Source organism: Burkholderia cepacia complex sp. TUM26381 (assembly GCF_057439935.1).
Map to the genome: position 1 here is coordinate 686276 of NZ_CM172008.1, position 57016 is coordinate 743291.

Consider the following 57016-nt stretch of genomic DNA (forward strand, 5'->3'; position numbering starts at 1 on the left):
GGCCAATGTCAACGCGTACGCGCCGAAGAACATCGAACACGTGCAGTTCAGCCTGCCGATCCAGGCCGCGTTCACGCTGCTCGGCAAGGGCAACGGCTATCCGGTCCACCGCGACTACCTGGCAGGCAAGGTGGACATGGCGCCCGTGATCGACATCGCGCGCAGCATCCGCATCACCGAGGAACCCGAACTCGAGAAGCAGTATCCCGGCAAGTTCGTGGCCGACGTGACCGTCACGTTCAAGGACGGCCGCAGCGAGCACGTGTTCGTCGGCGATCCGATCGGTACCGACACGAATCCGATGCCGGAGCACGAGCAGGATGCGAAGTTCATGGACCTGACCACCGACGTGCTGGGCGCCGAACGCTCGCGCACGCTGCTGGCCGCGCTGCGCGAGCTGAATCCGGCGACGAAGGCCGCCGAGCTGACCGCTCTGTGGGCCGTCGAAGGCTGACCGTGAAAGCCGTCCGGGGCGCCCTGTGCGTCCCGGGCGGGCGCCACACAAGACAATGGGCGGCGCCGGGAAACCGGATGCCGCCCATCTTTTTCTGCGTTGACCCTCGAATACCGGGCCGTCAATACCGCGAGTGAATCGCGAACCGCCTGCCGATCGCGCCTATTTCCTCACGCTCGCGACGATCGCCTCGGCCGCGCGGATCACCGGGAGATCGACCATGCGGCCGTCGAGGTTGAACACCGCGCCGCCGTGCTTCGCGGCTTCGTCGATCACGCGGCGCGCCCATGCCTGTTCTTCATCCGAATGGCCCAGTGCGTCGTTCACGCCGGCGACCTGCGCCGGGTGGATGCACAGCTTGCCGCCGAAGCCGAACGCACGCGCACGCCGGGCATCGGCCGCGAGGCGCTCGGCGTCGTCGGTGCGAACGGTCACGCCGTCGATCGGCGCGGGCAGCCGCGCGCGGCGCGCGGCGGCCACGAGCGCGTTGCGCGCAAAGGCCAGCTCCGGTTCTTCCGCCGATGCGCGCATGCCGAGGTCGAGCTGGAAATCCAGATGACCGAACGCGAGCCGAACGACCTGCGGATCGCGCGCCAGCGCATCGGCCGCATCGAGCCCGGCCAGCGATTCGATCAGTGCGACGATGCGCGCCGCGTCGCCGAGTTGTTGCGCGACGTGGCGCAGCGCAGTCGCGTCTTCGGACTTCGGCAGCATCACGACGACGCCTTGGCTGGTCCAGTCGCGCAGCAATGCGATGTCCGCGTCGTGCCACGGCGTACCGACGGCATTCACGCGCACGACGGTGCGCGAGCGCTGTTCCGGCGTCAGGAGCGGCAGGTGCTGCGCGAGCTGATCGCGCGCGGCATCCTTGCTGTCCATGGCGACCGCATCCTCGAGATCGATGACGATGCAGTCGGCGGCCGAATCGAGCGCCTTCGCGAAACGTTCGGGCCGGGTGGCCGGCACGAACAGGAAACTGCGCGCGTGATGCACGGGAGAAGAGGGCGTGGACATGGTTCAGATCGCGCCCGCGGCGCGCAGTTGTTCGATATCGGCGTCGGAGCGCCCGAGTTCGCGCAGAATCGCCATGCTGTGCTCGCCAAGCGCCGGCACCGCGTCCATGCGGACGTCGAAGCTGTCGATCGTGGCCGGCGGCAGGAGCGCCTGCAGTTCACCGGCGGGCGAGTCGATGGTGCGGAAGCGCTCGCGCGCATGCAGTTGCGGGTGCGTCCACAGATCGCTCACCTGGTTGACGGCCGCGTTCGCGATCTGCGCGTCGTCCAGGCGTGCAATGACTTCCTGCGCGGTGAGGCCCGCAAACGCCGCTTCGATCACGGCCTTCAGTTCGGCCCGATGTTCCGAGCGCCGGACATTGGCGTCGAAACGCGGGTCGGTTGCCAGCGCCGGGTCGCGCAGCACGGTGTCGCAGAACGCTTTCCACTCGCGCTCGTTCTGCAGGCCCAGCATCACGACGCGGCCGTCGCCCGCCGTGAACGGGCCGTACGGATAGATCGTCGCGTGCGCGGCGCCGTTGCGGCCCGGCGGCTGCTGGCCGTCGTACGCGTAGTACATCGGGAAGCCCATCCACTCGGCCAGCGCTTCGAGCATCGAGATTTCCACGTGCGAGCCTTCACCTGTGACGCCGCGCTGCAGGAGTGCGCTGAGAATGCCCGTGTACGCATACATGCCAGCCGCGATATCCGCGATCGAGTTGCCGGCCTTGCTCGGCTCGTCGGGCGTGCCGGTGATCGACAGGAACGCCGCCTCGCTCTGGATCAGCAGGTCGTAGGCTTTCTTGTCGCGATAGGGACCGTCGCCGCCGTAGCCGGAGATGTCGCACACGATCAGCCGCGGATATTTGGCGTGCAGTGCGTCGAACGACAGGCCCATGCGCGCGGCCGCGCCCGGTGCGAGGTTCTGCACCAGTACGTCGGCCTGCGCGACGAGCTCGCCCAGCACTTCCTGGGCGGCGGGCTGCTTCAGGTCCAGCGTGAGGCTTTCCTTCGAGCGGTTGGTCCAGACGAAGTGCGACGCGAGTCCGCGCGTACGGTGATCGTAGGCGCGTGCGAAATCGCCGACGCCGGGGCGTTCCACCTTGATCACGCGCGCGCCGAGGTCGGCGAGCTGGCGGGTGCAGAAGGGCGCGGCGATCGCGTGTTCGAGCGTGACGACGGTCATCCCGCTCAGGGGGCCTTTTCGAGCTTGCATGGTCGGATCGTTATTCCAGTTCGGCGCTGGCCTGCATGGCCAGCTGTCCTTGCGGGCCGCGTGCCCACACGCGGGCGGTATGGCCTTCGAGCGCGCCGTTCACCGTGAAGGGCGCGGTGTCGAACAGCGGGCTGACCGCCTTGAATTCGAAACTGCGAATGGTCTTGCCGGGGTGCGTGAGGCGCAGTTCCTCCATCAGCAGCATCGCGATCAGCGGGCCGTGCACCACCAGGCCCGGATAACCTTCTTCCTGCATCGCATACGGGCGGTCATAGTGGATCCGGTGGCCGTTGAAGGTCAGGGCGGAAAAGCGCATCAGCAGCACCGGGTCGGGCGTGATGGTGCGCGAATACTGTTCGTCGGCCGGTGCCGGCTGCGGAGCCGGTGCGGGGGCGCCGGCCGACGCGGGCGGCGGGGCGTCGCGATACACGATGTCCTGTTCCTCGCGGATCGCCACGCCTTGCGCGTCGCTGATTTCATGCAGCACGGTCACGAACACGAGCTGGCCGCTACGGCCGGACTTGCTCTGTACGTTCATGATCGTGGAACGACGCTGCACCGTCGCATCAACGGCCAGCGGGCGCAAGAACTGCAGCCGTCCGCCGGCCCACATGCGTCGCGGGAGCGCGACCGGCGGCAGGAAACCGCCGCGCCGCGGGTGGCCGTCTGCACCGATGTTCGACTGGCGCTCGCCCGGCAGGAAGTACAGCCAGTGCCACAGCGGCGGCAGGGCGGCCGGCAGCGCGGACGCGTCGTCATAATCCAGCGTCGCTCGCAGGAGCCGGATCGGCGCCCGGGTAATCCGGTCCGCGCTTTCTTCGCGGCGGCCGACCCACGCGTCGAATGATTCGGGTTGTTCGACACTCATGTCGTTTCGCGCTCTCGATGATTGAAGCGTCGTGAAGGCTGCAAGGGCTCGTGCAAGCGTGCCGTTGCAGCCGTTCCCGTCAGAGTTCGTTGACCAGTTCCGGCACCAGCGCGAACAGATCGCCGACGAGGCCGTAGTCGGCCACGCTGAAGATCGGTGCTTCCGGATCCTTGTTGATCGCGACGATCACCTTCGAATCCTTCATGCCGGCCAGATGCTGGATCGCACCCGAGATGCCGACCGCGATGTATAGCTGCGGCGCGACGATCTTGCCGGTCTGGCCGACCTGATAGTCGTTCGGCACGTAGCCGGCGTCGACTGCGGCACGCGATGCGCCCAGTGCTGCCGACAGCTTGTCGGCCAGCGGCTCCAGCACCAACGCGAAGTTCTCGCCGCTGCCCAGACCGCGGCCACCCGACACGATGATCTTCGCGCTCGTGAGTTCCGGACGGTCCAGCTTCGTCACTTCGCGGCTCACGAACTGCGACTTGCCTGCATCGGCCGCCGCCTCGATCTTCTCGACCGCCGCGCTGCCGCCTTCGGCCGCCACCGGATCGAAGCCCGTCGCACGCACCGTGATGACCTTGATCGGATCGCTCGACTGCACCGTCGCGATCGCGTTGCCCGCGTAGATCGGGCGCTCGAACGTGTCGGCCGAATCGACCGCCGTGATGTCCGAGATCTGCGCGACGTCCAGCTTCGCGGCGATACGCGGTGCGATGTTCTTGCCGTAGGCGGTCGCCGGCGCGAGGATGTGCGAATAGTCCTTCGCAATGTTCAGCGCGGTCGCTTCGACGTTTTCCGCGAGGCCCGCTTCGAGCTGCGGCGCATCGGCCAGCAGCACCTTCGACACACCTGCGATCTTCGCTGCCGCGTCTGCCGCCGCTTGCGCGTTGTGGCCCGCGACCAGCACGTGGATGTCGCCGCCGATCTTCGCTGCCGCCGCCACCGTGTTCAACGTCGCGGCCTTGACCGACGCGTTGTCGTGTTCTGCAATCACCAGAATCGTCATTTTCTTGCGCTCCCTCTTACAGCACCTTGGCTTCGGTCTTCAGCTTCTCGACCAGCGTCTTCACGTCCGGCACCTTCACGCCGGCTGCGCGCTTCGGCGGCTCGACCACCTTCAGCGTCTTCAGACGCGGCGCGACGTTCACGCCCAGGTCTTCCGGCTTCACGGTTTCCAGCGGCTTCTTCTTCGCCTTCATGATGTTCGGCAGCGTCACGTAGCGCGGCTCGTTCAGGCGCAGATCGGTCGTGATCACCGCCGGCAGCGCCAGCGACAGCGTTTCAGCGCCGCCGTCGACTTCGCGTGCGACCGTTGCCTTACCGTCGGCCACCGTCACCTTCGACGCGAACGTCGCTTGCGGCAGGCCGGCCAGCGCGGCCAGCATCTGGCCCGTCTGGTTCGAATCGTCGTCGATCGCCTGCTTGCCGAGGATCACCAGTTGCGGCTGTTCCTTGTCGACCAGCGCCTTCAGGATCTTCGCGACGGCCAGCGGCTCGACGCTGTCGGTCGACTCGACGAGGATCGCGCGATCCGCGCCGATCGCCAGCGCCGTACGCAGCGTTTCCTGCGCTTGCGTGACGCCGACCGATACGGCGATCACTTCGGTCGCCACGCCCGCTTCCTTCAGGCGCACCGCTTCTTCAACGGCGATTTCGTCGAACGGGTTCATCGACATCTTCACGTTCGCGATGTCGACACCGGAATGATCGGACTTCACGCCGACCTTCACGTTCGCGTCGACCACGCGCTTGACGGGTACGAGAATCTTCATGAAAAGGTTTCCTTCGGAAATCAGTAGGAACGGGGCAGTTGCAGCACGTGCTCGGCTACGTGGCCCAAAATCATGTTGGTGGAAATCGGTGCGACCTGATACAGGCGCGTTTCGCGGAATTTGCGTTCGACGTCGTATTCGCATGCGAAACCGAAACCGCCGTGCGTCTGCAGGCACGCGTTTGCCGCTTCCCAGCTCGCCTTCGCGGCCAGGTACTTGGCCATGTTGGCCTCGACGCCCGCGTTCTGGCGCGCGTCGATCTTCTCGCACGCACGCCAGCGCATCAGGTTGGCGGCTTCCAGCTCGATGAACGATTCGGCCAGCGGAAACTGGATCCCCTGGTTCTGCCCGATCGGGCGGCCGAACACCTTGCGCTCGACCGCGTAGTCGCGGGCCTTTTCCAGGAACCAGTAACCGTCGCCGATGCACTCGGCCGCGATCAGCGTGCGCTCGGCGTTCAGGCCGTCGAAAATCACCTTCAGCCCCTTGCCCTCGGTGCCGAGCAGCGCGTCTTCCGGCAGTTCGAGATTGTCGAAGAACAGCTCGTTCGTCTCGTGGTTGACCATGTTGAGGATCGGACGCACGGTGAGGCCGTTGCCGATCGCCTTGTCCAGCTCGACGATGAAGCACGACAGGCCGTCGCTCTTCTTCTGCACCTGATCCAGCGGCGTGGTGCGCGCGAGCAGGATCAGCAGGTCGCTGTGCTGCACGCGCGAGATCCAGACCTTCTGGCCGTTGATGACCCAGCGGCCGTCCTTCTTGACTGCGGTGGTCTTGAGCTTGGTGGTATCGCTGCCGGTGGTGGGCTCGGTCACGCCCATCGACTGCACGCGCAGCTCGCCGGACGCGATGCGCGGCAGGTAACGCTGTTTCTGCGCTTCGGTGCCGCTGAACACGATGGTGTTCATCACGTACATCTGGCCGTGGCACGCGCCGGAATTGCCGCCGGAACGGTTGATCTCTTCCATGATGACCGACGCCTCGGCCATCGACAGGCCGGGGCCGTCGTATTCCTGCGGGATCAGCGCGGCCAGCCAGCCGGCCTGCGTGAGCGCGGTGACGAAGGCCTCGGGATAACCGCGCTCCTCGTCGATCTTGCGGTGGTATTCGGCCGGAAACTGGCTGCAGAGGCCGCGCACGGCATCGCGAATTTCCTGGTACTGGTCGGGGGCGGAAAAAATGGAGGCGCTCATGAATCCTGTCTCGTTTTTGGCATCGGTTAGGTCCATAATAAGTTTTGATGGATCGGTGAAAAAATAGAATTTTTTGATGGATGTATCAGTTTTCGGTATCGAGGACTCTGCGATGGATCTCAAGCAACTGCGCGCCTTCGTCACGGTGGCCGAAACCGGCAACGTCACGCGTGCGTCGAGCCTGCTGAATCTCGTGCAGCCGGCGGTGTCGCGCCAGCTGCGCCTGCTCGAGGAAGACATGGGCACCGAGCTGTTCGAGCGCGGCCGTCACGGGATGCAGCTCACGCCGTCGGGCAAGACGATGCTCGAATACGCGCGGCGCATCCTCAACGAGGTGGCGCGCGCCAAGGCCGAGATTCAGCCTACCGACGGGCCGGTCGCCGGCATCGTGAGCATCGGCCTGCTGGCCAGCACGTCGGATCTGCTGGCCACGCGGCTGGCGAGCGAGGTTGCGCGGCGTTACCCGCACATCCGCCTGCGGCTCACGATCGGCTACGCGGGGCACCTGCAGGACTGGCTCGAAGCCGGGGACGTGGACACCGCGCTGTTGTACGGGCAGAAGGAAACGCCCGCGCTGCACGTCAAGGCGCTGATCGAGGAAAGCCTGTGGGCGGTGGCCGCGCCGTCTGCCGGGCTGTCGCGCAAGCGGCCGCTCGCGCTGTCGCGCGTGGCGAGCGAGCCGTTCATCCTGCCGTCCGCGCCGCAGGGCCTGCGCGCGGCGATCGAGCACGCCGCGGCCGAAGCGGACGTGACGCTGCGGGTCGTCACCGAAACGAATGCACTGAGCGTGCAGAAGGATCTGGTCGCGCAAGGCCACGGCTGGACGATCCTGCCGGCCGTCGGCGTCACGCGGGAAGTCGAGCAGGGCACGCTGTGCGCGGCGCCGCTCGCGCCGCCGGGCATCAAGCGCACGATCGTGCTGGCGGCGCCCAGCAGCCGGCAGGCCACGGCGCCGGTCCGCTGCGTGGTCGCCGTACTGCTCGACTGCGTGAAGGCCACGTTCGACGAGGGCCACTGGCCCGATGCGCGCTGGCTGGGCTAGGGCGACCAACGCGCACCCCGGCGGGCGGGCCCGGCCGGGGTGTGCCAGCGCCAGCACCGGCGCCGGCAGGCTGCGGCTCGCATGCGCGAGCCGCGCAACGCTTACTTCAACGGCATGCAGATGCGCGTCTGCAACCGGGCGGGCGGCGTGGTGCGCGGGTCGTTCAGGTATTGCTCGAACATCGGGAAGTCGGCGGGCACCATGCCGCTGGCGGGCAGCCATTCCGAAAACATCCAGTTGTACGGCTGGTCCATTTCGTTGTACGGCCCGGTGTAGGTCAGGATCGCGCAGCGGCCGGCGGGAATCTCGAAGCGTTCCAGCTCGTCGCCCAGGTCGGCATCGGGCGCGACGGACATGCCGGCCATCGAGCGCAGCCGGTCGGGCGGCACCTGCTCGGGATCGTCGAAATACACGCCGAAGCCGATCGCTTCGGGGCGCGCCAGGCCACGGCCGGCGGCCAGCATGAACGCGCGGGTGAAGACCGGACCGATTTCCTGATAACTGCCGCGATGGGGCAACGCGGCCAGCACGGCGCCGGGGAAGGTTTCGATGGTGACGGGATACATGCCGAGCTCCTTGGGATTGAACGGAACGGAGCGGGCCGCGCGGTAGCGCCCCGGCGACATGCCGAAGGTCGCACCGAACGCGCGGTTGAAGGCAGCGTCCGACGCATAGCCGGCGCGCTGCGCAACGTCGCGCAATGGCGCCCCGGTCCCGCCCAGTGCGACCGCCGCGCGGTGCATGCGAATGCGCTGCACGGTGGCGTTCACCGTCTCGCCGATCATCGCGCGGTAGACGCGGTGAAAGTGATACGGCGACAAGCACGCGAGGTCGGCCAGCAGATACAGATCCGGGTCGGCGTCGGGGTGGCTTGCCAGCCAGCGCAGGACAGGGTCCATGCGCCGGGCGTACTGGGTAAGGGTTCGGGGTTTCAATTGCGGGCTCCTGGAGGAGCAATGTAGGGTCGGCGGGTTTGCAGATTTTGCGGTTTTCGGCGGGCGCGGGGAAGGGGGCGTGTGCCGGCTCGCGCACGCGTGACCGGCGCGGCGCGGGCAGGGAAAGGCGGGGCGGCAGCGGCCTACAGCCGTTCCAGCAATTGCCGCCGCATGAGCTTGCCGTTGCTGTTGAACGGCAGTTTGTCGATGGGGATGATGCGCGCGGGATGCTTGTACGGCGCGAGTTGCTCGCGCAAATACCGGCGCAACGCGCGTTCGTCCAGCGGATGCGCGGCATCGAGCTCGACGAATGCGATGACGGCCTCGTTGCCGTCCCTTTCTTTCTGCCCGACGACGGCCGAGTTCAGGATGCCCGGGAAACGGTTGAGCGCCTGTTCCACTTCGCCCGGATACACGTTGAACCCGGAGCGGATGATCATCTCCTTGAGCCGCCCGACGATGAACAGCGCGCCGTCGTCGTGCAGTTCGCCCAGGTCGCCCGATGCGTACCAGCCGCCATCGCGCATCACGTCGGCGGTGGCCTGCGGGTCGCGGAAATAACCGGGCATCAGGCCCGTGCCGCGCAGCCAGATTTCACCGCGCGCGCCGGCGGGCAGCGTCCGGCCGCTGGCCGGATCGACGATGCGCAACTCGGCGCCCGGGAATGCGTAGCCCGCGCTGGTATCGCCGCGCGTTTCGCCGAGGCGGGTGGCGTGCAGCGAGCCCGCGTATTCCGACAGGCCGTAGCCGTGATGCAGCGGCTGCCCGAACAACGCCTCGACCTGCTGCTTGAGCGCCATGTCGAGCGGCCCGGCGCCAGCGTAGAGATAGCGCAGGCAGGGCGCGTCGGGGCGGGCGATACGATGTTCCGCGCAATACCGCAGCAGCCGGGAGAACAGCATCGGCGGACCCTGCACCTGGCTCACGCCCCGGTGAGCCAGCGCGTCGAACAGCTCCGCCGGTTCGAACTGCGGCCGCATTTCCAGCGCCGCGCCTGCGTGCAGCGACGCCAGCAGCACCGTGCCGAGACCGAAGATGTGCGTCATCGGCGCGTAGGCGTAGACGCGGTCGTCGGGGCCCAGCGCGCGCGATTCGGCCGATACGCGCGCGAAATGCAGCACGCCGCGGTGTGTCATCATCACGCCCTTGGGCGCGCCCGTGGTTCCGGACGTGAAGATGATGGCCGCCACGTCGCTCGCCAGCGGCTCCGGTTCGACCCGCGCCGCGGCATGCACGGCGCTGCGTGTGAGGCCGTTCACGCATGATGGGCGGGCACCGTGCCGCGCCGCGTGCGCGCCGGCCGCCGGCGACACGCCCGACGTGAAGTACAGCACGCGCGCATCGGCCTTGAGCGCGAACGCGTCGACTTCGCCCGGCGCCATGCGCGCATTGACGCCGCACGACCACGCGCCGACGCGGCTGCACGCGATCAGCAGCGCGGCATGTTCGGCGCAGTTGTCGGCCACCACCAGCACGCGGTCGCCGCGGCGCACGCCGTCGTCCCGCAGCTCGCGTTCGAGCGCGTCGGCCAGCGTGCCGACGTCCGCGTAGCTCAGGCTGCGATCGGGGAGATGGATGAACGGGCGCCCGGGGGCCTCGGCCAGCCAGCGATCCAGCAATTCATGAATGCGTGCGGTCATGCGCGATGCTCCTCGTCCCTTACTTCGATACGCATGCGACGGCCGGCCGGCTCAGGCGAAGCGCACCAGGTCGTCCACGCCGGCACGCGTGGTGCGGAACTGGTTGACCGGATGCGCGTCTTCCGCGTAGCCGAACGAGATGCCGCAAATCATGTGCTGCGTATCGGGAATGTCGAAATACTCGCGCACGAACCGGGCATGACGCGCCAGCGCGCCCTGCGGCGTAGTCGCCACGCCGTGCGCATAGGCCGCGATCAGGAACGACGACACGAAGCCGCCGGCATCGACGAGCGCATAGGGGCCCAGTTCCGCCGGCACCGTGATGATCGCCACGTGCGGCGCGTCGAACATGCGGAAGTTGCGGAACGCCTGCTCGGCGCTGCGCTCGCTGTCCTTCGGGCCGATACCCAGCGACGAATACAGCGCAATGCCCGCGCCGCGCCGGCGTTCGCGGTAAATGCCTTCATAGCTCGGCGGGAAGGGCAGGTCCGATTCGTTTTCCGGATGATCGTTGACCCGCTGCATCAGCGCCTGCCGAAAGCGTTCGGTGCTCTCGGGCGTTTCGGTGATGACCAGTTGCCACGGTTGCACGTTGCACCACGAAGCCGAGCGGCCAGCCATGCCGACGATGCTGCGGATCAGTTCGAGGTCCAGCGCCTGGTGCCGGTACGCGCGGCAGGTCGAGCGGCCGCTCGTCAGGCGATCCAGCGCCGCGAGTTCGGAGATGGGGGATGTCATGTCAGGTGCGTCCTTGCCAGTTGCCCGGCCCGCGCGCTTCGGGGGCGCGACGGTCGCGAGCGGAAAACCACTGCGGGGAACACGCTCGACGATTGCGCCGGCGGCCGCAGGGCGGTGCGCGCGACGCTGCCGGCGGTCGTGTTCGCCCGCATCAGATGAACGTGCCTTGCGCGCGCCAGGCGTCGATGCGCGCGTCCGGCAGCCAGTCCTGCAGTGCGGCGATCGCGTTGTCGGTCGTCGGCGGCGCAGGCGGTTCGGGTTGGGCCGCGGGCGTACGCGAAAAACGCGGGCCGGGTGCCGGATGCGTGACGCCGTCCAGGTCGATGAACGTGCCGCGCGCCTTCACGTGCGGATGGTCGGGCGCTTCGTCGAAGTCGAGCACGGGCGCCACGCAGACGTCGAGATGGCCGAGCTGTTGCGCCCACTCGTCGCGCGTGCGTTCCCTGAACTTCTCGGCGAGGATCTGCTTGGCTTCGGGCCATTGCGCGCGATCCATCTGCGCCTGCAGCCGCGGATGGTCCTGCAACCCGAGCTGTTCGAGCAGCAGCCGGTAGAACTTGCCCTCGATGGGGCCGACGCTGACGTACTTGCCGTCGGCGCACGCGTACACCTCGTAGAACGGCGCGCCGGTGTCGAGCAGGTTCGTGCCGCGCGCCTTGTCGAGCATGCCGGCCGCATGCAGGCCCATCGTCACCGTCATGATCGACGCCACGCCGTCGACCATCGCGGCGTCCACCACCTGGCCCTGCCCGGAGCCGCGTGCTTCGAGGATGCCCGCGAGCAGCCCGAACGCCAGGTACAGCGAACCGCCCGCATAGTCGCCCAGCACGTTGAGCGGCGGCGTCGGCGCCTGCCCGGCGCGGCCCATCGCATGCAGCGCGCCGGTGATCGAAATGTAGTTCAGGTCGTGCCCGGCCACCTGCGACAGCGGGCCGTCCTGCCCCCATCCGGTCACGCGGCCGTAGACGAGGCGCGGGTTGCGCGCCAGGCACGGTTCGGGGCCGAGACCGAGGCGCTCCATCACGCCGGGACGAAAGCCCTCGATCAGGCCGTCGGCTCGCTCGATCAGTTCGAGCACCATTTCGACCGCGGCGGGATCTTTCAGGTCGACGCGCACGGACTTGCGATTGCGTAGGCCCAGGTCGAATTCGACGGGGCGCGGGGCGCCGAGCCCCGAAGGTTCCTTGCGGTCCACGCGGATGACGGTCGCGCCCAGGTCGGCCAGGAACATCGCGGCCAGCGGCCCTGGGCCGATGCCCGCAATCTCGACGATCCGGATGCCCGCGAGCGGGCCGCGACGGGGTGGCACGGCTGGCATGGTCAGATCACTCCCTGTTCGCGCAGTTGCTGCAGGCGATCCTCGGACAGCTTGAGCAGCCCCCGATAGATCTCGTCGTTGGCGGCGCCGAGTTCCTGCGCCGGCTGGTCGAACTGCACGGGCGTCTGCGACAGCTTGATCGGCAGGCCCATGCCCATCGCGTCGACATCGGCCAGCCCCGGGTGCTCCAGCTTGACCACCGCGCCGCGCGCCTGCAGCACCGGGTCCTTCAGCACGTCGAGCGGCGAGCGCACGGGCGCAGCCGGCACGCCGCGCTTGACTTGCAGCTCGGCGATGACTTCCTCGGTGCTGCGCCGGCTCGTCCATGCCTCGATGATCGCGTTGATCTCGGCCGCATGCTTCATGCGCGGGCCGCGCGTCGCGTAGCGCGGGTCCGTGACGATCTCCGGCCGGCCCACGGCTTCCATCAGGTTCTGGAACCAGTCGGGCTGGAACGCGACCATCGCCACGTGGCCGTCGCGCGTGCCGTAGACGCCGAACGGTACCAGCCGGTCCTGGAAATTGCCCGAGCGCTTCGAGTAGCCGTGCTTCAGGAACACGTCGAAATGCTCCTCGGCCACCAGCGACGACAGGCAGTCGAGCATCGACACCTGCACGGACTGGCCCACGCCGGTGCGGCCACGGTGAATCAGCGCGGCGAGGATGCCGTTGACGGCGTACAGCGGCGTGATCAGGTCGGCGATCGGCAGGCCCGAGCGGGTCGGCGGGCCGTCGGCGAAACCGGTCACGTCCATGATCCCCGACAGCGCCTGGACGATGATGTCCATGCCCTTCAGGTTCTTGTACGGGCTCGGTTCGCCGAACGCCTTGATCGACGCATAGACGATCCGCGGATTGACCTGGCGCACGCTCTCGTAATCCACGCCCAGGCGCGCCGTCACGCCCTCGCTGGCGTTTTCGATGACGACGTCGGATTCCTTGACCAGCTCCATGAACAGCGCCTTGCCCTGTTCCGATTTCAGGTCGAGCGTGATGCTTTTCTTGTTGCGTGCGCGGTTGAGGATGGTCAGCGACACCTCGTCGTCGCCCTTGACGCCGAAGTGGACGCCGTCCTTGCCGACATAGGGGGGATTGTTGCGCGCGATGTCGCCGCCGCCCGGCGATTCGACGCGGATCACTTCGGCACCCATGCCACCCAGCAGCAGCGATCCGTACGGGCCGGCCAGGGCCACGGTCAGATCGAGCACTCGGATACCTTCCAACGGTCTTGCAGCTGACATGCTTGTCTCCTGAAACTGGCCTGCGGCCGGTGCGCGGCCCGAATGCGCCGGTGCGCGGCTCGCAGACAGCTCTTTATGCCTGTTCGATGCCCGACGTTTCCCGAACCGGGAAAACGTCGGCGGATTACCGGATTCAATAAGACTTCGGCAACCCGAGCTTGCGCTCGGCAATGTTCGACAGAATGAGTTGCGGGGTGACAGGGGCAATGTAGCCGATCCACGCCTCGCGCATGAACCGCTCGACGTGATACTCCTTCGCATAACCGAAGCCGCCGTGCGTGAGGATCGACGTCTGGCACGCATTCATGCACGCTTCGGACGCCAGCAGCTTCGCCGCGTTCGCCTCCGAGCCGCACGGTTGCCCCCGGTCGTATAGGTCCGCCGCCGCGAAGATCATGTGGTTCGCCGCTTCCAGCTCCGCCCAGTTGCGCGCGAGCGGATGCTGCACGCCCTGGTTTTGCCCGATCGGGCGGCCGAACACGACGCGCTCCTTCGCGTATTGCGTCGCGAGGTTGAGCACCGCGCGGCCGATACCGACCTGCTCGACGGCCACCAGCACGCGCTCGGCGTTCATCCCGTGGAAGATGTAGCTCAGGCCCTTGCCTTCCTCGCCGATCAGTTCGTCCTTCGACACCGGCAGGTCGTCGATGAACAGCTCGTTGGTATCGACCGCCGCGCGGCCGAGCTTGTCGATCTCGCGGATGTCGACATAGCGGCGATCGAGCTTCGTGTAGAACAGGCTCAGCCCCTCGCTGTGCTTCTTCACTTCCTCGATCGGCGTGGTGCGCGCGAGGATCAGCATGTGGTCGGCCACCTGCGCGGTCGAGATGAAGACCTTCTTGCCCGAGATCAGGTAATTGCCGTCGGGCTGCTTCTTCGCGACCACCTTGAGTTTCGTGGTGTCGAGGCCCGTGTCCGGCTCGGTCACCGCGAAACAGGCCTTGTGTTCGCCGCGCGCGAACGGCGGCAGCCACGCCTTCTTCTGCGCTTCCGTGCCGAAATGCACGACCGGCTGCAGCCCGAAGATGTTCATGTGGATGGTCGACGCCGCCGCCTGCCCGCCGCATTCGGCGACCGTGCGCATGAACAGCGCCGCTTCCGTCACGCCGAGGTTCGCGCCGCCCACGTCTTCCGGCATGCAGATGCCGAGCCAGCCGCCGCTCGCGACGGCCGTGAAGAACTCGTGCGGGAATTCGTGATTCTTGTCCTTGTTGCGCCAGTATTCGAGCGGAAAGTCCGCGCAGATCTTCTGCGCGGCATCGACGATCGCGACCTGGTCGGGGCTCAGTTGGTAGTCCATGTCAAATTCTCCTGCGGGAACGAGGTCAAGCCTGGCCGGCGGGGCGCAGCATCATCAGGCCCGTGCGCACGGCCGTGCACACGATCTCGTCGCGCTGGTTGCGGGCCACGTGCTTGAAGGTGACGATGCCCGAATCGGTGCGGCTCTTCGACAGGCGCGCCTCGACGATCTCGGTCTCGACGCGGATCGTGTCGCCGTGGAAAGTCGGCTTCGGGAACGCGATCTCGCCGAAGCCCAGATTGCCGAGCGTCGTGCCGAGCGTCGTTTCGTACACGGTGATGCCGGCCACCAGCGCGAGCAGGAACATGCTGTTCACGAGGCGCTGGCCGTACATCGTGTTCTTGCTGTATTCGGCGTCGATGTGCAGCGGCGCGCAGTTGTAGGTCATCGCCGAGAACAGCACGTTGTCGGTCTCGGTCACCGTGCGGCGGATCGCATGCTCGATCACCATGCCGGGCTTGAATTCTTCGAAGTAGAGGCCTGCCATTTTGTGTCTCCTGACGTATTCGGGTGGGTAATCAGCGGTTGAACGACTGCGCGAGCGCGATGATTTCGCGTGCCGTTTTCGCGTGGGCGATGTCGATGTGCTCGCCGTCATAGATGCACGACGCGCGGCCTTCCGCCTGGGCCTGGTCGAGCGCGTCGATCATCCCCTGGTAGAACGCGACTTCCTCTTCGGTGGGGCTGTAGGTGCGGTTGACGATCTCGACGTTCGACGGGTGCAGCACCAGCTCGCCGCTCATGCCGAGCTGGCGATCGTTCGCCGACGAGACCTTGAGGCCGTCGAGGTCGTGCACCTGCTGCCACACGCCGCCGATCGGCAGCTTGCCGGCGGCGCGCGCGGCCATCACGATGCGCGACTTCAGGAACTGGGTTTCGCGGCCTTCAAGCGACCAGACGGTCTTCAGCGCGCGCGCCACGTCGGCGTTCTTGGCCGTCGCGCCCACGATCGCGGGCACCCGTTCGTGCTGCGCGATTTCATACGCGAGTTGCAGCGAGCGGGCGGTTTCCAGCAGCGGAATCACCTTGGTATGGCCGACCTCGACGCCGGCGCGGTACTCGGCTTCGGCCAGCATCGACGCCACGGTGTGGATGTCTTCCGGCCCGCAGGGCTTCGAGATCACGATGCCCTCGACCACCGGGTTCACGATGGCCAGGATGTCGTCGAAGTCGTACAGGTGCGCGCTGCGGTTGATGCGCACCCAGACGCGCTGCTTCTGCTCGGCCAGCCAGGCCAGCTTGGAGCGGACGATCTCGCGCGCCTCGACTTTCTGCGCCGGCGGCACGCTGTCCTCGAGGTCGAGGATCAGCGCATCGGCGCCGGACTGAATGGACTTCTCGATCCAGGTCGGCTTGTTGCCCGGAACGAAAAGGAAGGAACGGATCGGTTTCATCTGCGTCGTCATGACTGTCTCGGCCTGTTGTTGGGGGGCATCGGATACATGCGTCAGGTTTTACCTAACAACTGGTAGTTAGTTTGATGCGCAAATGCCGAGACCGTCATTGGGGTTTATACCGAGACGCAGACGCTGTGGTGCTGCGGCGCGCACGCCGGTTCCGGGTTCGAGGGCGGCGCACGGTGGGGGTCGGCCGCGGGGCAGGGCGCGGCAATCAGCGCGACGCTGGCCCCGCGCCGGAGAAGAACAGGGTGCAAAGCTGGTCGGCGACCCGCTCCAGCGGGCCCTTTTGCGGGTTGAACCACGACTGGATCGAGTTGATGCTGCCCAGGATGTGGATGCGCGCGAGGGGAATGTCCACGTCGTCGCGGAGCCTGCCTTCGGCACGCAGGTCTTCCAGCAACCCGTTCCAGAGCGTCTGGTGATGTTCGCGCCGCACGACCTGCCGTTCGCGGATCGTGTCGGGCAACTGGCCCAGCAGCCGGCCGTGCGCGACCGCGAAATCGCCGTGCATGACGAGGCCGCGCATCTGCCCGAGTACCGCCGCACGGAACCGTTGCTCGGCGGTGGCGCCGGCGCCGAGTGCGTCCAGCTGCTCGTTCAGGTGATGGAGGATGTGCAGGGCACCTTGCTCCATCACCGCTTCGACGAGTTCTTCCTTCGACGAGAAGTGGTAGTAGATGCTCGCGGCCTCGATGCCGGCCTGATCGGCGATGTTGCGCATCGTCGTGGCCGAATAGCCTTGCAGGCCGAACGTGCGGGCGGCAAAACGGATCAGCGATTCACGCGTCTCGCACGTACCGGCGGAATTCGATTTCGATCGTTTGGCCATTCCCCTGGTTGCCTGTACATGGTGAGTCATGCCGACATACTAACAGTAGTTAGGTTGATACCAGGAGAATCGAAATGCGCGAACGGATCGCCGCGCGAAGCAGGCGATCCGTTCGTTGTCCGTCCGGCCGGCCGGCACGATGCGCGGTTGCGCGCGCCGGCCGTGTACCGGTCGTGGTTCGCGTTACAGCGTGCCCTTGAAGAACGGCGCGAGCACGGAGACGGCTTCGTCGACGTATTGCGGGACGTCGTACAGCGACATGTGGTTCGCGCCTTCGACCACATGGAAGCGCTTGTCCGCGCTGGCGGCACGTGCGAACAGGTCGTCGCTCATCCACTTGCTGCCCGCGACGCTGCCGGCCACGATCTGCAGCGGCTGCGTGAGGAATGCTTCAGCCTTGTTGTACGCGTCGTACGTGATGATCTGGTTGAGGCTGCGGGCGGTCATGAAGCCGGGTGCGTTCGGGTGTTCGCAGCGCGGCGTATGGTAGTACTCCCATGCTTCTTCCAGTTCCTTGTTCGGTGCGTCTTCCTTGCGCATCGGCGCGAGCGGCAGCGTGGCCAGTTGCGCGCCCGACGCATCGCTGGTGCGTGCCTGCGAACCGTGCGCGATGTACGGGATCGCATCGGCGTCCTTCACGTTGTTTTCCCAGCCATTGCGGAACATCGAACCGATGTTGACCGCGCTGACCGTGCCGAGCGCCTTGATGCGCCGGTCGTTGATGGCCGCGTTGGCCGCGTAGCCGCCGCCCGCGCAGATCCCCATCGCGCCGATCCGCTCGACGTCGACGTACGGCAGCGTGGTCAGGTAGTCGACCACCGCGCTGACGTCTTCCGTGCGGATATACGGGTTTTCGAGCTGGCGCGGTTCGCCGGTGCTTTCGCCTTGATACGACGCGTCGAACGCGATCGCGACAAGACCGTTCTCGGCCAGTTTCTGCGCGTACAGGCCGGCCGTCTGTTCCTTCACGCCGCCGCCCGGATGCGCGACGACGACGGCCGGGTATTTCGCGTTCGAATCGAAACCGGCGGGAACGTGGATCACGGCGGCAATCGTGACGCCCTGGCCGTTCAGGTTCTTGAAGTTGACTTTCTGCATGATGGGTAACTCCAGTGGTGGGTGGCAACGAGGTGATGTGATGCCATGGTAGGCAAGAAATTGATTCAGATATATGGGCTAAAACAGACTTCAGTGTTAAGTCTGCCTTTACAGAATCTAAGGCACACGCTTCGCCACGATGCGTTGCCCAAGGCCGCGATTGTTAAGGCTGGCATACGACTGATGTCAGATTTGCGCGCTTGAGTAATGCCAATCGGCCCCTACGATAGGAGGGTCCGCCGCACCACCGGCCCGGGCCGCGTGTCGCGAGTCCAGCGTCGGTGAGGCGAGCGCCACATCACCGCGGCGTCGAGCCGCACGTTCCACTCCATGCCGCACCGTGAACGCACCGCGTGCGGCAGCCAATCAGGGATTCCCATGACTCAAGCATTTCAGACGCTGTTCCAGCCGCTTACGTTTCCGAACGGCGTCACGTTCCGCAACCGCGTGCTGATGGCGCCGATGACTACCTGGTCGTCGCATCCGGACGGCACGATTTCCGATCAGGAACTCGAGTATTACCGCCGCCGCGCGAACGGCGTCGGCGCGGTGCTGACCGGCTGCACGCACGTGACGGAAAACGGCATCGGCTTCACCGACGAATTCGCGGCGCACGACGATCGTTACGTGCCGAGCCTGCGCAAGCTGGCGGACGCCGCGAAAAGCGGCGGGGCGCCCGCGATCCTTCAGATCTTTCACGCAGGCAACAAGGCCGTGCCGGCGCTCGTGCCGGATGGCGTGCTCGTCAGCGCGAGCGCGATGAAGGCGCCGCCGGGGCCGTTCAACAGCGGCGAGCTCGAGAGCCGCGCGCTGACCCACGACGAAATCGGCGAGATGATCCACGCGTTCGGCGAAACCACGCGACGTGCGATCGAAGCCGGTTTCGACGGCGTCGAACTGCACGGCGCGCACGGCTTCCTGATCCAGAATTTCTTCTCGCCGCGCTTCAATCGGCGCACCGATGCATGGGGCGGCTCGCTCGAGAACCGGATGCGTTTCCCGCTTGCGCTGGTTGCCGAACTCAAGCGCGTGATCGCGCTGCATGCGGATCGTCCGTTCGTGCTCGGTTACCGGATCTCGCCGGAAGAACCCGATGCGGACGGGCTGCGCATCGACGATGCGCTGACGCTGGTCGATCGCCTGATCGTCGCGGGCGTTGACTACATCCACGTGTCGCTGACGGACTTGCTGAATGCGAAACCGCTCGATGCGAGCGACGAGCGCCGCACGATCGAGCGCGTCGCCGCCATCGTGCAGGGCCGCGTGCCGCTGATGGCGGCCGGCACGATCAGGACGCCCGAGCAGGCGGAAGCCGCGCTTGCGCTGGGCGTGTCAGTGGTGGCGGTGGGCAAGGGGCTCGTGATGAACCCCGGCTGGGTCGAGCATGCAAAGCGGGGCGACGCCGCAGCGATCAATACGCAGTTGAATCCGGCCGACGTGCCGCAGCTCGGGATTCCCGACAAGCTGTGGGGTGTCATCGACGCGACGACCGGCTGGTTCCCGGTACAGCGCGACACGCGTCCGGCCGCCTGAAGCAGCGATGCCGCCGACGGGGAAACCCGACGGCGGCATCGGTCGCGGCGCCTACAACGTGAGCTGCAGGCTAGGGCGAATCTCGAGCTCATTGACGAGCACGCCCGGCGGTTGCGCGAAGCTGTACACCAGCGCACGGGCGACGTCGTCGGGCAGCAATGCACCGATCGCGTCGCGACGCTCGCGCATCGCTTCGGCCGGGACGTTGTGCCCCCATTCGGTATGCACAGCGCCGGGGTAGATCAGCGACACACGGATGCCGTCGCCGGCCAGTTCCTGCCGCAAGCCTTCGCAAAAGCCGCCGACCGCGAACTTGGTCGCGCAGTACACGGCCCAGTTCGGTGCGCCCGTCTTGCCGCCGACGCTGGACACGGTAGAAATCATCGCGCCCGCGCGACCCTTCATCAACGGAATGGCCGCGTGCGTGCAATGCAGCATGCCGTACAGGTTCGCGTCGATTTGCGTACGCCATTCATCGGGCCGGCTGTGTTCGAACGCACCGGCGATGCCCATGCCCGCGTTGTTGAACAACAGATCGAGCCCGCCGAAGTGCGCACGCACGGTGTCGAACAGCGCGGCGACCTGGGCGGCGTCGGAGACGTCCGCCGCCACGGCAAGCGCCGCATCGCCCAGCTCGGCGGCGAGCGTGTCGATCCGTTCCTTCCGCCGCGCGGTCAGGACGACCTTCATGCCTTCGGCGACCAGCAGGCGCGCGGCCGCTTCGCCGATGCCGCTCGACGCACCGGTAATCACGGCGATCTTGCCGTTCAGCTCCTGCAACTTCATCCGTGTCACCTCTTACATGAAGTACGGCTTGTCGCCGTCGCTGCCGGGCTGGTTGACGCCGAGGTTCTCGCCCACGTGCAACTCGGGCGAAGCGACGATCCGCACGATCAGGTCGCCCACGCTCTTGCGCGACACCACGGTGCCCTTGAACGGTTCGTTCCTGCCCGTGAGTTCGTAGTCGATTTCGTCTTCGTCCGTCAGCCAGGCCGGGCGCAGGATCGTGTACTGCAGGCCGGATGCTTCGATCGCGTCGGCCGAGCGGCGGTACGGCTTGAGGTCTTCGCCGATGATCGCGTTGTTCCAGTCGCCGAACTTGCCGGGCACTTCGTCGTAGATACCGAGCGACAGCACGAAGACGAGGCGCTTGACGCCCGCCGCCTGCATCGCAGCGATCACGCTCGCCGCTTGCGTGTCGAGGTTCGCGCCGGCCAGGTTCGCGTAGACGATGTCCTGCCCTTGCACGGTGTTCAGCAGCAGCGTCCGGTCGAGCACGTCGCCGGTCACGACCCGCGCGTTCGCCGGCGTATCGCCGAGATTTTTGGGGTTGCGCACGAGCAAGGTCTGACTGATGTTCCTGTCGGCCGCGAGTGCGTCGATCACCCAGCGGGCGATCTGGCCGTTGGCGCCCAGAATGAGGACGTGCTTCACGAGATGACTCCTTTTACGATGATTGCGATAGGTCGGCCGGCATGCGGGCCGGCGCGCACGCGGCGCGCCCGATCTCCCGGCGCGCCGGTCGAGCCCGTCATGCGCCGATATAGGCGCCGTTGTCGACCACCAGCACGCGGCCGGTTACTGCCCGGCTCAGGTCGCTGGCGAAATAGAGGATCGCGTTGGCCTGGTCGGCCGGCTGCGTGAAGGGCAGTTCCTGGTTCGCGTATTTGCCCGCGTATTCCACCATCGTCGTGCCGCCCGGCAGTTCTCCTGCCGCCCAAGCCTGGGCCATCGGCGTGTCCGTATTGCCGGGCGCCACCGCGTTGCAGCGAATGCCGGTGCCCGAGAAGCGCACGGCGATGTTGGTCGTCATCGTGTTCACCGCGCCCTTGGTCGACGTGTAGGCCACGCCGCCGACCGGCAACGAGCCGTTGATCGACGTGACGTTCACGATCACCCCTTCGTTGCGCGGCAGATAGTGCTGGATCGCTTCGCGGCAGAAGCGGAACACGCCCGCGTAGTTGACCTGCACGACCTGGTCGAAGTGCTCGTCCGAGCATTCCTCGATGGAAACCATGTCGCCGTAACCGGCGTTGTTGACCAGGATGTCGACCTGGCCGAAGGCTTCGATGGCCTGCGCAAAGACCGTCTTCGGCGCGCCCGGGTCGGCCGAGTCGGCCAGCACGCCGATGGCCTTGCCGCCGGCCGCGACGATGCCGTTCACGGCCGCGTCGAGATCAGCCTGCTTGCGTGCGGTCAGCACGACGTTGGCGCCTTCCTGCGCGAACAGTTGTGCAGTCGCGAGGCCGATACCCTTGCTGGCGCCGGTGATGATGGCGGTCTTTCCGGAAAGCAGTGATTTCATGGGAAATGATTTCGTATGGTCAAAAGAAAACGGGCGTGTGCCACGCCCGTCCGGTGAGTGGCGTCGTGGCCTGCCGTGACGCCTAGAGGGTTTCCTTGAAGAAGGGCACGACCTTCGCCATCGCGATGCCGACCGGTTCGGGTTTGTCGTACAGGTCGTAGTGCGACCAGCCCTCGGCCACGACGATCCGCTTGTCCTTCGACGCCGCGCGGCCGTAGATCTCCCAGCCGTCGCGATACGCGCCGAAGCCGCCCGGCTTGTCGCCGATCACGACCAGCAGCGGCTGGGTCAGCAGCACTTCGGCGTTCAGGAACGCATCCCAGCCCATCGCGGCGCTGCTGAACGACATCAGCTGGCTCGTGGCGCCATTCGGCTGCTGGCCGCGTGCGGTCTTGTAGTACTCGGTGGCTTCGAGCACGTCGATGTCGGTGATGCCGGCCTGCTTGCCGGCTGCCACGGACTCGGGCAGCAGGTTGGCGACGTGGCGTTCGCCGCCCTGTGCTTCCGCCGTGCGCATCGCGCTCAAGTTCTCGGCGAACTCGAGTGGCTTGAAGTTGGCAAAGCCTTCGCGAATCAGGCGGCCGTAATTCACGCCGGTGATCGACACCAGCGCCTTGATGCGGTGGTCGGTAATGCCCGCATGCACGGTATAGGCGCCGCCGCCGCACACGCCGATCGCGCCGATGCGGCCGGCGTCGACGTACGGCAGCGACTGCAGGTAGTCGACCGCGAAGCGGATGTCGGACACGCGGATCGACGGGTCTTCGATGAAACGCGGCAGGCCGCCGCTCGCACCCTGGAAGCTCGCATCGTGCACCAGCACGACGAAGCCTGCCTCGGCCAGCCCCTTCGCGTAGATGTTGCCGGCGGTCTGCTCCTTGCAACTGCCGATCGGGTGCGTGCTGACGATGGCCGGGTACTGCTTGCCCTCGTCGAAACCCGGCGGGAAATAGAGATCGGCGGCCGTGTCCCAGCCGAGGTTCGGGTAGGTGACGGTCTTGATCGGGGTTGTACTCATGAATTGCTCCAGTGTGAAGGGCATGGCAGCGCTGGTCCGCGCCCCGCGAGGGCTTGCTTCGACGCGCGTCGGGAAAGCGGCGCGAGCGCCGAGGCGGCCGGGGTAGCGCATGGCGGCACGTCGTACGGCGACGTGGGGTTCGTTCCAGCACGCGTCGTGCACCGGTTTGCGTGGCTGGCGATGTGAGACTGCGAATCGTCGCGCTATCGGCGATGCGTGCTGTCAGGTTCAAATGGTAGGAACCGAATCCACCATCGACAAGCGCCGCCCGGCTACTACACATGTAAGTCCCGCTTAACAATGCAGGAACCGGCTTGTCCCCCTGGAAGGTGATGCCCTGCTGCGCACGTGCTTCCTATCATCGGTCTCGTCGTTCGCCCTCGCGAACGCGACGACAACGATCACAACCGACAGGAGACGTGTCCATGACATTCAGCGTGTCGTGCCGGCCCCGGCATCGAGCCGTGGCAGCCGGCCATCCGGCGAGGACCCCATGACTTCAACGACAGTGACAAGCCAGGCATTGCACCTGGAACGCACGCCCGTGGACGGTGCTTGTCCCGCGTGCGACGCGACGATGCTCGCGCGCTATCCCGTGCATTCGGAGGGCGGCTGGTTCGACGTCGTCAAATGCCAGGCATGCCTGCATTCCATCCGGCGCGAGCCGGCGTCCCGGCTCGGGCCCGTGCTGCGCCTGCTGTCGGACACCCTGTAGGAGAGAACCCGGATGATTGCTATCGATGTAGGCGGTACGTTTACCGACGTGGTCTCGTTGCGCGACGGCCGCATCGAGACTGCCAAGATCTCGACGGACTATGACGACGTGACGAAACCGATTCTCGCCGGCGCGCGCGAATTGAACGTCGCCGATGCCAAGGCCTTCAACCACGCCAGCACGCACGGCCTGAACGCCGTCATCACGCGCCGGCTGCCGAAGATCGGATTCCTGACGACCGAAGGCCACCGCGACATTCTCGACATGGGGCGCGTCTGGCGTCCCGCCTCGGCGATCCTCGATCCGCGGTGGCGCCGCAGCTTCGGCGACGCGACGCGCCCGCTGGTGCCACGCTATCTGCGCCGCGGCATCCGCGAGCGGATCCTCGCCGACGGCTCGGTGCTGTTCCCGCTCGACGAAGCGCAGGCGCGCGAAGAGCTTGAAGTGCTCAAGCGTTGCGGCGTGACCGGCGTGTCCATCTGCCTGCTCAATTCATACCTGAATCCCGCCCACGAAGTGCGTCTCAAGGCGCTCGTGCGGGACGTGCTCGGCGACGTCGCCTGTTCGATCTCGAGCGAGGTTTCGCCGCTCGCGCGCGAGTATCCGCGTGCGTCGACGACCGTGATCGACACTTTCATGAAGATCATCTACGCGGATTACACCGAGCGGCTCGAGAACGGCCTGAAGGCGGCGGGCTTCGGCGGCGAGCTGAACTTCGCGGACTGCGCGGCGACGCTCGTGCCGGTGCGGCGCGCGATGGAGCAGCCGTACCGCATCGTGTTTTCCGGCCCGTCGGCGGGCGCGATCGGCAGCGCGCACTTCGGCGCGATGATCGGCGAGCCGAACCTGCTGTGCGCCGACGTCGGCGGCACGTCGCTCGACATCAGCGTGGTCACGGGCGGCGCGCCGTTCGTCAACACGTCGTTCGAACTCGAGCACGACATGGTGGTAAACGCGCTCGCGATCGACGTCACGGCGATCGGGGCGGGCGGCGGCAGCATCGTCGCGATCGGGCCGGCCGGCGAGATCCAGGTCGGGCCGGCGAGCGCCGGTTCGACGCCGGGGCCGGCCTGCTACGGTCGCGGCGGCACGCAGCCGACCACCACGGACACCTTCCTGATGATCGGCGTGATCGACGAGCACGGCTTCGCGAACGGCGCGATCAAGCTCGACCGTGCGCTGTCGCGGCAGGCGTTCGAGCATCTCGACACGGGGTTCACGCTGGCCCAGCGCGTACGCTACGCATACGAGATCGCGATCCACAACATCGCCGAAGGGTTACTCAACGTCGCGATCAAGAACGGCATCGACCCGCGCGACTACAGCCTGATGGCGTACGGTGCGGCCGGGCCGATGCTGCTGCCGGGCGTGCTCGATTCGCTCAAGTGCAAGCAGGTGATCGTGCCGCCGAATCCAGGCCTGTTCTCCGCGCTCGGGCTGCTGTCGGCCGACCAGGTGTTCACCGCCAGCCGCAGCCACTACGCGATCCTTTCGGCCGAACTCGCGCCGCAGGTCGACGCGCTCTACGCGACGATGGAAGCGCAACTGCGCGAAGGGCTCGATGCGGGCGCACGCGTCACCTTCGAGCGCAGCTTCGACGCGCGCCTGGCCGGCCAGAGCTGGGAAACGCCGTTCGTGCCCGCGCCGAACGGCACGATCGACGCGGCCGCGATCGACACCATGATCGCCGCGTTCCACCACAGCTACGAGACGCGCTCGGGCAACCGCTTCGAGTCCTTCCCGGTGCAGGGCGTGACGTTCCGCGTGCGCGCCGTGCTCGAAACGCCGAAGGTCGCCTATCCGGAGCTGCCGGCGCGCGGCGCCGAGCCGCTGCGCCCGGCCGGCCGCACGACGCTGCGCTACCTCGGCGACCTGTCCGACGCGAGTGGCGAAGGGCACCAGGACGCGGCCGTCTATCACCGCGACGCGCTGCGTCGCGGCGACGTGATCGACGGCCCGGCGGTCGTCAACGAAGGCTTGTCGACCACGCACATCGGCGCGCGCCAGACCGCGACCGTGGGCCGCTTCGGCGAAATGCTGATCCGCAACAAGGAATGAGCGCACCATGAATCTCCTGACCGATATCGCCGCCGCACCGCACGCCGGCGACACCCAAGCGCGCATCCGCGCGCTGTCCGACGCGCAGTTTGCCAAGCGGTACGCGTGCGAGCGCTTCACGGCGTCCGTGCTGATCAACCGGTTGCGCTACGCGGTCGAGCACATGTCGACCGGCTTCATGCGCGAAGCGTTCTCGCCGATCATCCGTGACTGGTACGACTTCGCGTGCACCCTCAGCGGGCCGCCGGAGATGGACTACCCGATGCCGGTGGTCAGCAACAGCCTGGTCGTGTTCCTCGGCACGATGGGCGACGCGGTGCGCAACGCGGTGCAGGAATACGGGCCGCACAACCTCGAACCCGGCGACGTGCTGATCTGCAACGACCCGTACCGCGTCGGCACGCACGTCAACGACGTCTGCTTCATCCGCCCGGTGTTCGTCGACGGCCGGCTCGTGTCGTTCGTCAACATGCGCGCGCACCAGCTCGACATCGGCGGCGTCGTGCCGGGCGGCTTCTCGGCGACCAAGCGTAACGTCTACGAGAACGGCCTCGTGATCCCGCCGATGCTGCTGTGGTCGAAGGGCAAGCCGGTGCGCTCGACGTTCAGCCTGATCTTCGACAACTCGCGCTTCGGCGGCCTGCTGCTGCCCGACTTCCACAGCATCGCCCATCAGCTGGAACTGGGTGAGCGGCTGGTGCGCGAAAACATCGCGCGCTACGGCCTCGACGCGTATTTCGGCAGCCTGGCCTACGCGTGCGACGTATCGGCCGAACGCATGCGCGATGCGATCGGGCGGATTCCAGACGGCGACTATACGGGCTCCGCGCTGATCGACGCGGACGGCGTCGACGCCAGCATCGACTACCGCGTCAACATCACGCTGCGCAAGCGCGGCCACCGGATCGAAGCCGACCTGTCGGGCAGCTCCGCGCAGGCGCGCTCGTCGATCAACTGCGGCATTCTCGATGCGAAGACGGCGCTCGGCGTCGCGCTGACGCTGTTGCTCGACCCCGAGGCGCCGTTCACCTCGGGCACCTGGCGCGACATCGACCTGGCCGCGCCGGCCGGCACGCTGCTGACGTCGCTGCCGCCCGACGGCGCGATCATGATGTTCTGGGAGAGCAGCGGCGCGCTGGTCGCGGCGATCCTCAACGCGCTCAACCCGGTGCTCGGCGAGAACGCGGTGGCGGGCGACTACGGCTCGACCAGCACGCACAACGCATACGGCGTGACGCGTGCCGGCACGCCCTGGGCCAACGTGTGCCAGTGCGGCGGCGAGCACGGCCCGTGGGGCGCGACCAAGGAGGCGGACGGCGACAGCTACACCGTGCTGCTGACGCTCAACAACCTCGACCCGGCGACGGAATCCATCGAGGCCGATTCGCCGGTCGTGCTGCTGCGCAAGGAGCACGCGATCGACGGCGGCGGCGCGGGCACGCATCGCGGCGGCGCCGCGCACCTGAAGGACACGCTGTGGCTGACGGCCGCCGATCACCACAGCTCGCCGTTCCGCACGCGCGAACCGAGCGGTGTCGGCGCGAACGGCGGCAGTGCGGGCCCGTGCGGCGGCGTCTGGTTCTTCCCGCCCGCACGCGATGCTGACGGCCGCCCGGACGCGCTGCTCGGCACCGGCCCGGACGTCTATGCGGCCAGTACGCCGGTCGCGGGCGTGCTCGACCCGCAGAGCAAGGTGCTCGACCCGCAGCGGGGACGCTACCACTACTACGGGAGCCAGCCGGTGTGGAAGACCGAGCCGGGTGCGATCTCGCGCTACATCACGAACGGCGGCGGCGGGTGGGGCCATGCGTTCGCGCGCGATCCGGCGAAGGTGCTGGCCGACGTGCGCGACGAGTACGTGAGCATCGCGGGCGCGGCGCGCGATTATGGTGTCGTGGTGGTGGGTGATCCGCTTCGGGACCCGGAAGGGCTGCGCATCGACGAAGCCGGCACGCAACGCCTGCGCGCGGCGCGCTGACGGCGTTCGAACGCGAAACGTTCGCGTATGCACGGCCGGATGCGTCGGGTCGGGTCGGCTCGCCGGCAGTGCGCGGGTCGCATAGAGGAAAACACCAGCTATCAAACGTCACCCCGACTACCTAACATTTGATCGGTTCGGTTTCCGCCCCGGTGTCACACGCGGGCCGGAACCGGTATTCGATCAATCCACCCTGTTGGGGCAGACGGAGGCGAGCTTGTCCGGTGCGGCAATCAGATCGACCCATCCGCTCGACAGCCTGATCGGCGCGATCGGGAGCGCGGTGTTTCCCGAGCGGTTCGGCGCGTCGCTGCACGCTCTGTGCGGCGCCGAGCTCGCGTTCATTTTCCGAATCGTCGACGCGCGCCCCGTCGAATTCGTCTCGATCGGCTGCGACGGGTCCGACCGTGTCGAGCACGTGCGCAACACCTATCTCGGCGGCCAATGGTGGCAGTTCGACGACGAGATCAACGAACTCGGAACGAGCGGGAGCGACGACTGTCGTCTGCTGAAGACCGACTTCAAATTGTCGGCACCGCCGCGCTTGCGGCAGACGCTTTACGGGCAACTGAACATCCGCGACCGGGTGCTGATGGGCGGCCGCGTCGACGGTCATCCGCTCGTGCTCGGCATCACGCGCCCGGAACAATACGGCCCGTTCGAAACCCGTCACGTGGATACGCTGGCCGACCGCGCGGCGACGATCCTGTCGATCGTCGCCCGGCATTACGACCTCGCGATGCGCGCGCGCCGGCTGCCGAGCCTGCTGACCGACCTGGCCGAGATCGAGCGGCAGATTGCGCTGTCCCGCGAGCGGCTGACCTCACGCGAATCCGAGGTGTGCGCACGTTATCTGTACGGCCTGCCGACATCGGGAATCGCCGCCGATCTCGGCATCGGCACGGAGACCGTCGTCACGTATCGAAAGCGCCTGTATGAACGCCTGTCGATCGGCAGCCACCGGGAACTGCTGCTCTGGTATCTGAATCTCTGCAGCTGCCTGCAATGAAGGCCTGCGCGGTGTCGCAGCTCCGCCTTTTCGCTTCCAGTGCCCGTCATTCCGAAGCACGAAACGGTATCGCCGCGCGAATTGACTTGCCTGCACGCCGGAATCAGGCTGGTTCACATTGCGTCCAGCCGCCGTGCTGCCGGGGCCGCCCGCGACCGCTGCATCTCGGCGATCGCCGGACGGCATGCGCTTATCGGCCGCAAACGCCCAAATACATTCAGCGTCGCAAAGGCCGGGACGGGCCTTGCGATCAGAAGACAGACGATACGGATCCGCCGTGGTGAGATGACCAGTGCACCGGTCATCGTTCATGGATGGATTGCCAATGGACTCGCTCCCGGATGGTCTTTCGCTGAAGGGATTCCGCTTTGCACGACATCGCGGCCAAACCGGAACTCCCCACTTCCGACGGCGACCGATTCTGGTTCAGGGCCAACGGTCAACAGAACGCGCGCTGCCTCCGGGCCGTCACCTGATCTGCTTCTGAACCAGCGCGATTACGGCACCTGCAACGGAGATGATCGCGATCACATAGAAGCAATCCAGCACGCTCATGAAGCTTGCTTGATGTGCCGCCATTCGGGCAAATTCCCCGAGGGCGGCACCTTCGGCCTGTGCGGTATTCATGCCCTGTTCGACGAATTCGCGAGCCGTCGACTGCAGCGCGTTCTCGAAGATCGGGTTGTAAGGCGTCGCAAACTCGGCCAGCCGGGTTTGATGGAGTGCGAGGCGGTGTTGATCCAGGATGATGACGGACGCAGTCGAGAGCGAGTAGGCGAGTTGCTTGACGATATTCTTCAGCCGGTAGCCGTGCGTAAACTCGTGATCGGGGAAGATCTGGAATGCCACGTTTCCGTTGGGCAGGGCGATGAACATCAACAGGAAACCGCGTACGATCAACGGCGCGAGGAGCCACGGCGCGCTCACATCCGGTGGAAGGTTCATGAACCACACGGCGATGAACGTGGCCATCAGAAATCCCGGAACGATCAGCAGTTTTTTGCGCGTGACGAACTTCGCGTACCGGAAGTACAGGAAGGCCATCGCGATCGACGACAGTGACGTGAATCCGACGATTCGACCCGCGTTCTCCACGGGATACCCGAGCCCGCCTTCGAGCAGCCGGGAAATCAGGTAGCCGATCGCGTTCGTGATGTAGTAGTAGAACGCATACAGAAGGATGGCGATTCTGAATGGCCCTTCGCGCAACGCATTCAACCGGATAAGCGGCTTGGGATGGTTCCATTGTTGCCACGCAACCCACCCGAGCGCGAGCAAACCCGTCGCGGTGAGGAGCAGCAGTACCGGCGACGTACTGAACAGCTCGAAGCGGACCTGCTGGGCGACGATCTGCAGCGCACCCAGGGCGACTGCGAAAACCAGGTAGGGCCAGAGGTGCGTATCGCTGCGCAGTGCCGGCTGGCGCTTGCCGATATGCGGGACGACCAGGAACGCGAATACCGCCAGTGCGAGTCCGGCTACCGTCGTGCAGAGGAACAGCGCATGCCAGCCAAAGTTTGCAATGAGGACCCCGCCGATCAGCGGCGCGAGCGCGCTCGCCAACAGAATGATCGTCAGGAACAGGCGCGTCGCTGACGGGCGATTCTTCGGCGAGAAACCGGTCTGAAGGAGGATCCGGCAGGTGCCAAGCATCGGCCCGATGAAATAGGCTTGAAAGCCTCGCGCCATCGCCAGTTGCAATGACGTCGTGCTGACGGATGCCGCCAGCGAGCCGATCGCGAACATCAGCAGGCATCCACTGAGGTAGCGACGGAACCCGATTCGCTCGATCAGCCATTGCTGTTGAAGAATACCCAGCACCGATGCGACAGCGTAGGCAGACGACGACCACACGAGTTCGTCGGGCGGCACATTGATGCCGCCGGCCACGTAGCTGCTGAAGAACGAGAACGCCGTGTTGTCGAAATAGTCGAGTCCGACCGACAACGCGACGGCCCACGGAAAGAAGTCGTTGCGAAGATGGCGGAACGTCAGCGATCGCGCACGGGAGAATGCCATGATCAAGACTCTCCGTTGACGGAATCGCGCGACGCAGAACGGCGCTCGCGCGCGGCAAGACGTTCGCCTTCCAGGGCATCCGAGGGTGTGCCGGCGAGTCGTCGACGCAAATAATCGAGATCGTCGTTCAGCTCGTTGCGGAGTGTTTCGGCATCCTTCAATTCGCGTCGAACCTGCACGATCCGGGCATTCAGGCGCGTGATCTGCTTCGCAAGACCCGACGAGATCTCGTGCAACGACTCGGCGGAATACTGCCTGCGACCGCCGGCCTCGATCGCCAGCGGCTGCTTGAGCATTTCGGTGATGCCTTGTAGCGAAAACCCAAGGGAGCGCAGACGCAGGATCCGTCTTAGCCTGTCCAGATCCGCGGCACTGTAGAGCCGGTACCTCCCATCGCTCCTGGCGGGAATCACAAGGCCGAGTTCCTCGTAATACTTCAGTGTGCGGGGCGTCACGGACAGTTGCCGGGCGGCCTCGCGAATCGCGACGAGTGGTGAAGTCCTGGCTTGCATCGGTCGAAAGAAGAAGGAGGGCAATCGCCTGCGCATACGGCGTCATGCGGCGCGCTTGGGCACCACCTGAAACGTAAACGTATGCGTACAGGTTTGTACGAAAATGAAGCGCCGACGTTCGGTCGGCGCTTCGTTGAGTCGGACTGGCGTGCCGGAAGACACGCGGTCGATCCGCTACTCGGAATCAGGACCCGCGTGCCCCACCGATTCGGCTGCCCGTGCCGATGCGTGCATCACACGGGAACGATCACACCGTCAGGCCATGACGATGGTCTTCGATTCCATGAACGCGGCCAGCCCTTCGACACCGCCTTCACGCCCGATGCCCGACTGCTTGAACCCGCCGAAGCCGATCGAGAAATCGGTGCGCGGGCCATTGTGGCCGACCGTACCCGAGCGGATCTGCCGTGCCACGTGCAGCGCACGGGCGCTGTCGTTCGTGAAGACCGCGGCATTCAGGCCGAACGGCGTGTCGTTCGCCATCGCGATCGCGCTCGCTTCGTCGTCGGAGGGAATGACGCTCAGCACCGGACCGAAGATTTCTTCCTGCGCGATCGTCGAACGATTGTCGACGTTGCCGAACACCGTCGGCTCGAAGAAGAAGCCGCGCTGCAGCCCGGCCGGTCGCTTGCCGCCGGCTGCCAACGTTGCGCCTTCTGCAATGCCCTTGGCGACGAATCGCTCGACGGTTTCCCGCTGCCGCGCGCTCGCGAGCGGGCCCGAGGTCGTTTCCGGCGCGAACGGATCGCCGACCACGATCTGTCTCGCAGCGTGCGACAACGCTTCGACCATCGCATCGTGCTTTGCACGAGGCACGATCACGCGCGTCAGGCTGTGGCAGATCTGCCCGGTGTTGTAGCCGAAATAGGACGGGCCGAGCACGTTTGCCGCTGCCTCGATGTCGTAGTCGTCGAGAATGACGGCCGGCGATTTGCCGCCCAGTTCGAGCGTGACGCGTGCAACACGATCACCGGCGATGGACGCGATTCGGCGACCGGCGCCGGTCGATCCCGTGAACGTGATCTTGTCGACGCCGGGATGGCGAACCAGTTCCTCGGACACGTCGCGATCGGCCGTCACGACGTTGATCACGCCGGGCGGCAAGCCGATTTCTTCGCAGATCTCGGCGAACAGGTAAGCCGAGCAGGGCGCTTCGGGCGACGACTTGATCACCAGCGTGCAGCCTGCGAGCAGCGCCGGCGCGGTCTTGTACGCCATCAGGCCGGCAGGGCCGTTCCACGGAATGATCTCGCCGACCACGCCGACCGGCTCGTATACGCGATAGCCGAGATTGCCGGTCACCGACCGGTGTTCCTCGACAAACGGAAAGGTCGATGCCATTGCCGCGTACTGACGAAACGCGCCGCTGATGAACAGCCCGATACGGGGTTGAGCAACCTTGTAGACGATCCCGGTTTCAATCGCCCAGATACGCGCAAAATCGTCATTCAGCGCTTCCAGCCGCTGCGCGAACTTCTCGAGATAGACCGCGCGTTCCTGCGGCGTCATCCGCGGCCACGGGCCGTTGTCGAACGCGTCGCGCGCTGCCGTGATGGCGCGCTGCATGTCGGCGGACGCCGCCTTCGCGACGGTCGCCACGACTACTTCAGTCGCGCAATCGAGCACGTCGAACGTTTCGGAGGTGGACGGCTGGACCCATTGCCCACCGATATAGAACTCTCGAGGATGCTTGAGGTCGATCGTTCTCTTGGTCATCTGAATCTCCATGGCCGCCGTGGGCGGCACTTTCCAAATTCCGGACAGCACAGAGGTGTGCGTGCCGTCAAAATACGATGACGCCCTTGCCACCCGTCTGTTGATTGAAGTGAGCGTAGGCGTCACCGGCTTGCTCGAGACTCCACTCGTCGGTAAAGAGCTTGTCTACCTCGACGCCGTGATCGGCGATGAAGTGAGCACAATCCTTCATCCCGACTTCGGAGAAGGTGAAGGAGCCGATCAGCGTCCTTTGCTTGCCGATCAGATCCTTCATCGCGTCGATGGTCAGGTTCCCGCCGACCGCGACGAGAACGACGCGCCCCCACACTTTCGTGCTGCGAATGGCCTGTGCGCGCGGCAATTCGCCGCCGGCACATTCGACCGCACAGGACGCGCCTTTTCCGCCCGTCAGCTTGTGAATCTCGTCGACCGGGTCGACTTTGCTCGCATCGATGCCGTGCGCGACGCCAAAGGCTTTCGCGCGTTCGACGCGATCCGGATTGATGTCGACGCCGATCACCTCGATGCCCATCGCGGCGGCGAGTTGAGCCGTGGAGAGCCCGACCGGGCCCAGGCCATAGACGGCGAGCGTGTCGCGCGCACTGATACCCAGGCGCAGCAGCGCGCCGTAGGCGGTGCCGGTGCCGCACGCGATGGCCGCGCCGCCCTTGAACGACACTTCCTGCGGCAGATGGACCAGCGACGATACCGGTACCTTCATGTAGTTCGCATGCCCGCCGTGGCTCAGCACGCCGTAGATGCGTGCGCCGCGATCGCACAGCTGGGTCCAGCCCGTCCGGCAGTGATCGCAGCAACTGCAGCCCGCGTAATGAAAGACCATCACGCGGTCGCCGACCCGAAACGTGCCGGGATCGACGCCGGGGCCGACAGCGGCCACGACGCCGCACGGTTCATGTCCGCCGATGACCTGCGCGGATTCCATCCGGTCGCGCATGCCGAGCATGCCCAACGACTCCGCCATGCCGTGGCGGTAATAGTGAAGGTCGGTCCCGCACATGCCGGACGCCTTCATTTCGATGACGGCTTCCCCGTATCCGGGAACGGGGTCGTCGAAATTGAGAACGTCGACCTTGCAATTTCCCTGAAAGACCATGCCACGCATGAGAATTCTCCAACTGCTGGTACGTGAGCCGGCGTGTGCGTGGCGGCTCGTGCGCGAGGCATCCGTGTTCCGATACCGGCGCGGCGAGCTCGGGCGCGACGCGCGGCGCGGGTCAATGAATGGTCAATCCGCCGGTCGGACTGAGCGTTGCACCGGTCAGATAGGCCGACTCGGCGGATGCCAGGAACGCGACGACCTGACCGATATCGGTCGGTGCCGCGACACCGAGCGGGCACCCGGCGACGACCTTCTCGTATTGCTTGCGGTGCTGCTCCGATACCTTGCTGTCGGCGCCGAATACGGCGTCCCACGACGGGCTGTCGCGCACGACCGTCACGCACACGCAGTTGACCCGGATCTTGTCCCGCGCCAGTTCCTTCGCGATGACCTTGCTCGCGCGGATCAATCCGCCGGCAAACGTCGACACGGCGGTTTGACCGGGCGTCGGCACCCGGCCGCCTTCCGACGTCACGAAAATCACGCTGCCTCCGCCCCGGGCACGCAGGAAGGGCACCGCGGCCTGGACCGGGAAGAGCTTGGCCGCCGTGTTTTCCGCAACGACCGCAGCGACACGCGCCAGGTCGATATCGGCAAACGGGCCACGCACCTTCGGAGAGCGGGCCTCGTCGTCATTGCCGCCGGCATTGGCGACGACGATGTCGATGCCGCCGTAGCGACGGGTGGTCTCCTCGGCCAACGCGTCCATGTCGGCTTTGGTTCGAACGTCGCCGGGCAGAAAATCCGCCTGGCCTCCGGCCTGCCGCAGTTCGGCCAGGACCGGCTCGGCCTTTGCCGCGCTTCGCCCGTTGATCACGACCGTTGCGCCGCGCGCTGCCAGCTGCAAGGCGATGCCTCTGCCGATCCCGCCGGTGCCGCCGGTGACGATGGCTACTTTCCCTTCAAGACTGCTCATCGAAAATTGCCTTCAAGACAGTGAGAATTGCGTTCGAACGTGTCGTCAGGTCGAGTACGCCCGGCACGGCCGATCGCGCGTATCCGCCGACGGATCGACGATGACGGCCGGATCGAAGCTTGCCGAATCAATGGCCCGCCGCGCATCGGTGTGAGCAATGATAGGAACGAAGAGGCGTTAATCCGAGTGCTGTTTCTCGAACCGGGCATTGCGTTTTTTCGAACCTGAACACCAACGCGCGTCGACGCCGGATGCGCGAACATCCGGCTGACCGACGAACCAGCAGGCAGGCCGGCGATCCTGACGTCATGCGGCCCGGCATGCCGGTTCGCGAAACCGCAACGCCGTCTTCGCGAATTCGCATTTGTACGATTCGGCTGGCTCACCTAGCATCGTTCGTGTCAGGCGATGGGGTCGATCCGGAATCGTTCCACGCCGGATGAGATCAAATGCCCTGCGAGGATCGCAGGGCGCACAAACGAAGCGTTGCCAGTCAAGAGACACCACGAAATCGACGCGCTGCACAATCGAGACCCGTGGCGGCCGGCACGCGAAAACACGATCAAGAGACATTAAAAAAGGAGACAGGATGGAGGCGGCACTTCATGATTCGCGCGTCGGAACGAAAACCGGCGCCGATCGACCCTTGGCCGGTATACGGGTGCTGACAGTCGAGAACTTCATCGCGGCGCCGTTTGCCTCGATGTGGCTGGCGGATGCAGGCGCGGAAGTCGTCAAGATCGAGACGCGCGAGGGCGGCGATTTTGCACGGAGCACGAGCCCGGTCAAACCCGACGCCGACGGCAAGCCGAACGGGCTCGCGTTTCTTCGGACCAATCGAAACAAGAAGAGCGTCACGCTCGATCTCAAACATGAGGAGGGGCGACGCATCTTCCTGGAACTCGCGGCACAGGCCGATGTGGTGATCGAGAACCTGCGGCCCAATGTCATGGACCGGCTCGGGCTCGGGTACGCAGACCTGAGCAAGGTCAATCCGCGCCTGATCTACGGCGCCATCTCCGGCTTCGGGCACGATGACATACTGCCCAGCCCGTACGGCGAGTTCCCCGCGTTCGATATCGTGGGGCAGGCAATGAGCGGGCTCATGTATCGCCCCGAGCGCACCGGAGATCGCCCCACCTATCTGGGCTTCTCGCTTGCCGATATCGAGTGCGGAATCCTGGCGCTCTACGGCGTCGTGCTGGCGCTTCTGCATCGGCAGACTACCGGCAAGGGCAAGAAAATCGATATCTCGATGTACGACGCGTCGCTGATCCTCAACGAAATCTCGGTCACGATGTATTCCGCGACGAAGCGAACCTCACCGCCCGGTGTGCACGCCGTCACCGCGCCGTTCGGAACCTATCGTGCGAAGGACGGCTACATCGTCATTGCGGTGCTAGGTGAACACATCTGGAAGCGGTTCGCGGAAACGATCGGCCGTCCCGAGCTGACGAGCGACCCGAGATTCGCCGACGGCATAGTGCGCAAGCAGCATCTGGACGAGCTGAACGTGGAGATCGATGCGTGGCTGGCCGATCGAACGCGCGAAGCGGCGCTGGCGGCGCTGCGCGCGGGCGGTGTGCCGTGCTCGACCGTCAACGATGTGCCTGATTTGTTCGAATGTCCTCACGTTGCCGCGCGCAAGATGCTCATGACGCTCGACGATCCCGTGTGGGGGCCCATCCAGGTGGCGGGGAACCCGGTCAAGATGTCGGACGTGCCCGAGCCCGAGGCAAAGGCGCCGCCGAGCCTCGGCGAGCACAACGCGGATGTGCTGCACCACTGGCTTGGCATGGACGACGGCGAAATCGGCAGATTGCGGGACATGAACGTGATCTGAGCCCGGTGGCGCGACGACGGGCAACTGCGTCGGTTCAGCGTGGATTGGCGCGCGCAATCATGCCGGAGTCTGCCTGAACCTCGAGACGGCACGGCGACGCGGGCGGATCTGGACGTCGCGTTTCCGATCGAACGGCGCGGGCGCCCCGATTGACGATGGCCCCCCTCCGACATAGTCTTTCGGTTTCGGGCGCTCGATGGAGCCCGGCTGGACGATCATGGAGGTCGAATGACGGGGCTCAGTCTCCACAATCTGACGCGGCGCGTCGACCTGTTCACATTGCGGCTGTTTCTCACCGTCGTGGAAGAGCAGCAGATGCGTCGCGCCGCCGTGAGGGAAAACATCACGCCGTCGGCTGCCACGAGACGCATCCAGGATCTCGAGGAGATTGCCGGCATCGATCTGTTCGAGCGACTGCCGGGCGGCATGGTGCCGAGCCGCGCCGGCGAAGTGCTGGCCCGCCATGTACGCGTGCTGTTCGAGAATCTCGACGTGATGCGCCGGGAGGTCGCCGAGTTTACCGAAGGCGTACGTGGCCATATCCGCATCAGTTCCACCAGCACGATCATCGTTCAGTTCCTGGCGCGGGAAATCGCCGAATTCACGCGGGACTTTCCGCTCGTCGATATCGAGTTGCAGGAGGATGCGAATACGAACGTGGTCGGTGCCGTCGTGACCGGCAAGGCCGATGTGGCCATGTTCTATGCAACCGACGATATCGACCGGGAGGCGCTCGACATCATCGAATACCGCACCGACCGCCTGGTTGCCGTCGTACCGCAGGGGCACCGCCTGGCGGAGCGCGCGAGCGTCACGACACGCGACTTGCTCGAGGAGAACATCATCGGCCTGTCGGCGACGACGTCGATGATGACGCAACTGAAAAACGCCGCATCCGCGCTGGGGCGCGAGCTGGTCGTGAAGTACCGGGTCAACACGATCGAAGCGGCCCGCAGCCTGGTCAAGGCCGGCCTGGGCGTGACGATCCATCCCGAGAGCATGCTGCCGCTCGAAGACTTCAATAAAGTGACGCTCGTCGCGCTGGACGAGCCATGGGCGCTGCGCCATCTTTGCATCGGCACCAAACTCGGCGATTCGCTGCCCGCGGCCACGCGGGCATTCATTGCGCAGTTGACCGACCGCTGATTCCCGTTTCAACGATGCCCATGCCCGCGAAGCACGTGGCAGGGGCCAGCATGTCGTGCACACCTGCGTGCATGGCCGATCTTCCTGCGTTGCGGCAACCGCGCCATCGCTGAGCCGGCGCTCGTGCGGGTGCGGCTTTCCCGCGCATGCGGGCATCGATTCGGATTCGTCGAATCGCCAATTCGGAATCCATCACTTGGCCTGAAAATTTCGTATCCCTATATTTTCATCGAACAAAAGAAAGCCCGGCCTATAACGGGTGTCCATGAATGAAACAGGAGACAACGTGAACGACTCTTCAATTCCGACGCGCAGCGGTCTATTCGTAGTCGCATTGTGCTTTCTGACCATCGCCGTCGACGGCTACGATCTCATCGTCTACGGCGCAACGGTATCGGCGCTTTTTTCCGAACCCGGCTGGGGCCTGACTGCCACGGGAGCGGGAATGATCGGAAGCTGGACCCTGGCAGGGTTGATGCTGGGCTTGTTCGGCGCGGGCTCCCTGTCTGATCGGATCGGGCGACGCAAGCTGATCATGGCCGGCGTGTTCTGGTTTTCGATCGGTTCGCTACTGTGCGCGCTCGCGCATTCGCCGACCCAGTTGGGCATTGCGCGCTTTCTCACGGGCGTCGGGCTCGGGAGTGTCGTGCCTTCATCGGTGGCGCTGACGGTCGAGTATGCACCGAGAAACCGCCGGCAGCTCTACAACGCGCTGGCGCTCTCGGGTTATGCGGTCGGCGGGGTGATTTGTGCGTTGCTGGCCATTTCGCTGCTGGAAAGCCATGGCTGGCGAGTGCTGTATGGCGCCGGAGCACTGTACATCTTCGTCTTGCCCGTGATGGTCTTCTTCCTGCCGGAGTCGGTGAATTTTCTGGTCGATCGCAACCGGATGGACGAGGCGCGCGCACTGGCCACCCGCTATTCGATCGACTTCGATCGCGTGCTTGCCGATCACGAAAGCCAGCGGCAGCTGCATGCCGGTTCCGGGGAACGGCGCGGCTTCAGGCTCGTGATGTCGACGGAATGGCGATCGGCGGTGCTGCTGTTCGCCGTCGTATGCTTCTGCGGTCAGATCGTCGTCTATGGAATGAACGTCTGGCTTCCCACGTTGATGCGCAAGGCCGGCTATCCGCTCGGATCGTCGTTGCACTTCCTGATGGTGATGCAGTTCGGTGCCGTTGCCGGCAATGTGATCGGCGCATGGCTCGCCGATCGGCTGGGTTCCCGGAAGATACTCATTTCGTTCTTCGTCGTGTGCGCGCTGTCATTGCTGGTCATGAGTCAGAAACCCGGTTACACCTGGTTGATGCTTGCGGTGTTCGGTGCGGGACTGGGTTCGATCGGATCGACAACGCTCGGCTATGGCTACATCGCAGCGTACTTCCCCGCCTTGTGCCGCGGCTCGGCGATCGGGACGGCCCAGGGCCTGGGACGGATCGGCTCGGTGCTGGGGCCGATGATCGGCGGATGGGTCGTCGGGTCGAATCTGGGTCATCAATGGAATTTCTACGTATTCGCGATTCCATCCGTGATCGCCGCGGTGATGGTGACGCAGATTCCCAGGGGCACGCGCATGGGTACGCATTACGCGAAGGCGTGACCGGAACGCAGATCGCGACGGACGCGCCGTCGCGACACGATCGCGTTCATGCCGGCCTGACGGATTCGGGTTTCATGCGAAAGCCGGCTTGTCGCCGTCGGTTCCCGGCTTGTTGACGCCGACGTTGTCGCGCATCAGCCGGCCGGGATGTTCGACCAGATCGGCGATCAGGGCGGCCACGCTTTTCCGGGAAACCTCGGTTCCCTTGAACGGCTCATCCCGTGCGGTGATCTCGTAACTCACCTCATCCTTGTCTTGCAGCCATGCTGCACGCAGGATGGTGTAGTCCAGCCCGGATGCCTCGATCAGGTCGGCGGATCTGCGATAAGGCGGCAGATACTGTCCGATTTCCCGGCGGTTCCATTCGCCGAATTTCCCGGGCACTTCGTCATAGATTCCGAGCGAGTTGACGAAGATCAGCCGCTTGACGCCGGTGGCCTTCATCGCCGCCAGGATATGTTCGGTTTGCGTATCCACGTCGCCGGCCAGGTTGGCATACACGACGTCTTGCCCTTCCATGATGCGCGGCAGCAATTTCTTGTCCAGTACGTCGCCGATCACGACGCTCGCGTTGGCAGGCTCGTTGCCGGCCAGCTTCCTGGGGTCGCGCACGAGGAGCGTTTGCTTGACGCTGCTCTTCACTCCCAGCATCTGTACGGCCCAGCGGGCGATTTGCCCGCTTGCGCCGAGGATCAGTACCTTGGTCATGGTTGTCTTCCGTGTTGTCGAAGCGGGCTCCCCGCGACAAGCGGGGGCGTGTTCGGAGGGAGCGTGTGCCGTTGCGCAGCAGTAAGCGTGCGGACACCGTTCGGGGAACGCCAGTTCGTGTCCGGCATGCGAGGGCACCGCGGAGCGCGGTACGCGCTCATCTCGGTGCGATAACCCGGCAGTGAGGGATTACAGGTTTTCCTTGTAGAAAGGAATCAGCTTCGCCAGCGCCTTGCCGACTGGCTCGGGCTTGTCGTACAGATCGTAGTGCGACCAACCTTCGACAACCACCAGCTCCTTCTTCTTCGACGCCGCGCGACCGATGATTTCGCAGCCGTCACGGTAGGCGCCGAACGCACCGACCTGGTCGCCCACCACCACCATCAGCGGCTGGGTGAGCAGCGTTTCGCACAGGTGGAACGCATCCCAGCCCACGGCGACGGCCTGGTGCGAATACATTGCACGGTTCACGCCGTTCGGCGCGCGGCCGCGATCCGAACGATAGTATTCGGTCGCACCATAGACGTCGACTTCCGTCAGACCGGCTTCCTTGGCGGCCTCCGGCGACGGCGGCAGCAGGTCGTCCACGCGCAGGTCGGCGCCGCGCGCTTCCGCCGTGCGCTGCTTGGCCATTGCCTCGAGGGCGGCGATCGGGTCGTAGTTGCTGAAGCCTTCGCGCATCAGGCGGCCGTAGTTGGCGCCCGTTACCGTGCCTACCGCCTTGATGCGGCGCTCGGTCATCGCAGCATTGATCGAATAACCGCCGCCACCGCAGATGCCCAGCACGCCGATGCGGTCTTCGTCGACGTACGGAAGCGTCACGAGGTAATCGCAGACGACGCGGAAATCCTCGACGCGCAACGTCGGATCTTCGATATAACGCGGCTCGCCGCCACTATCGCCTTGAAAGCTGGCATCGAATGCGATGACGACGAAGCCTTCCTTGGCCAGCGCCTCGCCATACACGTTCCCCGACGTCTGCTCCTTGCAGCTGCCGATCGGATGCGCGCTGATGATGGCCGGGTATTTTTTACCTTCATCGAAATTCGGCGGGAAGTAGACGTTGGCGGCGATATCCCAATACACATGCTTGATCTTGACGCTTTTCATGACGGCTCCGTCCACGGGGGAGAGTTGGGTTCGCAAGGCCGATTCGTTCACGGCCGAGCGGCGACGGGTTGAATATAGTGCCGCGATTGGGATGACGGAAGATTGCAATCTGAACTACAGTGGTATTCCCAAATTGACAGTGGTATCGGCATGGATCCCTCATTGCTCCCGTCTCTCGCGTGGTTCGCCCGCGTCGCCCATCATCGCAGTTTCACGAAAGCGGCCGCCGAGGTGGGCGCTTCCCGCGCGAATCTCTCGCAGAACGTGAAGGCGCTCGAGCGTCGGCTGAACGTCAAGCTGCTGTATCGAACGACCCGCGACATGTCGTTGACCGAGGAGGGGCAACGGCTCTACGACGTGTGGTACCCCGCGCTGGTCGCGGTCGAAAGAACCGTGGACGCGTTGCACGACGCGCGTAACGAGCCTTCCGGCCTGATTCGTATGAACACCTCGCGCGTCGCAGCGAAGACATTGATCGAACCGCATCTGGAAGAGTTCAGCACGCGCTTTCCAGGACTCGGTCTCGAACTGGTCATGGACGACAGCCTGGCCAACATCGTGGCGGACGGATGCGATGTCGGCATCCGGATCGGCGAGAGCCTCGCACCGCACATGATTGCCGTTCCCATTACGCCGTCGCTGGAGATGGCGGTGGTCGGCACGCCGGCCTATTTCAAGCGCCATGGCGAACCCGCTACGCCGGCCGATCTGACGGAACACAATTGCCTGCGCTTCCGGCAGGTCAGCGGCGCCATTCATCCGTGGGAGTTCACGTCGCCGGACGAGCCGGGGCATGGGTTCGTGGTGGAGCCGCGGGGAAGCATCACCACCAACGACGACGACGGGATGATCCGGGCAGCGCTGCAGCATGTCGGGCTCATCCAGCACATCGACATCGCCGTGCAGCCGCATCTGAACTCGGGCGCATTGATACGCGTGTTGCGGCCGTGGTGCAAACCGTTCGCGGGCTTTTACGTCTATGCGCCGACCCGGACCCAGATGCCGGCCAAAGTCAGGGCGCTCATCGATTTCCTGGTGGAGAAGCGGGAAGCCATTGCGGTTTCCCGCGTTTGAGAGTCGGCGTTACCCGGTCGTTGACCGTCAACCTGCCGGCTGCCGGAGTGACCCGCGTGACGCGGGCCGGGTGTCGCCCGGCGGACGGCACCATGTACGTGTCCGCTGCCGGACATCGCGTTTCAGGCAACACCATTCATGCACACGCCCGGCTACCTGAGCATGCGCCGGTATGCGTCGTCCATTGCAGGCAACGAAACCGCCCCGAAGTACGGAACGTCGGAACGCGCCGAATTGACACCCGACAGCCGCGCCTCTGTAATCGAAAGCTCAGGGAGGGGAATCGTGCGAGGTCCGTCGCGCGTTTTTCACGGGATGACGACCACGAACGTACGCACTTGCGACGTTCGACAACCAGAGGCGACGATCATGATCGACGCACTGACCGTCCGGGTCGCGGCGAAACAAGACGAAGCCGCCGACATTTGCAGTTTCGAACTGGTTCACGCGGATGGCCTGCCGCTGCCACCGTTCTCGGCGGGCTCGCATATCGACGTGATCGTGCCCGGCGGGCCGACGCGCCAGTATTCGCTGTGCAACGCGCCCGACGAAACTCATCGGTACCGGATTGCCGTGCTGCGCGACCCGAAATCGCGCGGCGGGTCGGCCGGCATGCACGATTGCGTGAACGCAGGCGACACGCTTGTAATCAGCGCGCCGAGGAATCACTTCGCGCTCGCACATGACGCGACGCTCAGCCTGCTTCTGGCAGGCGGTATCGGCGTGACGCCGATGCTCTGCATGGCGGAACGGCTGGCGCGCATCGATGCGCCGTTCGAGATGCATTACTGCACGCGCTCACGCTCGCGCACGGCCTTTCTCGACCACATCGCGCGCGCAACCTATGCCAGCCGGGTGCAGGTTCATTTCGACGACGAAGGCGAAAACCAGCGCTTCGATATCGCGGCACGGCTCGCGGCTCCCGCGCCCGGGACGCACCTGTACGTATGCGGCCCGAAGGGGTTCATGGACGCGGTTCTGACCACCGCGCGTGCGAGCGGATGGCCGGAAGCTCAACTGCACTACGAGTTCTTCGCGGCCGACGCGCGACAGACCGATCGGGATGGCCGGTTCGAAGTCGAGATAGCAAGCTCGGGCAGGGTGATCGTCGTCGAGAAGAACGAATCGGTCGTGCGGGCACTTGCGAAGGCCGGCATCGCGATCGAGACGTCGTGCGAGCAGGGCGTGTGCGGGACGTGCGCGACCCGCGTGCTCGCGGGCGAACCCGAGCATTTCGATCTCTGCCTGACGCCCGACGAACGAGCGGCGAACGACCAGTTCCTGCCGTGCTGTTCGCGGTCGAAATCCGCGCGTCTGGTTCTCGATCTGTAACGAGCGTGTGTCGACGGCCGGTTCCGGCGCGTCGAACCGGATGCGAAATGCAGTGCGCCGCGCGAACCCGCCGCGAGATCTGCGGCGGATTCGTGCGGCGCGGTACGTCGACACGGCGACCGGAGTCGCCGCGATGCGTCAGAACTTGTGTCGCATCGCGATGCGAAGCGCGACCTGGTGATTGGACGTCGACGGCGTCAACTGGTTGATCGACGCGACCGCGCTGCGGCCGGTCGAATCGGTTCCGCTTGCACGCTGATAGGTGCCGACGAAGTAGAGGTCCGTGCGTTTCGACAGGAAGTAGTCGGCGCCGACCGAGGCCTGGTTGTAGTGGGCGCCCCCGGTCGCATCGGCGCCGCTGTTCTTCGTATAGACATAGTTCGCGCCGACAATCAACGCCGGCGTGATCTGATACTTCACGTTCAGCTCCGCGTTGTTGAATTTCGCGGTGCCGCTGATCCCGCCGGCCGGCACGGGGCCCGACGTGGTATCGCCGAGATGACGGAACTGCGTATTCGAATACGTCGCGCCCAACGTCAGCGAACCGATCGTATAGGCCGCGCCTGTGCCGATCACCTGCAAGGTATGCGCCGATGCATACCCCGATATCACCGGCGACGCACCGAAGTTCGAGCCGGGCACTTCGTTGACCGTCGCGGCGACGGTTCCCCCCGATCCGTAGAAGGACGTATTCGGGTTCCGCACGTTGAGGTAGCCCGCGCCCAGCGACAGCGGGCCGTTCGCGTAGCTGGCGCCGGCCGACCAGATCTGGTTGCGCCCGGTACGGCCCGGCACGCCGCCCAGCGAATAGAGCGCGGTTGCGGTCACCCCGTGAAATACCGGGCTGGTGTACTTGATCGCGTTGTTGACGCGGTTGGTATTGTTGAAGTTGTCGTTGTCGGACGGGTGGGCGGCCAGGTAGCCGCCCCATTGATCGCCCGCCTCGAGCAGGCCGACCGAATCGACGACGGAATCGTATTGACGCCCGAGGGTAACGACACCGTACGGGCCGGACAGCCCGACATAGACCTGCCGGCCGAATTCGAGACCGCCCTGGCCGAGCTTGCCGGTATTGACGTCAAAGCCGTTTTCCATCACGGCGACCACGCCGTAGCCGCCGCCGAGATCTTCCTTCACGCGCAAGCCCCAGCGGCTTCCGTTCAGCACGCCGCTCGCGAGACTGTAGAGGTGATTGCCGGATGCGTTGCTGACGTAGTTGATCCCTTCGTCGAGGATCCCGTACAACTGCACGCTGCTCTGCGCATGTACCGTGCCGCTGACGCAACCCACCGCTGCGCAAAGCGCAATCGTCTTTTTCATTGACTGTCTCCAAATTTCTTCTGAATTTACGTGTCGTGACGCAGCCATCAGCGGGAGGGTCAATGATTCGTATAGCTAATCGATAAGGATCGACGGATATCCTTCACCAGCGACCTCTTCGTCCGGCTCGACCGAACCTGCAACGTCCCGCTTCAGCAACGTTCGGTGATTAGATGCGTGGCCGATATCACCGTCAATCGATCGGGCGATCCGATTCCGTGCAGTGAAACTGGCGTGGCGCGAGGCCCTGCGGCCAGCGTAGAGACCCTTAAGGGTAAAGCCGCAGCGCGCGCGTTCGATCACGGTTGTTGGCGATCATGCGGCGTTGCCTGCGATATGTCGGGGACGATGTGGAGGAGGTCGATCGCCTGCGGCGATCGTGATCGCAGGCGAACGCATGCACCCGATCGATCGTGGAAGGGGATCGAAACCGTCGTTACTTCACGAGGTGAATTCTTCTTCCGGATTCGGTGGATGTCGACGGCGTATCGATGCGCACGGAGCCGCCGCCTTCGACGTTTTCCTTTGCGATCCGCATCGCCTGGTCGAACTGCGTGCCGGTGGCGACGTGACGATGATCGACGCTGACCAGCCATCCGCGTCCGCTGTGGCACCAGCGTATCCGCCGTTCGTCGAGCAACGCGGCGAACCATCGCCACAGCGCGGCGTCTTCCGCATTGGCGCTGTCGCGCGCGGCGGCGCGCGCGCCCATCATGCTCGATAAGTAGTTCTCGGTTCGTCGCTTCTGCATTGTCTGAGCCTCGCGATGAGCCAGGCTGGCCCGTCGATTCCGGCATCGCGTCGCACCGGTCGCCGACGCGGCCGCCTTTGACCACGCGTTCGACCGGAACCCGACCATGCCGTAGCATCAACAGTGTCGGTTCGCTTGTCGCGACGTCAATACCGCTCGCCCGATGATTCCGTACTTCGGAAAGCGTGCCGGGAATGTGGAATCGGTCCTGCCGGACGGATCATGCTTGCCGGACGAAAAAGCCCGACGCCTGCGTTCCGACGTACGGAACAACCGCCGGCCGCGCCTTGACGCTCCCCGGTACGCCGCTCACGATGAATGCCGATGACCGTCGCATCGTCCGGCAACCGGGCGCGTTCCGGAACAGACGCCTGTCCGGATGGCCCGTCGATACGCAGGCGCGACGCACGAGAACTTCAATCCGTCACGACGACGCATCCGGATGACTTGAACGACGCCGGGGCATGCGACGTGACATTCGACCTTGTTCGCTCATGAACCACGCAGAACTCGCAATTCCGGGCGGTTCGGCCGATGCTCGCCAGGGCGGCGACTGCCGCGCACTCTCCACGCTCATTCGTCCCGGCGATACGGTGATGTGGGGCCAGTCGCACGCCGAGCCGGTGACGCTGATGCACGCGCTGGTCGCCCAGCGGCACGACCTGAAACGGATTCGACTCTTTCTCGGCATCGGCCTCGCCGACATACTCGCGCCCGAACATGCCGACGCATTCGATTTCCTCGCCTATTGCGGCAGCGGCGCGAACCGCAAGCTCGCGCGCGCAAACGTGCTCGACATTCTCCCCGCGCACTATTCGCAACTGCCGGAACTGATCCGCAGCGGCGCGTTGCGGATCGACGTCGTGATGCTGCAGGTCTCGCCGCCGGACGAACAAGGCCGCCACAGCCTCGGGCTTGCACGCGAATACCTGGTCGAAGCGGTGAAGCATGCGCGGGCGATCGTCGCGGAAGTGCACCCCGACGTGCCATGGACCTACGGCGGGCCCTACCTGCGCGCAGCCGACATCGATTTGCTGGTGACGTCGGACGCGTCGTTCCCGGACGTCGTATCGACAGCGTCCGGGCGGGTGGAACAGGCGATCGGGCAGCACGTCGCATCGCTCGTGGAAGACGGCGCGACGCTGCAGACGGGCATCGGCGCGATTCCGGATGCGGTGATGGCCGCGCTTCACGACAAGCGCGACCTGGGCGTGCACAGCGGCAGCATCGGCGACGGCATCGCGACGCTGTGCGAAGCCGGCATCGTGACGAATGCGCGCAAGACGATCGACACGGGCGTCACCGTCGGCGGAGTCATCATCGGCTCCGCGCACGTGCGCCGTTTCGCGCATCGCAATCCTGCGCTCGAATTGCGCGGTACCGAATACACGCACAATCCGCACGTGCTGCGCAGGATCGATCGCTTCGTCGCGATCAATTCGGCGGTGGAGGTCGACCTGACCGGGCAGATCAACGCCGAGGTCGCCGCTGGCACGTACGTCGGTGCGATCGGCGGCGTCGCCGATTTCCTGCGCGCGGCACAGGCCAGCCGCGGCGGCGTGCCGGTCGTTGCGCTGCCTTCCACCGCGGGCGTGCACAGCCGCATCGTGAACCGGCTGTCGGGGCCCGTCACGGTGCCGCGCAGCGATGCGTGCGTGATCGTCACCGAATACGGGATCGCCGATTTGCGCGGCCTGTCGCTCGCGCAGCGCATTCCGAAGATGATTGCCATCGCCCATCCCGATCATCGCGAGCGGCTGGAGCGCGACGCCCACGCGCTCGGCTGAGCGGCACCGCGCGACGCACCGCCTCCCGCGCGACCCGCCGTTTCGATCCGCCCGAAGTGCCGATTCGATTAATCGAAATTGGACGGATCGCCCGACACGCGTACCCTGAAAACAAAATATTCACGGAGACGATCAAGATGGGCAATGCAAAGGGGCCGCTTGCGGGAATCAGGATCGTGGAACTGGGCGGCGTCGGGCCGGTGCCGTTCTGCTGCATGCTGCTGTCGGATCTCGGCGCGGACGTCATCCGTATCGACCGCCCGCCGGGTTACGACGGCGGCCAGCCGGGCGACCCGCGCTTCAACCTGCTGAACCGTGGGCGACGCAGCGCGGCATTCGACCTGAAGAAGCGGGAAGCGACCGACGCGGTGCTGAAGCTGGTCGCCCGCGCCGATGCGCTGGTCGAAGGGTTTCGCCCGGGCGTCGCGGAGAAGCTGGGCCTCGGTCCGGACGCGTGCCTCGCGGCCAACCCGGCGCTCGTCTACGGCCGCATGACCGGCTGGGGGCAGGACGGCCCGCTCGCGCAGGCGCCGGGCCACGACATCAACTACATCTCGCTGAGCGGCGTGCTGCATGCGGTCGGCACGGCAGGCGGCCCGCCGGTGATCCCGCTCAACCTGGCCGGCGATTTCGGCGGCGGCTCGCTCTATCTCGCGCTCGGCGTGGTGTCGGCGCTGCTCGAGAGCCGGCGCTCGGGGCAAGGGCAGGTCGTGGACGCCGCGATGGTCGACGGTTCGGCGTCGCTGATGACGCTCTTCTACGGCATGTTCGCGAGCGGGTACTGGAAGGACGAGCGCGGCAGCAATCGGCTCGACTCCGGCGCGCCCTGGTACAACGTGTACGAGACGAAGGACGGCCGCTGGGTCAGCGTCGGATCGAACGAAGCACGCTTCTGGCGCAATACGCTGGCGTTGCTCGGCCTGCCCGAAGACGACATGCCGGATCAGCACGACCGCACGCGATGGCCCGAGGTCCATGCGAAATTTGCCGCGATCTTCCGCACGCGCACGCGCGACGAATGGTGCGCGCTTACGGAAGGCCGCGATGTCTGCATCGCGCCGGTGATGTCGCTGACGGAAGCGCCGACCCATCCGCACCTGCGCGCACGGCAGACGTTCGTCGAGCGCGACGGCGTCGTGCAACCGGCGCCGGCGCCGCGCTTCAGCCGCACGCCCGGCGCGATCCAATCGTCGCCCGCGCGGCCCGGCGAGCATACCGACGCCGTGCTCGGCGATTGGGGATTCACGCCCGCGGAACTCGCTACGCTGCACGAAACCGGCGCGATCGCGTGACCTGAACGCAGCAAGCCGCCGATGTCGTCAGCGCCCGCACGGCGTGCGGGCGCGTTCCCGCCGTTCTCCCGCCGAACTTCCTGCCGGATTTCATCGATCCCCGCGCAGCGCCTGAGCGTCACGCGTCGCCGCACGCCAGTTGCATGCCCATTCTTCACGTCAAGATCACGTCGGCGATCGGCGCCGCGCTGTCGTTCGCACCCGCGCCGAACCGCACTTCGACATTTTCGAATCGTCGCTTCAGAAATGGCCAGTTGGTTCGAAACGCATGAGGCCCTAAGCTCAATTCCACGACGAACAGCGCGCCTGCCTGAGCAGACGCCGATAACTGGAGCGAAGACAAATGGCTAACTTTCTCGACGAATCGCAGACCATGTGGCTCGACACCGTGAACAAGTTCATGGACAACGAGATCACGGTCGAATACGTGCGCAAGTGCGACATGAATCGCGACTACCCGTACGAGGCCTATGAAAAGATTGCGAAGCAGGGCTGGCTCGGCCTGCTGATTCCCGAGGAAGAGGGCGGCTCGGGCGGCGACATCTTCGATTATTCGTTGATGGCCGAAGGCCTCGGCAAGTTCGGTTTCGACTTCGCGTGCTCGGTGCTGGTGCCGACGTTCACGGCGATGAACATCACCAAGTTCGGCACGCCGGAGCAGAAGAAAAAGTACGTGCAGGCGTTCATCGACGGCAAGATCCGCTTCTCGGTGTCGATCTCCGAACCCGATGCGGGTTCCGATGCGGCGAACACGAAAACGCGCGCACGCCGCGACGCCAACGGCGACTGGATCGTCAGCGGCCAGAAGCTCTGGTGCAGTGGCGCGGCCGCGAAGGACACCGTGATCGCGATGCTGGTGCGCACCAGCACGGACGACAAGCATAAGGGCCTGTCGGTGCTGCTGATCCCGAACGACACGCCGGGCGTGGTGATCAACAAGCTGCCGACGCTGTCGCGCCATGCGACGGGCACGACCGAAATCTTCCTCGACGAAGTGCGCGTGCCGGCCGATGCGCTGCTGGGCGAAGAGGGGCAGGGCTGGAAGATCATCACCGAACACCTCGAACTCGAGCGTTGCGCGGTGGCGGCAGCTTACACGGGCAATGCCCAGCAGGCCGTGACGACGGCCACGCGCTACGCGCACGACCGCATCCAGTTCGACCATCAGCTGTACGACTTCCAGGTGATCCGCCACCTGCTCGCCGACTGCCAGACCAAGGTCGATGCAGCGCGCCTGCTGTGCTATCGCGCGGCGCGGATGGCGGCCGATCACGTACCGTGCAGCCGCGAGGTATCGATGGCGAAGCTGTACGGCTCGGAAACGCTGAAGGAATGCGCGCTGGCCGGCATGCAGATTCTCGGCGGCTACGCAAACCTGCCGGAAGCCGACATGGAACGTTACCTGCGCGAAAGCATTCAATCGACGATCGGCGGCGGTACGTCGCAGATCCAGCGCACGATCATCGCGAAGTCGATGCGCCAGTAACGGGCCGACGAATCTTCAATCGGCGCGGCACGCTTGCCGCCGCGCCGGACCCAGCCAACCAAGTAATCAGGAGACACCGCCATGAGCGGCATCAACAACAGCGTCAACATCCCGCTCGACGAGCTCGAAGTCGGCCAGAAATTCCGTTCGCCCGGACGCACCGTGACCGAGAGCGACGTCGTGATGTTCTGCATGTTCACCGGCAACTGGATCGAGATCCACTCGAACAAGGAATACGCGGAGAAAACCCGCTGGGGCGAGCGCATCGTGCAGGGCATGCTGACGTTCTCGCTGATCTCCGGCCTGCTGCAGTTCGGCCCGGCGATCCAGGCAAACTACGGCGTCGACAAGATGCGCTTCCTGAACCCGGTGAAGATCGGCGACACGGTCTACGCGACCGCCGAAGTCATCGCGAAGAAGGAAAAGGACGACAAGTTCGGCGTCGGCACGATGCTGATCCAGGCGTACAACCAGCGCGGCGAAGTCGTGCAGCGGAGCGAATGGAGCCTGCTGATGCTGCGCAAGCGCGCCGACCTCGACGCGCTGATCGCCGAAGCGCAGCCCGAGTTCAAGGTCTGAGGAGCGCCGCCATGACTCCTCGTCCGGTTGCGGCGATCGTCGGCATGGGCGATGCCTACGCGTCGCGCGCGAATCGCAAGGACCCGCTGCAGTTGGCCGCCGAGGCGACGCTCAATGCGCTCGCCGACGCGGGCATCGGCAAGGACCAGGTCGATGCGGTATTCACGGGTCGCTCGCCGTGGGCCGACAAGCGTTCGCAGTGGAGCAACATCTTCATCTCGCACATGCAGATGCCGGTGACGCTCACGAGCGAGCTGACGATGCACGGCGCCGGCCTGACGTCGACACTCGCGGTCGCGTCGCAGATGATCGCCGCCGGCCGCGCGGAATACGTGCTGTGCCTGCAGAGCGACGCGACCGAGCTGTTCGTCGACGCGGTCGCGATGGGCGCGGAAGCCGACGCGGATCCGCAGTTCGAGATTCCGTACGGCCCGACGATTCCGGCGCTCTATGCGCAGGCCGCGCAGCGCTACTTTCACGAGTTCGGCATCACCGAGGACGATCTCGCCGATGTCGCGATCGCGAACCAGCGCTGGGGCCGCCATCATCCGCACGCGGCGAAAGCTAAGTTCGGCGAGATCGACCGTGCGGCGGTGCTGTCGTCGCCGTACGTGGCGACGCCGCTGCGTCGCTGGATGTGCTCGACGTGGGGCGGCGGCACCGGTGGGGCGCTGATCGTGACGTCGCCGGAGAACGCGCGCCACGCACGCGATCCGGTGTACCTGCTCGGCTACGGGTCGGCCACGACCCACGAATACCTGACCGACCGGATGAACCTGCGCCACTGCCGGTTCGACAGCCTGGGCGCACAGCCGAACCTGACGACCACGGCGACCGCCGAGGCGGCACGGCAGGCCTACGCGATGTCGGGGCTGTCGCCGGCCGACATCGACATGGCGCAGATCTCGGTGAACTTCGCGCATATGGGGCCGATCGTGATGGAGGACCTGGGCTTCGCGAAAAAGGGGCGCGGCATCGATCTCTATCGAGAAGGCCGTACCGGCGTCGACGGCGATCTGCCGACCGACACCAACGGCGGCTGGCTGTCGTTCGGGCAGCCGGGCATCTCGTGCAACATGGACAGCATCGTCGAGGCTGTCCGGCAATTGCGCGGGCAGGCGCTCGGGCTCGCGCCGGCCCGCCGCCCGGAAACCGTGCTGGTGCAGGGTGCGGGCGGGATGCTGGCCGCCGGCGCGGTGCTGCTGCTGTCGTCCGCAACGTGATATCTGACCGGAGCATTCCATGACCGAAACGCATTCGCCGAATGCCTGGCCGCAGCCTTACCGGCTGCTCGACGCGCAACCCTACTGGGACGCGCTGGCCGAAGAGCGGCTGACGTACCAGCGCTGCGCGGCATGCAGCGAAACCGTGTGGCCGGCGCACTCGTTCTGCACGCATTGCGGCGCGAAATCGCTCGACTGGACCGAATCGTCGGGCCGCGGCGAAATCTATTCGCACAGCACGATCACGCGCGGACCGACGCCGGTGTGGGCCGGGATCGTTCCATACACGGTCGGCTTCATCCGCATGGACGAAGGCTACTACCTGTTCGCGCAGATCGACGCGCCGCCCGAAACGATCCGGATCGGTCAGCCCGTCGAAGTCCGGTTCGTGCAGCGCGGCGAGCAGAAATTGCCGGTATTCGTGCCGTCGGAAACCTGAGGACTGCTTGCGGAGCGCCGGCACACCGGCGCCCGCACGGCCGCCCGATCACGAAGGAGACATCGTGAATCAGTTCAATCTTCTTGCCGTCGACGGAGGCTGACATGGCCGGACCGCTCGACGGCGTACGCATCCTCGACCTGACGTCGAATTTCATGGGCCCCTATGCGTCGCTGCTGCTCGCGGACATGGGCGCCGACGTGGGCAAGATCGAATCGCGCGACGGCGACACGACGCGCAACATCGGCCCGAGCCGCCATCCCGGCATGGGGCCGATCTTCCTGCACCTGAATCGCAACAAGCGCAGCCTCGTGCTGGACCTCAAGCATCCGGACGGGATCGCCGCGCTGAAACGCATGGCGGAATCGGCCGACGTGCTGCTTTACAGCATGCGACCGCACACGATGGCGAAGCTCGGCATCGCGTACGAGGACGTGCGCCGGCTCAACCCGCGCATCATCTACTGCGGCGCGTTCGGATTCGGGCAGAACGGCCCGTATGCGGCGCGCCCGGCGTACGACGACCTGATCCAGGCCGCCGTCGGCATGCCGGTGCTGCAAAGCCGGAAGAAGGGCGAGCCGACCTACGTCGCGACGGCGGTCGCCGATCGCGTCGTCGGCATGGCGACCAGCAATGCGGTGGCGATGGCGCTCTACCGGCGCGAGAAAACCGGCGTCGGACAGCAGGTGTTCGTGCCGATGCTCGAGACCTTCGCGCACTTCGTGCTCGGCGATCACCTGTACGGGCACACGTTCGTGCCGCCGCTCGGCGACTGGGGCTACGCGCGGATGATGAACCCGGACCGGCGCCCGTATCGCACGCGCGACGGCTACATCGGCGTGAACGTCTACGCCGACCATCACTGGCAACGCTTCTTCGTGCTGTCAGGCCATCCGGAGATGGCCGAGGATCCGCGCTTCAACAACATCGGCGGGCGCACCGAGCACATCGCGCACCTGTACGCGTTTCTTGCGCGCGTGTTCGAGACGCGCACCACGGCCGAGTGGACCCAGACGCTGACCGAAGCGGACATCCCCGTGATCGAAATGCATACGCCCGAAACGCTGCTCGACGATCCGCACATGACGGCGGTCGGCTTCTTCGCCGAGCAGGATCATCCGTCCGAAGGCCGGATCAGGACGCTGGGCATTCCGCAGCAATGGAGCGAAAGCGCACCGGAGCTGCGCCATCCGGCGCCGCGCCTCGGTGAGCATTCGGTGACGCTGCTGGCCGAGTACGGTTTCGGTGCCGAGGAAATCGACCGGATGCTGCGTTCCGGCGGCGTATACGCACCGGACGCGGACGGTCCGCCTCAATCGCAGTAAAACGAAATCAGGAGAAGCGACATGTTGCGTGACCTGCCGCTGTCGGGCGTCGTAGTGGTCGAACTGAGCGATAGCGCGTCGGCGCCGTTCAGCGGAAAAATCCTGGCGTCGCTTGGCGCCGAAGTGTGGAAGATCGAGCGCCCGACGGGCGATTCGGCGCGCGGCTGGGGGCCGAGCGAATGGAAGGGCAGCGGCGCCGCGTTTCATGCGCTGAACCGCGGCAAACGCGCGATCTGCATCGACATCAAGGATCGCGAGCAACTGGCGACGCTGCACAAGCTGATCGCCGAGCATGCGGACGTGTTCATCCACAACCTGCGGCCGGGCTCCAGCGCGGAATACGGCCTCGACGCCGACAACCTGCGCGCGACCAAGCCGGAGCTGGTCTACTGCGAGATCGGCGCGTTCGGCCATCTCGGGCCGATGAACACGCTGCCCGGCTACGATCCGCTGATGCAGGCGTTCTCGGGGATCATGAGCATCACCGGCGAGGAAGGGCAATCGCCGGTGCGCGCCGGTGTGTCGATCGTCGATTTCGGTGCGGGGCTGTGGGCCGTGATCGGCATCCTGTCGGCGCTGTATCGCCGCCAGATCAAGCATTGCGGCGCGACGGTCAACGGCTCGCTGCTGGAGACGGCGATCGGCTGGATGTCGGTGGCGATCGCGAACTACAGCGCGGACGGCGACACCGGCGGCCGGCACGGGTCGGGCGTCGCGTTCATCGTCCCGCATCGCGCGTATTCGACGGCCGACGGCCACCTGATCGTCAGCGCCGCGAACGATGCGCTGTTCGCCAAGCTGTGCGCGGCGCTCGAGCGTCCCGAATGGGCGCTCGACGACCGGTTCGCGACCAACGCGGCGCGCCTGCGCAATCGCGCGGAGATCGATCGCCTGATCGGCGAACGGCTGTCGACGGACAACCGCGCGGCGTGGCAGGCGCGATTGCAGGCGGCCGGCATTCCCGTCGCGCCGATCCAGACCACGGCGGAGGTGGTGGCGCATGCGCAGACGCACGCACTCGGCATCATCGAGAAACCGTCGGACGACGAGATCGGCCTCGTCGGGCTGCCGCTGTCGTTCGACGGCAAGCGCCCGCCGCCGCTGCACGCGGCCCGGGACATCGGCGCCGACGACGCGTTGCTCGACGCGCTCCTTCACACGGGCCGCTAGGCGCATCGCGCCAACGGTCTGACGATTGGCGAAGCCGCGTGCCGCCGCGGCCATCGCGGCGGTCGCGGCCGCGCGCCATTCCACGTCAACCGGCTGCGCGCGGCGGGCGGGGCGCGCGTTTCGCGTCCGCATCGTGCCGCGCCGCACCACTGTCCGCACGGATCTCGGTGTACGATCGGCTTCGAATGCCGCCATCCTTCACGCCCCGCGCACTCGCTGCAACGCATCGTTTCCCTTGCGACGATCCCGGCACGACTGCGGCGCGCGACCGGCCGCGGCGTCCGACAACGTCATGAAGACGTGCATGAGGGGAGACATGAGTACATTCAATCGCCTGCACCTGATCCGGCAGGTCGATCTGTTTACGCTGAAGCTGTTCCTGTCGGCGGTCGAGGAGCAGCAGATCGGGCTCGCGGCCATCCGCGAGAACGTGGCCGCGTCGACCGCGACCAAGCGCATCCAGGATCTTGAAGACATCGCGGGCATCAAGCTGCTGGAACGCAGCCCGAAAGGCGTCGCGCCGAGCCCCGCCGGCGAGGTGCTGGTCCGCTATATCCGCCGGATCTTCGACAACCTCGACGACATGCGTTCCGAGATCTCGTCGTTTACCGACGGCATGCGGGGAGAGCTGTCGGTCGCATCGGCGCGCTCCATCATCGTGCCGTTTCTGGCCCGCGAGATCGGCGACTTCCAGCGCGAATACCCGCTCGTCGATCTCGCGGTGAGCGAACTCGAGAACGCCGATATCGTGCAGGCCGTCGCGCGCGGTGACGCGGACGTTGGCGTGTTCGCGGCCACGCACGAGCTCGATCTCGGCGGCGTCGACGTGACGCCTTACCGCGAGGACCGCCTCATCGCGGTCGTCCCGCTGGGTCACCCGCTCGCGGCTCGTGCGAGCCTCACGACGCAGGACCTGCTCTCGGAGAACCTGATCGTGGTCGGCGCGATGCTCGGTGCGATCCGGGCGGCGGCGCGCCGCGTCGGCATCGATTTCGAGCCGAAGTACGGCGTGAAGAGCGCGGGCGTGGCCGTCAGCCTCGTGCAGGCGGGGCTCGGCGTGACCGTCCAGCCGGAGTGCCTGGTGAGTCATGAGCTGTTCAGCCGCGTCGCCGTGATGGAACTGGCAGAGCCGTGGGCCGTGCGCCGGATTCATATCGCGACCGCACGCGGCCGTGAACAAGGCCCGATCGCGCGGGCGCTGATCCGGCAACTGCTGGACCGGCCGGCCGGCGAAGCGCCGCCGGAGTGACGGCGCGGCGGCTTTACGGCTTCCGGTATCGCAGTGCGTCGACCAGCAACGAGAACGCGGACGTCGCATGGCGCCGGTTCGCGTAATAGAGATGGTAGCCCTCGAACGTCTTGCGCCATGCGCCCAGCACTTCGACCAGTTGCCCGGATGCGAGCGCCGTGCGCACGTACTGCTCGGGCAGATACGCGAGCCCGACGCTGGCGAGCGCAGCGTCCCGCACGAGGGCGATGCTGCTGTACACCAGCTGGCCGCCATCTTGATGCGGTGCTCGTTGCCGGCCTTCATGAAGAGCCGCGGCAGGAATTCGCCGCGCGTCGGCACGCGCAGGTTGATGCACGCGTGCGAAACGAGATCGGGCGGGCGCTTGGGTGCCGAAGGCCGGTCGAGATACGAAGGCCTTCGGAATGTCGGGGCCGATCCGCACGGCGATGGCCCGCATGTGCTCCGGCAGTCCAAACCGCCGCCAGCACGCGCCCAAACCCTCGGGCTACGACATTTCAACTTTGCCCAGAGGGGGTGCGGCGGAATTCTTGGACTATCAGGAGCTAGTCCATGTACTCATACGAAGAACGCATCCGAGCAGTCAAGCTCTACTTGAAGCTTGGAAAGCGCCTTACCGCGACCGTTCGTCAACTAGGCTA

52 protein-coding genes (2 of these 52 cut by a window edge) are annotated in these 57016 nt (G+C 65.7%); 22 read left to right on the forward strand and 30 right to left on the reverse strand.

Annotation, left to right across the window (positions count from 1 at the left end):
- Nucleotides 1–454: the final stretch of an MmgE/PrpD family protein gene (locus ACWMMN_RS34975; protein ID WP_486424135.1), read on the forward strand. Its footprint begins 971 nt before the window's first position; only the last 454 of its 1425 coding nucleotides appear in the window; its start codon lies beyond the left edge, outside the window; it ends in the stop codon at nt 452–454.
- A gap of 162 nt (nt 455–616) precedes the next feature.
- Here the strand turns inward: ACWMMN_RS34975 and ACWMMN_RS34980 are convergent, their stop codons facing one another.
- From ACWMMN_RS34980 to ACWMMN_RS35005, 6 genes are all read right to left on the reverse strand, one after another.
- Entirely contained in the window at nt 617–1468 is an 852-nt protein-coding gene (locus ACWMMN_RS34980; RefSeq protein ID WP_342706370.1) for an HpcH/HpaI aldolase/citrate lyase family protein, read from the reverse strand.
- 3 nt (nt 1469–1471) lie between these two features.
- The gene (locus ACWMMN_RS34985; RefSeq protein WP_342706371.1) at nt 1472–2662 is read right to left on the reverse strand and encodes a CaiB/BaiF CoA transferase family protein; all 1191 of its coding nucleotides are present in this window, start codon (nt 2660–2662) and stop codon (nt 1472–1474) included.
- Between the two features lie 10 nt (nt 2663–2672).
- Nucleotides 2673–3530, reverse strand: coding sequence for an HTD2 family dehydratase (locus tag ACWMMN_RS34990; RefSeq protein WP_059241680.1), 858 nt, complete (start codon nt 3528–3530; stop codon nt 2673–2675).
- 79 nt (nt 3531–3609) lie between these two features.
- Entirely contained in the window at nt 3610–4542 is a 933-nt protein-coding gene (locus ACWMMN_RS34995; protein WP_059241683.1) for an electron transfer flavoprotein subunit alpha/FixB family protein, read from the reverse strand.
- Between the two features lie 16 nt (nt 4543–4558).
- The gene (locus tag ACWMMN_RS35000; protein WP_486424136.1) at nt 4559–5308 is read right to left on the reverse strand and encodes an electron transfer flavoprotein subunit beta/FixA family protein; all 750 of its coding nucleotides are present in this window, start codon (nt 5306–5308) and stop codon (nt 4559–4561) included.
- Nucleotides 5309–5328: 20 nt separating this feature from the next.
- Nucleotides 5329–6501, reverse strand: a complete 1173-nt coding sequence (locus ACWMMN_RS35005; protein ID WP_059241687.1) for an acyl-CoA dehydrogenase family protein — start codon at nt 6499–6501, stop codon at nt 5329–5331.
- A 112-nt stretch (nt 6502–6613) separates the two neighbouring features.
- On the opposite strand from ACWMMN_RS35005, the gene ACWMMN_RS35010 reads away from it, so the two are divergent.
- A complete protein-coding gene (locus ACWMMN_RS35010) occupies nt 6614–7543 on the forward strand; it encodes a LysR family transcriptional regulator (protein WP_059241689.1) in 930 nt (309 codons plus the stop codon).
- A gap of 101 nt (nt 7544–7644) precedes the next feature.
- Here the strand turns inward: ACWMMN_RS35010 and ACWMMN_RS35015 are convergent, their stop codons facing one another.
- From ACWMMN_RS35015 to ACWMMN_RS35060, 10 genes are all read right to left on the reverse strand, one after another.
- Nucleotides 7645–8478 (reverse strand): AraC family transcriptional regulator, encoded by an 834-nt coding sequence (locus tag ACWMMN_RS35015; protein WP_059241691.1) that lies wholly within the window; start codon nt 8476–8478, stop codon nt 7645–7647.
- Nucleotides 8479–8621: 143 nt separating this feature from the next.
- On the reverse strand, nt 8622–10118 hold the full coding sequence (locus tag ACWMMN_RS35020) for a class I adenylate-forming enzyme family protein (protein WP_486424137.1): 1497 nt from the start codon (nt 10116–10118) through the stop codon (nt 8622–8624).
- 51 nt (nt 10119–10169) lie between these two features.
- A complete protein-coding gene (locus ACWMMN_RS35025; protein WP_486424138.1) occupies nt 10170–10856 on the reverse strand; it encodes a nitroreductase family protein in 687 nt (228 codons plus the stop codon).
- A gap of 151 nt (nt 10857–11007) precedes the next feature.
- A complete protein-coding gene (locus tag ACWMMN_RS35030) occupies nt 11008–12174 on the reverse strand; it encodes a CaiB/BaiF CoA transferase family protein (RefSeq protein WP_486424139.1) in 1167 nt (388 codons plus the stop codon).
- Nucleotides 12175–12176: 2 nt separating this feature from the next.
- Complete coding sequence (locus ACWMMN_RS35035) at nt 12177–13415, reverse strand: CaiB/BaiF CoA transferase family protein (protein ID WP_486424140.1); 1239 nt, start codon at nt 13413–13415, stop codon at nt 12177–12179.
- Between the two features lie 133 nt (nt 13416–13548).
- Nucleotides 13549–14715 (reverse strand): acyl-CoA dehydrogenase family protein, encoded by a 1167-nt coding sequence (locus ACWMMN_RS35040; protein ID WP_256087388.1) that lies wholly within the window; start codon nt 14713–14715, stop codon nt 13549–13551.
- 25 nt (nt 14716–14740) lie between these two features.
- The gene (locus tag ACWMMN_RS35045; protein WP_031397797.1) at nt 14741–15202 is read right to left on the reverse strand and encodes a MaoC family dehydratase; all 462 of its coding nucleotides are present in this window, start codon (nt 15200–15202) and stop codon (nt 14741–14743) included.
- Nucleotides 15203–15233: 31 nt separating this feature from the next.
- Complete coding sequence (locus ACWMMN_RS35050; protein ID WP_060326858.1) at nt 15234–16121, reverse strand: HpcH/HpaI aldolase/citrate lyase family protein; 888 nt, start codon at nt 16119–16121, stop codon at nt 15234–15236.
- Between the two features lie 205 nt (nt 16122–16326).
- On the reverse strand, nt 16327–16944 hold the full coding sequence (locus ACWMMN_RS35055; protein WP_256087391.1) for a TetR/AcrR family transcriptional regulator: 618 nt from the start codon (nt 16942–16944) through the stop codon (nt 16327–16329).
- A gap of 183 nt (nt 16945–17127) precedes the next feature.
- Nucleotides 17128–18042 carry an alpha/beta hydrolase gene (locus ACWMMN_RS35060; protein WP_059241703.1) on the reverse strand — a complete coding sequence of 305 codons (915 nt, stop codon included), beginning with the start codon at nt 18040–18042 and terminating at the stop codon, nt 17128–17130.
- 378 nt (nt 18043–18420) lie between these two features.
- Between ACWMMN_RS35060 and ACWMMN_RS35065 the strand changes: the two genes are divergently transcribed.
- Nucleotides 18421–19575 (forward strand): NADH-dependent flavin oxidoreductase, encoded by a 1155-nt coding sequence (locus ACWMMN_RS35065; RefSeq protein ID WP_486424141.1) that lies wholly within the window; start codon nt 18421–18423, stop codon nt 19573–19575.
- 51 nt (nt 19576–19626) lie between these two features.
- On the opposite strand, the gene ACWMMN_RS35070 is transcribed toward ACWMMN_RS35065, so the two are convergent.
- The 4 genes from ACWMMN_RS35070 to ACWMMN_RS35085 form a co-directional block, all read right to left on the reverse strand.
- Nucleotides 19627–20361: an SDR family oxidoreductase gene (locus ACWMMN_RS35070; RefSeq protein WP_059241706.1), complete on the reverse strand. Its 735-nt coding sequence runs from the start codon at nt 20359–20361 to the stop codon at nt 19627–19629.
- A gap of 12 nt (nt 20362–20373) precedes the next feature.
- Entirely contained in the window at nt 20374–21009 is a 636-nt protein-coding gene (locus ACWMMN_RS35075; protein WP_486424142.1) for an SDR family oxidoreductase, read from the reverse strand.
- A 97-nt stretch (nt 21010–21106) separates the two neighbouring features.
- Nucleotides 21107–21880, reverse strand: coding sequence for an SDR family NAD(P)-dependent oxidoreductase (locus ACWMMN_RS35080; protein ID WP_486424143.1), 774 nt, complete (start codon nt 21878–21880; stop codon nt 21107–21109).
- 82 nt (nt 21881–21962) lie between these two features.
- A complete protein-coding gene (locus tag ACWMMN_RS35085) occupies nt 21963–22898 on the reverse strand; it encodes an alpha/beta hydrolase (RefSeq protein ID WP_340626032.1) in 936 nt (311 codons plus the stop codon).
- 493 nt (nt 22899–23391) lie between these two features.
- Here ACWMMN_RS35085 and ACWMMN_RS35090 point away from each other — a divergent pair, with 493 nt between their 5' ends.
- The 4 genes from ACWMMN_RS35090 (at nt 23392) to ACWMMN_RS35105 (ending at nt 28658) form a co-directional block, all read left to right on the forward strand.
- A complete protein-coding gene (locus tag ACWMMN_RS35090) occupies nt 23392–23613 on the forward strand; it encodes a hypothetical protein (protein ID WP_048027079.1) in 222 nt (73 codons plus the stop codon).
- A 12-nt stretch (nt 23614–23625) separates the two neighbouring features.
- Entirely contained in the window at nt 23626–25671 is a 2046-nt protein-coding gene (locus ACWMMN_RS35095; protein ID WP_486424144.1) for a hydantoinase/oxoprolinase family protein, read from the forward strand.
- 7 nt (nt 25672–25678) lie between these two features.
- Nucleotides 25679–27649 (forward strand): hydantoinase B/oxoprolinase family protein, encoded by a 1971-nt coding sequence (locus ACWMMN_RS35100; RefSeq protein WP_486424145.1) that lies wholly within the window; start codon nt 25679–25681, stop codon nt 27647–27649.
- Between the two features lie 217 nt (nt 27650–27866).
- The gene (locus tag ACWMMN_RS35105) at nt 27867–28658 is read left to right on the forward strand and encodes a helix-turn-helix transcriptional regulator (RefSeq protein WP_486424146.1); all 792 of its coding nucleotides are present in this window, start codon (nt 27867–27869) and stop codon (nt 28656–28658) included.
- A 468-nt stretch (nt 28659–29126) separates the two neighbouring features.
- Here the strand turns inward: ACWMMN_RS35105 and ACWMMN_RS35110 are convergent, their stop codons facing one another.
- The 5 genes from ACWMMN_RS35110 to ACWMMN_RS35130 all read right to left on the reverse strand — a co-directional run bounded on the left by ACWMMN_RS35110 (nt 29127) and on the right by ACWMMN_RS35130 (nt 34941).
- Nucleotides 29127–30677: an MFS transporter gene (locus ACWMMN_RS35110; RefSeq protein ID WP_486424147.1), complete on the reverse strand. Its 1551-nt coding sequence runs from the start codon at nt 30675–30677 to the stop codon at nt 29127–29129.
- Nucleotides 30678–30679: 2 nt separating this feature from the next.
- Nucleotides 30680–31189: a MerR family transcriptional regulator gene (locus tag ACWMMN_RS35115; protein ID WP_486424492.1), complete on the reverse strand. Its 510-nt coding sequence runs from the start codon at nt 31187–31189 to the stop codon at nt 30680–30682.
- 255 nt (nt 31190–31444) lie between these two features.
- Complete coding sequence (locus tag ACWMMN_RS35120) at nt 31445–32905, reverse strand: aldehyde dehydrogenase (RefSeq protein WP_486424148.1); 1461 nt, start codon at nt 32903–32905, stop codon at nt 31445–31447.
- 67 nt (nt 32906–32972) lie between these two features.
- A complete protein-coding gene (locus tag ACWMMN_RS35125; RefSeq protein WP_486424149.1) occupies nt 32973–34028 on the reverse strand; it encodes a zinc-dependent alcohol dehydrogenase family protein in 1056 nt (351 codons plus the stop codon).
- Between the two features lie 112 nt (nt 34029–34140).
- Entirely contained in the window at nt 34141–34941 is an 801-nt protein-coding gene (locus tag ACWMMN_RS35130; protein WP_256087402.1) for an SDR family NAD(P)-dependent oxidoreductase, read from the reverse strand.
- A 589-nt stretch (nt 34942–35530) separates the two neighbouring features.
- Here ACWMMN_RS35130 and ACWMMN_RS35135 point away from each other — a divergent pair.
- The 3 genes from ACWMMN_RS35135 to ACWMMN_RS35145 all read left to right on the forward strand — a co-directional run bounded on the left by ACWMMN_RS35135 (nt 35531) and on the right by ACWMMN_RS35145 (nt 39530).
- Entirely contained in the window at nt 35531–36784 is a 1254-nt protein-coding gene (locus ACWMMN_RS35135; RefSeq protein WP_256087403.1) for a CaiB/BaiF CoA transferase family protein, read from the forward strand.
- 228 nt (nt 36785–37012) lie between these two features.
- Nucleotides 37013–37930, forward strand: a complete 918-nt coding sequence (locus ACWMMN_RS35140; RefSeq protein WP_342706386.1) for a LysR family transcriptional regulator — start codon at nt 37013–37015, stop codon at nt 37928–37930.
- A 286-nt stretch (nt 37931–38216) separates the two neighbouring features.
- Nucleotides 38217–39530, forward strand: a complete 1314-nt coding sequence (locus ACWMMN_RS35145; protein ID WP_059242460.1) for an MFS transporter — start codon at nt 38217–38219, stop codon at nt 39528–39530.
- A gap of 72 nt (nt 39531–39602) precedes the next feature.
- Here ACWMMN_RS35145 and ACWMMN_RS35150 read toward each other — a convergent pair whose 3' ends face one another.
- Complete coding sequence (locus ACWMMN_RS35150; protein ID WP_256087405.1) at nt 39603–40238, reverse strand: SDR family oxidoreductase; 636 nt, start codon at nt 40236–40238, stop codon at nt 39603–39605.
- 189 nt (nt 40239–40427) lie between these two features.
- Nucleotides 40428–41348, reverse strand: a complete 921-nt coding sequence (locus ACWMMN_RS35155) for an alpha/beta hydrolase (RefSeq protein WP_486424150.1) — start codon at nt 41346–41348, stop codon at nt 40428–40430.
- A 150-nt stretch (nt 41349–41498) separates the two neighbouring features.
- Here ACWMMN_RS35155 and ACWMMN_RS35160 point away from each other — a divergent pair, with 150 nt between their 5' ends.
- The gene (locus ACWMMN_RS35160) at nt 41499–42422 is read left to right on the forward strand and encodes a LysR family transcriptional regulator (RefSeq protein WP_256087406.1); all 924 of its coding nucleotides are present in this window, start codon (nt 41499–41501) and stop codon (nt 42420–42422) included.
- A gap of 369 nt (nt 42423–42791) precedes the next feature.
- Nucleotides 42792–43754, forward strand: coding sequence for a PDR/VanB family oxidoreductase (locus ACWMMN_RS35165; RefSeq protein WP_256087407.1), 963 nt, complete (start codon nt 42792–42794; stop codon nt 43752–43754).
- A gap of 138 nt (nt 43755–43892) precedes the next feature.
- Here the strand turns inward: ACWMMN_RS35165 and ACWMMN_RS35170 are convergent, their stop codons facing one another.
- Together ACWMMN_RS35170 and ACWMMN_RS35175 are read right to left on the reverse strand one after the other, a co-directional pair.
- Nucleotides 43893–45074: a porin gene (locus ACWMMN_RS35170; protein WP_059241739.1), complete on the reverse strand. Its 1182-nt coding sequence runs from the start codon at nt 45072–45074 to the stop codon at nt 43893–43895.
- A gap of 436 nt (nt 45075–45510) precedes the next feature.
- Entirely contained in the window at nt 45511–45825 is a 315-nt protein-coding gene (locus ACWMMN_RS35175; protein ID WP_063805295.1) for a hypothetical protein, read from the reverse strand.
- A gap of 494 nt (nt 45826–46319) precedes the next feature.
- On the opposite strand from ACWMMN_RS35175, the gene ACWMMN_RS35180 reads away from it, so the two are divergent.
- From ACWMMN_RS35180 to ACWMMN_RS35220, 9 genes are all read left to right on the forward strand, one after another.
- The gene (locus tag ACWMMN_RS35180) at nt 46320–47612 is read left to right on the forward strand and encodes an acetyl-CoA hydrolase/transferase family protein (RefSeq protein WP_256087408.1); all 1293 of its coding nucleotides are present in this window, start codon (nt 46320–46322) and stop codon (nt 47610–47612) included.
- Between the two features lie 137 nt (nt 47613–47749).
- Nucleotides 47750–48904: a CaiB/BaiF CoA transferase family protein gene (locus ACWMMN_RS35185; protein ID WP_059241741.1), complete on the forward strand. Its 1155-nt coding sequence runs from the start codon at nt 47750–47752 to the stop codon at nt 48902–48904.
- A 343-nt stretch (nt 48905–49247) separates the two neighbouring features.
- Nucleotides 49248–50390 (forward strand): acyl-CoA dehydrogenase family protein, encoded by a 1143-nt coding sequence (locus tag ACWMMN_RS35190; RefSeq protein WP_059241745.1) that lies wholly within the window; start codon nt 49248–49250, stop codon nt 50388–50390.
- Nucleotides 50391–50471: 81 nt separating this feature from the next.
- The gene (locus ACWMMN_RS35195; protein WP_059241747.1) at nt 50472–50969 is read left to right on the forward strand and encodes a MaoC family dehydratase; all 498 of its coding nucleotides are present in this window, start codon (nt 50472–50474) and stop codon (nt 50967–50969) included.
- Nucleotides 50970–50980: 11 nt separating this feature from the next.
- The gene (locus ACWMMN_RS35200) at nt 50981–52192 is read left to right on the forward strand and encodes a thiolase family protein (protein WP_486424151.1); all 1212 of its coding nucleotides are present in this window, start codon (nt 50981–50983) and stop codon (nt 52190–52192) included.
- A gap of 19 nt (nt 52193–52211) precedes the next feature.
- Entirely contained in the window at nt 52212–52631 is a 420-nt protein-coding gene (locus ACWMMN_RS35205; protein ID WP_059241751.1) for a Zn-ribbon domain-containing OB-fold protein, read from the forward strand.
- A 104-nt stretch (nt 52632–52735) separates the two neighbouring features.
- The gene (locus tag ACWMMN_RS35210; RefSeq protein WP_486424152.1) at nt 52736–53956 is read left to right on the forward strand and encodes a CaiB/BaiF CoA transferase family protein; all 1221 of its coding nucleotides are present in this window, start codon (nt 52736–52738) and stop codon (nt 53954–53956) included.
- A 21-nt stretch (nt 53957–53977) separates the two neighbouring features.
- Nucleotides 53978–55126: a CaiB/BaiF CoA transferase family protein gene (locus tag ACWMMN_RS35215; RefSeq protein ID WP_256087411.1), complete on the forward strand. Its 1149-nt coding sequence runs from the start codon at nt 53978–53980 to the stop codon at nt 55124–55126.
- Nucleotides 55127–55442: 316 nt separating this feature from the next.
- On the forward strand, nt 55443–56375 hold the full coding sequence (locus ACWMMN_RS35220) for a LysR family transcriptional regulator (RefSeq protein ID WP_256087412.1): 933 nt from the start codon (nt 55443–55445) through the stop codon (nt 56373–56375).
- A 13-nt stretch (nt 56376–56388) separates the two neighbouring features.
- Here ACWMMN_RS35220 and ACWMMN_RS35225 read toward each other — a convergent pair whose 3' ends face one another.
- Nucleotides 56389–56616 carry a LysR substrate-binding domain-containing protein gene (locus ACWMMN_RS35225; RefSeq protein WP_059241758.1) on the reverse strand — a complete coding sequence of 76 codons (228 nt, stop codon included), beginning with the start codon at nt 56614–56616 and terminating at the stop codon, nt 56389–56391.
- A gap of 311 nt (nt 56617–56927) precedes the next feature.
- Here ACWMMN_RS35225 and ACWMMN_RS35230 point away from each other — a divergent pair, with 311 nt between their 5' ends.
- Nucleotides 56928–57016, forward strand: partial view of an IS3 family transposase gene (locus ACWMMN_RS35230; protein WP_175999484.1) — the beginning only. The gene runs 1450 nt beyond the window's last position; only the first 89 of its 1539 coding nucleotides appear in the window; the start codon lies at nt 56928–56930; its stop codon lies beyond the right edge, outside the window.

What these genes read in the sequence shown, in the direction of transcription:
- ACWMMN_RS34980 (WP_342706370.1), bottom strand. Translation starts at nt 1,468, where the DNA reads ATGTCCACGCCCTCTTCTCCCGTGCATCACGCGCGCAGTTTCCTGTTC.
- ACWMMN_RS34985 (WP_342706371.1), bottom strand. Translation starts at nt 2,662, where the DNA reads ATGCAAGCTCGAAAAGGCCCCCTGAGCGGGATGACCGTCGTCACGCTC.
- ACWMMN_RS34990 (WP_059241680.1), bottom strand. Translation starts at nt 3,530, where the DNA reads ATGAGTGTCGAACAACCCGAATCATTCGACGCGTGGGTCGGCCGCCGC.
- ACWMMN_RS34995 (WP_059241683.1), bottom strand. Translation starts at nt 4,542, where the DNA reads ATGACGATTCTGGTGATTGCAGAACACGACAACGCGTCGGTCAAGGCC.
- ACWMMN_RS35000 (WP_486424136.1), bottom strand. Translation starts at nt 5,308, where the DNA reads ATGAAGATTCTCGTACCCGTCAAGCGCGTGGTCGACGCGAACGTGAAG.
- ACWMMN_RS35005 (WP_059241687.1), bottom strand. Translation starts at nt 6,501, where the DNA reads ATGAGCGCCTCCATTTTTTCCGCCCCCGACCAGTACCAGGAAATTCGC.
- ACWMMN_RS35010 (WP_059241689.1), top strand. Translation starts at nt 6,614, where the DNA reads ATGGATCTCAAGCAACTGCGCGCCTTCGTCACGGTGGCCGAAACCGGC.
- ACWMMN_RS35020 (WP_486424137.1), bottom strand. Translation starts at nt 10,118, where the DNA reads ATGACCGCACGCATTCATGAATTGCTGGATCGCTGGCTGGCCGAGGCC.
- ACWMMN_RS35025 (WP_486424138.1), bottom strand. Translation starts at nt 10,856, where the DNA reads ATGACATCCCCCATCTCCGAACTCGCGGCGCTGGATCGCCTGACGAGC.
- ACWMMN_RS35030 (WP_486424139.1), bottom strand. Translation starts at nt 12,174, where the DNA reads ATGCCAGCCGTGCCACCCCGTCGCGGCCCGCTCGCGGGCATCCGGATC.
- ACWMMN_RS35035 (WP_486424140.1), bottom strand. Translation starts at nt 13,415, where the DNA reads ATGTCAGCTGCAAGACCGTTGGAAGGTATCCGAGTGCTCGATCTGACC.
- ACWMMN_RS35040 (WP_256087388.1), bottom strand. Translation starts at nt 14,715, where the DNA reads ATGGACTACCAACTGAGCCCCGACCAGGTCGCGATCGTCGATGCCGCG.
- ACWMMN_RS35045 (WP_031397797.1), bottom strand. Translation starts at nt 15,202, where the DNA reads ATGGCAGGCCTCTACTTCGAAGAATTCAAGCCCGGCATGGTGATCGAG.
- ACWMMN_RS35050 (WP_060326858.1), bottom strand. Translation starts at nt 16,121, where the DNA reads ATGACGACGCAGATGAAACCGATCCGTTCCTTCCTTTTCGTTCCGGGC.
- ACWMMN_RS35055 (WP_256087391.1), bottom strand. Translation starts at nt 16,944, where the DNA reads ATGGCCAAACGATCGAAATCGAATTCCGCCGGTACGTGCGAGACGCGT.
- ACWMMN_RS35060 (WP_059241703.1), bottom strand. Translation starts at nt 18,042, where the DNA reads ATGCAGAAAGTCAACTTCAAGAACCTGAACGGCCAGGGCGTCACGATT.
- ACWMMN_RS35065 (WP_486424141.1), top strand. Translation starts at nt 18,421, where the DNA reads ATGACTCAAGCATTTCAGACGCTGTTCCAGCCGCTTACGTTTCCGAAC.
- ACWMMN_RS35070 (WP_059241706.1), bottom strand. Translation starts at nt 20,361, where the DNA reads ATGAAGTTGCAGGAGCTGAACGGCAAGATCGCCGTGATTACCGGTGCG.
- ACWMMN_RS35080 (WP_486424143.1), bottom strand. Translation starts at nt 21,880, where the DNA reads ATGAAATCACTGCTTTCCGGAAAGACCGCCATCATCACCGGCGCCAGC.
- ACWMMN_RS35085 (WP_340626032.1), bottom strand. Translation starts at nt 22,898, where the DNA reads ATGAGTACAACCCCGATCAAGACCGTCACCTACCCGAACCTCGGCTGG.
- ACWMMN_RS35090 (WP_048027079.1), top strand. Translation starts at nt 23,392, where the DNA reads ATGACTTCAACGACAGTGACAAGCCAGGCATTGCACCTGGAACGCACG.
- ACWMMN_RS35095 (WP_486424144.1), top strand. Translation starts at nt 23,626, where the DNA reads ATGATTGCTATCGATGTAGGCGGTACGTTTACCGACGTGGTCTCGTTG.
- ACWMMN_RS35100 (WP_486424145.1), top strand. Translation starts at nt 25,679, where the DNA reads ATGAATCTCCTGACCGATATCGCCGCCGCACCGCACGCCGGCGACACC.
- ACWMMN_RS35110 (WP_486424147.1), bottom strand. Translation starts at nt 30,677, where the DNA reads ATGGCATTCTCCCGTGCGCGATCGCTGACGTTCCGCCATCTTCGCAAC.
- ACWMMN_RS35115 (WP_486424492.1), bottom strand. Translation starts at nt 31,189, where the DNA reads ATGCAAGCCAGGACTTCACCACTCGTCGCGATTCGCGAGGCCGCCCGG.
- ACWMMN_RS35120 (WP_486424148.1), bottom strand. Translation starts at nt 32,905, where the DNA reads ATGACCAAGAGAACGATCGACCTCAAGCATCCTCGAGAGTTCTATATC.
- ACWMMN_RS35125 (WP_486424149.1), bottom strand. Translation starts at nt 34,028, where the DNA reads ATGCGTGGCATGGTCTTTCAGGGAAATTGCAAGGTCGACGTTCTCAAT.
- ACWMMN_RS35130 (WP_256087402.1), bottom strand. Translation starts at nt 34,941, where the DNA reads ATGAGCAGTCTTGAAGGGAAAGTAGCCATCGTCACCGGCGGCACCGGC.
- ACWMMN_RS35135 (WP_256087403.1), top strand. Translation starts at nt 35,531, where the DNA reads ATGGAGGCGGCACTTCATGATTCGCGCGTCGGAACGAAAACCGGCGCC.
- ACWMMN_RS35140 (WP_342706386.1), top strand. Translation starts at nt 37,013, where the DNA reads ATGACGGGGCTCAGTCTCCACAATCTGACGCGGCGCGTCGACCTGTTC.
- ACWMMN_RS35150 (WP_256087405.1), bottom strand. Translation starts at nt 40,238, where the DNA reads ATGACCAAGGTACTGATCCTCGGCGCAAGCGGGCAAATCGCCCGCTGG.
- ACWMMN_RS35155 (WP_486424150.1), bottom strand. Translation starts at nt 41,348, where the DNA reads ATGAAAAGCGTCAAGATCAAGCATGTGTATTGGGATATCGCCGCCAAC.
- ACWMMN_RS35160 (WP_256087406.1), top strand. Translation starts at nt 41,499, where the DNA reads ATGGATCCCTCATTGCTCCCGTCTCTCGCGTGGTTCGCCCGCGTCGCC.
- ACWMMN_RS35165 (WP_256087407.1), top strand. Translation starts at nt 42,792, where the DNA reads ATGATCGACGCACTGACCGTCCGGGTCGCGGCGAAACAAGACGAAGCC.
- ACWMMN_RS35170 (WP_059241739.1), bottom strand. Translation starts at nt 45,074, where the DNA reads ATGAAAAAGACGATTGCGCTTTGCGCAGCGGTGGGTTGCGTCAGCGGC.
- ACWMMN_RS35175 (WP_063805295.1), bottom strand. Translation starts at nt 45,825, where the DNA reads ATGCAGAAGCGACGAACCGAGAACTACTTATCGAGCATGATGGGCGCG.
- ACWMMN_RS35180 (WP_256087408.1), top strand. Translation starts at nt 46,320, where the DNA reads ATGAACCACGCAGAACTCGCAATTCCGGGCGGTTCGGCCGATGCTCGC.
- ACWMMN_RS35185 (WP_059241741.1), top strand. Translation starts at nt 47,750, where the DNA reads ATGGGCAATGCAAAGGGGCCGCTTGCGGGAATCAGGATCGTGGAACTG.
- ACWMMN_RS35190 (WP_059241745.1), top strand. Translation starts at nt 49,248, where the DNA reads ATGGCTAACTTTCTCGACGAATCGCAGACCATGTGGCTCGACACCGTG.
- ACWMMN_RS35195 (WP_059241747.1), top strand. Translation starts at nt 50,472, where the DNA reads ATGAGCGGCATCAACAACAGCGTCAACATCCCGCTCGACGAGCTCGAA.
- ACWMMN_RS35200 (WP_486424151.1), top strand. Translation starts at nt 50,981, where the DNA reads ATGACTCCTCGTCCGGTTGCGGCGATCGTCGGCATGGGCGATGCCTAC.
- ACWMMN_RS35205 (WP_059241751.1), top strand. Translation starts at nt 52,212, where the DNA reads ATGACCGAAACGCATTCGCCGAATGCCTGGCCGCAGCCTTACCGGCTG.
- ACWMMN_RS35210 (WP_486424152.1), top strand. Translation starts at nt 52,736, where the DNA reads ATGGCCGGACCGCTCGACGGCGTACGCATCCTCGACCTGACGTCGAAT.
- ACWMMN_RS35215 (WP_256087411.1), top strand. Translation starts at nt 53,978, where the DNA reads ATGTTGCGTGACCTGCCGCTGTCGGGCGTCGTAGTGGTCGAACTGAGC.
- ACWMMN_RS35220 (WP_256087412.1), top strand. Translation starts at nt 55,443, where the DNA reads ATGAGTACATTCAATCGCCTGCACCTGATCCGGCAGGTCGATCTGTTT.